Here is a 54,971-nt window from a genome sequence, read left to right as displayed (position 1 = left end):
GCCCAGCCGGAGCGATCCTTCGGCGTCTGCATGGCAACCAGGATGGTCGAGCCCGAAGAATAGCCGCCGGCAAAGCCGATCAGCAGGCGCAAGAGCACCAATTGCCAGACGGTCTGCACCATGCCGGCCAGCGACATACACAGCGCCATGCCGAAACTGGCTCGCACCAGCATCAGTTTGCGGCCGTAGCGGTCGCCTAGCCGCCCCCACAGGGGCGCGACCAGCGCGGCAGCAAGGAAGGTGGCGCCGTAGGCGATGCCCGACCACTGCACGATCGCCGCATGGCCCTTGGCGCCCAGCTGCTCGACGTAAAGCGGCAGGAAGGGCAACAGCAGCATCATCGCCACAAGCGTGCTGAACGAGCCGGCAAAACACACGGCGAGATTGCGACGCCAGTGAACGTTATGTGTGCCTTGCACGGCGAGGGTGGCGTCTTGCGGCATGTCAGAGACTGCTATCGTTGAGTTGCTGTGGATACCATTTTGGGATACCAAGCTGGTATCCGTCATGGACGCAAAGGCTGGTCGCTGTCAATGCGGTCCCTGCAAAGTGATCGCCAATAATGGCCGGTGAACAGAGGGCCAATGAACCGGCTCCAACAAACGGAACGCCAATGTCGCAGATGCAGAACGTCGAAAAGCAGCTTCGCGAGATGATCCTCGGGCTCGAGATCGGTCCCGGCGAGCGGCTGACGGAGCGCTGGGTCGAAAGCCGCTTCGGCGCATCGCGCACGCCGGTCAGGGCGGCATTGCTGCGGCTCGAGACTGAAGGCCTGATCTGCCGCGACGGCCGCGGCTGGACGGTCTCGCCCATCAATCTTGCCGAGCTGGAGCAGATCGCCGTCTATCGCGAGGCGGTCGAGGTCGCGGCAGTCAGGCTGACTTGTGCCTTGCAGGACAGGGGTGCCGTCGAAATTATCGAGGCTATGCTCGATTCCTGCGACGACCAAACCCCGCGCGAGGAATGGCATCGTGTCGGCATGGATTTTCATATCGAGCTGGCACGCCTGTCAGGCAACGAGTTCCTGTTCAGAGCGGTTCGCGATGCGATGACGCGCCTGTCGCGCGCCCGCTGGCTCGAGGTTCGCGACGAGGCAGCGCTTGGCCGTGCCTGGGCCGAACACCATGCCATTCTGTCGGCGGTGCGGGCCGGCGATGCCGATAGCGCCGCCCGCCTGCTTTCGGCCCATATCATCGGCAGCCGCGACCGGCTGGTGACCTCGCTGCGCAACGACCGGCGCGGCCTGCGCGCCCGGGGATTTGCCGTCGTCGCTTGAGTGAGGATCGGCTGCCATTGATCACGAAAAGAGCAGATGAGCGAAGAATGCTACTTTCGGTCTCGCTTCGGAAATGCCGATGGCGTAAGAGCGGCGATGGAAAACAACCGATTTGACACACCCGTGACCGTCAAGGGCGCGGCGGGAAGCAATCAGCTCTTGCGTACGGCCCGCGAGGCTTCCGACTACCTCCTCAACAATTGGCCCGGCAAGCGCAGCCCCAAGCACCGCGAAGCGTTGCAAGCCTGTCATGATGCGCTGGCCGGCGACAAGCCGGCCATGAACGCAAGACGGGCCTTCATTGCCGCCGCTCGTGAAGTGAACGTCTTCGTTAGCGACAAGGCGCCCGCCTGAGGCATAGCGGGATTTGACCGAGGCCCGGACCGCCTGACAGGCCGGGCGTCATCACTCGGTCGTTTCGGTTTTGGTTTGGGACTCGCTCTCGCCCTCGGGCTTCGATCGCTCCTTGGCTGCGACCTTGGCAGCCTGCTTTTCCGCCTTCTTGGCAGCCTTCTGCCGGTCGCGTTCCTTGCGTTCCTGACCGTAGTTCGGTGCTCGTGCCATATCGTTTCCTTTCATTGTGCTTGGCCTTTGCCTAGGAGCATTGGACCGCAAACACAACACCGCAAGGCACGATCGGGCTCCATATCTCGGCGCAGTCCGGAGAGCCCGGCTTTTCAGGCGCCGTCGCGGTCGAGGACGAGATCGGCCGGCCCGAACCGATCCTTTGCCGTGAATTGCTGGTGCCAGTAGGGATAGAGCACGGGCGGCCTGCTGACCACGTCGAGCCGTGTGCGCTCCTCATCGGCAAGCACAAGGCTTGCAGCGGCGATATTGTCTTTGAAATGCGCTTCGGTTCGTCCGCCGATCACCAGTGAACTGACAGCGGGCCGGCCGAGTAGCCAGGCAAGCGCCACCTGCGCTGCCGACACACCGTGGTTCTTGCCGATATCGATCAGCACGTCGACGATCCGCCACAGCCGGTCCTCGTCGCGGATCGGCGGTTCCGACCAGCCGCTGAGCTGGCGGGCGGTCGGCTGGTCACGGTGGTATTTGCCGGACAACAACCCGCCGGCAAGCGGGCTCCAGACCAGCACGCCGAGCCCCTGGTCGACCGAGATCGGCAACAATTCGTACTCGGCCTCGCGCGCTTCCAGCGTGTAATGGATCTGCTGGGTGACGAAGCGTGGCTGGTGATGACGGTCGCTGATCCCCAGCCCCTTCATAACTTGCCAGCCGGAATAATTGGAGCAGCCGACATAACGGACCTTACCCTGCGCGACCAGCGTGTCGAGCGCGGCGATGGTTTCCTCAAGCGGTGTCAGGCCATCCCACTCGTGCAGGAAATAGATGTCGATGACATCGGTCCTGAGGCGCTTCAGGCTCCTCTCGCATTCGCGGATCAGATGGTAGCGCGACAAGCCTTCATCGTTGGGGCCCTTGCCGATCCGCATGCGCGCCTTGGAGGCGATCAGCACGTCGCCCTTGCGCTTGCCGCCGAGCGCCTCGCCGATGATCTCTTCCGACACCCCGTTCGAATAGACGTTGGCGGTGTCGATGACATTGACGCCGGCATCGATGCAAAGGTCGATCATCCGACGCGCCTCGTCGAGGTCGGTCTTGCCAACCGCCGAAAACGCGCCGCCGCCGCCGAATGTCATGGTGCCCATGGTCAGGGTCGAAACCTTCAGCCCGGAACGGCCGAGAGTGCGGTATTCCATGTCGTATCCTCACGATTTATCGGGAAAGGGCGTTGCAAACGACAGCCCCTCAGTGAACCGGGCATTTGTAGGATAATTCGTTCCGCTTGTCGCCCGCCCCGCAGGGCAAGCTCGATCACATCTTGCGGATTGAACGCACAGCCAGCGCAGTAGTGGGTGCAATAAAACCGTCATTGCCGGCCTATACTAAAATCGGTCCAGCGCTTCGATTTCCGGCCGCCGGGCCGGGCGGCAGAGCGCCTGACAGCGGCCGGCAAGGCCTGTAAGCGGAGCAGCGCAAATGACCGAGATAAAACAGAATTCCCCGGCCAGGGACTGGCTGGAAGCGGAACTCGCCGACACGCTCGACGAAGATTATGAGCTGGAAATCTCGGAGCCGGCGCTGTCGATGGAGATCGCCAAGATCTACAAGAATGCGCATCCGCCATCGATCGACCGCCTGCAGTATTTTCGCAATCTCATCACGCTGCAATCCGAATTGATCAAGCTACAATCCTGGGTCGCCTATCACAAGAAGAAGCTCGTCGTGGTCTTCGAGGGCCGCGACTCGGCGGGCAAGGGTGGTGTTATCAAGCGCATCACCCAGAGGCTTAATCCGCGCATCTGCCGCGTTGCAGCACTTCCGGCGCCGACCGAGCGCGAGAAGTCGCAATGGTATTTCCGGCGCTACGTTCCGCATCTGCCGGCCGGCGGCGAGATCGTGCTGTTCGACCGCTCTTGGTACAACCGCTCCGGCGTCGAGCGGGTAATGGGCTTTGCCCAGCCGGATCAGGTCGAGGAGTTCTTCCGCGACGTTCCGGATTTCGAACGCATGCTGGTCCGCTCAGGCATTACGCTTGTCAAATACTGGTTTTCGATCACCGACGAGGAGCAGCAGATGCGCTTTTTGATGCGCATCCATGACCCGATGAAGCAATGGAAACTGTCGCCGATGGACCTCCAGTCGCGCGTGCGCTGGGAGCAGTACACCAAGGCCAAGGAAGAAACGTTCGCCCGCACGAATATCCCGGAAGCCCGTGGTTCATCGTCGAGGGCAACGACAAGAAGCGGGCACGGCTGAACTGCATCGACCATCTCCTCAAGCAGATGCCCTATGAGGAGGTGCCGCACGAAGAGATCACACTGCCGGAGCGCGTCTTCAATCCCGAATACGAGCGCCAGGTACTGCCGCGCGAACTGTATGTGCCGGAGAAGTACTGACTAAAGCGGCGAGGAGGGCGGCGCCTCCATGGCGGCGCCCTGCAACAAGCTAGGTGCGCTCGATGATGACATGCGTGGCCTTCGGCGTCGCGACCTGCTCGCTGCAGCGATAGCCGAGCTTGGGCATGTCGATGCCGGCAAAAAGGCTCTCGCCGGCGCCTAGCAGGACCGGTGAGATCGCCAGATGCATTTCGTCGATGAGCTTTTCCTTGAGATATTGCCGGATCGTGGAAACGCCGCCGCCCAGCCGTACATCCTTACCGTCAGCCACTGCCTTCGCCTTCTCCAGCGCTGAGTGGATGCCGCCGGTCACGAAATAGAAGGTCGTGCCGCCCTCCATGACAATGGGATCACGCGCATGGTGCGTGAGCACGAAGACCGGCACATGGTAGGGCGGGTTGTCACCCCACCAGCCTTTCCAGCTGTCATCCGGCCATTCGCCGCGGATCGGCCCAAACATGTTGCGGCCGAGGATCCATGCGCCGACATTTTCGAAGCTGCGTGCCGCGAACGCCTCGTCAGTGTCCGTGGTCCCGCCATCCTTGCCGAGGACCATCTTGCGGAAGGTGCGGGTGCCGAACATCCATTCGTGCAGGGCTTCCCCTCCAACACCCAGCGGGTTCTTCAGGTCTTGGTCGGGACCGGCGCCGAAGCCGTCGATCGACAAGGTGAAAGCGCTGACGCGAAGTTTGGACATGAGAGCCTCCTCGATAACCGATTGTGAGATGCAAGCAGTTATCGGGGTAGCTTAACTGATTGCATTTTGCAAGCGGTATCTTGAATCGCCGGCGGGGTAATCGCTTCCAAATAATGTTGGAATAACCAATCTCAATGTCGGCGCCGCCCGTCATCCGCCTGCCGGCAGCTTCTTCCTGTATAGTGACGGGGAGAAGGGGCTGGCCGCAACGTCGATGTTTTTGCAACGCTGGAGATTGGTGAAATCTTTTACGAACGCGTCTTTTCTCCCTGCCACTTTACGGGGAGAAAATGCCCGGCAGGGCAGCGTAAACTTGAAGCGATGTCCTGCGGCGTTCCACGTCGCGCTTTGGACGAACGAACACTGCTCGATGTAGACGCTACAAAGGCGCATCACCCCTTGAGCATCGCCGCCACTTCGGGCGCAAAGTAGGTGAGAATCCCGTCGCAGCCGGCGCGCTTGAAGGCGAGCAGCGATTCCAGCATCGCCTTTTCGCCATCGATCCAGCCATTGGCGGCGGCGGCCTTGATCATCGAATATTCGCCCGAGACCTGATAGGCGAAGGTCGGCATCTGCAACTCGTCCTTCAGCCGCCGGATGATGTCGAGATAGGGCAGGCCGGGCTTGACCATCAGCATGTCGGCGCCCTCGGCGAGATCCTGCTCGGCCTCGCGCACCGCTTCGTCGGAATTGGCGTGATCGATATAATAGGTCTTCTTGTCGCCCTTGAGCAGGCCGGCGGTGCCGACCGCCTCACGATAGGGGCCGTAAAAAGCGGATGCGAACTTGGTCGCATAGGACATGATCGCAACATCCTGAAACCCATTGGCGTCGAGCGCATCGCGGATGGCACCGATACGGCCGTCCATCATGTCCGAGGGGGCAATGATGTCGGCCCCCGCCGCCGCCTGGATGACGGCCGCCGCCGTCACTTGCTCCACCGTTTCATCATTGACGATAATGCCTTCGCGCAAGATGCCGTCATGGCCATGCGAGGTGAACGGGTCAAGCGCGGCGTCGGTGATGATGCCGATCTCCGGCACTGCGTGCTTGATGGCGCGGGTGGCACGGTTGATGACGTTTTCCGGATCGAGGATGTGCGAACCGGTCTGATCGCGCAGGCCGAGCTCGACATTGGGGAAAGTGGCGATCGCCGGAATGCCAAGCTTGGCCGCGCGCTCAGCCTCCTTGACGGCGAGGTCGAGCGACAGGCGGAACACGCCGGGCATGGCGGCGATCGGTTCGCGCACTCGTCTGCCGTCGACGACAAAGATCGGCCAAATCAGATCGTCGACCGAGAGCCGGTTCTCCTGGACAAGGCGGCGCGACCAGTCGGCCTTGCGCATGCGCCGCAGCCGCCGGCTGCCGGTGATCTCGTCGACGCTGCGCGCGCCGGCAGGCTTTGCAGGGGTGAATTTGTTCATCGCAAAAACTCCGGATCAGGCGACTTTTATCACGAGCCTCCGCTGCTGACCAATGCGACACGATTGTGCCAGCGGTCCTGTCGGGCGCTATTCTGGTTGGCCATTGCCCGACAGGATCTGCGCAGCACCCCGCATGGCGACGCGGAATGCCTCGTCGAAGCTGACGCCGCGCACTTGCCAATTGTAGCTCTTGCCATTCAAGGCAAGCCGCCAGTCGGCTATCCAGCCCAGTTCCTTGTCGCTCCAGACGATACTGCCGGCGAGCGCCTGGTCGGCTCCGGCCTTCCTGGCAAGCTGGTCCAGCGTCGTGATATCGGCATGGCGCAGGGCCTGGTCGTCAAGCTTCGAGGCCGACAGCAGCGACGCTTCGGGAAACACAATCCGCATGACCAGCGGACCGGTGGCATTGACGAAGGATTCGCGCATCGCCGCCCCGCGCTCATCGTCGGCGGTCAGCGCGAACTGCCTTGTGCCTTGCTCCGCCGCCAGGAAAATTGCCAGGTGTGGCCGCTCGCCAAGCCATGGTTTGCTGCCAAGCGCGGCAAGCACCGGATCGATAACGTCAGGCCTGTACAGACAAGTGAGATCATGCGGCCGGTCATGGGTGCCTTGTTCGTCATGGATTGGAATGCCTTCGAGACGGTCGCGATAGCGGAATTCGGCAACGAAGCTGCCGGCCTTGTCGCGCAGCGCCGCCATCTCAGTTCTCTTCGGCAGCCGCTGATCCCCGGACACACGAACCAGCACCGCATCGAGGCAGGCCTTGAAGCCGATCTGCCTGTTGACCTCGCCCTGGCCGGTGACGATGGTCTGCGATTGATAGAGCTCGTCGACGGTTTCGGCCGATACGGGAGGAGTGTTCGCAGCGATCAGGCCGACCACCACAACAGCAAGGCGCGGCAACCAAGGCATGGTTCAACCCTTCCGGTTCAAAGCGCCAGCATTAGCACTGGGTGACGCCGACGACCATGCAGCGGATTGGCCGCCGCCATTGACGCGGCCATGCGCCACGCTTTAGCACTTCACTCCCGGCGGGCGCGGGGAGGGATTCTCTGGCGATGGATTTTGGCGGAGGCGACGAGATTCGCTTCGAAAGATTGGGCAGGGCCGGCGTCGTCACGCTGACGCGGCCGCAGGCGCTCAATGCCGTAACCCACCGCATGGTCAAGGCGCTGGACAAGGCGCTGCGCAGTTGGGAGCGCGACGACGGCGTCGACGTTGTCGTCCTCAAGGCCGAGGGCAGGGCATTTTCGGCGGGCGGCGACATCCTCCACATCTACGAAGCCGGCCGCGCAGGAAGGCCTCCGGTCGATTTCTTCGCCGATGAATACCGGCTGAACGCCCGCATCGCCCGCTTCAAGAAACCCTATGTCGCGGTGATCGACGGCATCGTCATGGGCGGCGGCGTAGGTATCTCCTTCCATGGTTCGCAGCGAGTGCTGACCGAGAACGCCCAGTTTGCCATGCCCGAGGTCGGCATCGGCTTTTTCCCGGATGTCGGCGCCAGCCATCTGTTGCCGGATCTCGGCGGCAGCTTCGGCATGTATCTGGCGCTGACCGGCAACCGCATCCGCTATGGCGATGCTTTGTGGTCGGGCCTCGCCACCCATACGATCAAGGCGGAGGACCAGGCCGGCTTCCTCGACCGTCTGGCGGAAAGCGGCGACCCGGAATCGGTGCTGCGCGGCTGCTTCGTCCCGGCCAGGCGCGAGACCGACAGGCCGACGCTGGAAGCCATCGCCCGGCATTTCGCGCAGCCGTCGCTGGCCGATATCGTCGCCAGTCTGGAGCGGGCAGCCGCTGCCGACGAGTTCGCGGCAAAGACGCTGGCCACCATCCGCACACGTTCACCGACCAGCCTGCATGTTGCATGGCGCCAGATTAGCGCCGGGCAGACGTTGTCGATGGACGAGTGCATGAAAATGGAGTTCCGTATCCTCAACCGCATGCTTGCCGGGCACGACTTCTATGAAGGTATCCGCGCCGCCATCATCGATAAAGGCTCGACGCCGCAATGGCGGCCGGCAGGCATCGACGACGTCAGCGCCGCCAATGTCGACGCCTATTTCGCACCGCTCGGCGAACGGGAACTGAAGCTGTGAGCGAGGTCGCCTCGAGGCGCGTGGTGCTACAGCCCTCGACGATCGAGGTCATCTTCGCCTGGTTCCAGCGCGTCATCGCCGGCTACTGTCTGCTGTTCGGCATCTTGTACTGGATCCGGCTGATCGGCTTTTACCCCGGCCCGTTGTGGCGCTTCGACCTGATGCCGGTGCACTGGCAGGTGGCGGCGGTGGTGCTGGCGGTGTTTTTTCCGTTCGCTGCCGCCGGCCTGTGGATGCTGGCGTCCTGGGGTCCGGTGATCTGGTTCATCTGCGCGGTGACCGAGTGCGTCATGTATGCTGGCTTCCCCGAGCTGTTCGGCCACCGGCCGCTGATCGTCGCCTCGCACCTTGCGGTGGCGCTGCTCTACATAGTGTTCCGCGTGGTGATCTGGATCCAGAAGCGGCAACCCCGGCGATAGCAATTCCGGCCAGGATCGTTGGCTAAATCTTTAGGTTAATTATCCTTGCTCGGGTGACCGCCCGTTAAGCCTCTTTCGAAACCCCTTACCGGTAAGCTCTTGTTAGCCTTGGCGTTTAAGTCGAATTTTATGAGTATTCGATAGTGTCGCGATCAAGGTGAAGAACAAAAAATCACCGGGCGACAAACGAGAGGCAAAGACAATGATCAATTCGCGTCCGGCGGCGAAGACCGCCAACGTATCCGATGACCGCCGCGAGGCGATCCGTTCGCTGTACATGGAATCGCTGCAGCTGGTCGAGCGGCTGCATCGCCGTCTGCTTGATGTGATCAAGGACGAATTCGACCGTAACGGTCGCTCCGACATCAACGCCATCCAGGCGCTGCTCCTGTTCAACATCGGCAATTCGGAGCTGACCGCCGGCGAACTGCGCTCGCGCGGCTATTATCTCGGCTCGAATGTCTCCTACAATCTGAAGAAGCTGGTCGATCTCGGCTTCATCAACCACCAGCGCTCGCGCATCGACCGCCGTTCGGTGCGGGTTTCGCTCACGCCGAAGGGCAATGAGGTGGCGGAAGTCGTCGCCGGCCTCTACGAGCGCCATGTCGGTTCGATCGAGCAGGTTGGCGGTATCAACACGGAAGAGTTCAAGCAGATGAACCGCGCCCTGCAGCGCCTGGATCGGTTCTGGAACGATACCATCGCCTACCGGATGTAATCGCATCCGCCGCATCTAGATCTGAAGCTGGACTACGGAAGTGCTGCCGCGGAGTGGACCAAAGGCCGGTGCCGAAAAGCACCGGTCTTGCCGTTTCGTCAGGCCGGCCGATCCAAATTCGAGCAACAGCCACGTTGCCGCCATATTCCAATGGAACCGAAGATGCGGGTGATGCTGGGGCCAAAGCCGTGCATTTGTCCTGTGCTCAAGTCACTTCCCATGTGGTTTACACCGAAGTGATGCGGGCCATGGTTGGCTAATTGTTAAGAAGCCAACTCTAGAGTGCGGGCGAGACCGCCCGGTGAGTGGAATTGTAGCAAGAATGTCTGGAACGTCCATGAGAACCAGCCGCCGTTTCTTCCTTTCAGGAGCCTCCGCGCTCGCAGCCGCTATGGTCGCCGGCCGCGCCAGTGCGCAGGACGTGATCGGGGATATCCTGAAATCCTCGGCCCGCGGCAACTGGGACGACCAATTCGATGCGCGTGCCAGCGAAGGCGGCAAGGTTGCCTCGACGCTGCCGATCTTCAGCCTGCAGACGGTGTCCTTCACCGAGCAGGCGATCATGCAGTATCAGAATATCGTCGCGCAAGGCGGCTGGGAGCAGGTTCCAGACACCAAGAAGCTACAGCTTGGCGTCGAGGATCCCGATGTGGTGCCGCTGCGCAGGCGCTTGATGATATCGGGCGATCTGGCGCAGAGCGCCGGGCTCTCGGAAGCGTTCGATTCTTACGTCGACTCGGCGCTCAAGCGCTTCCAGTTGCGTCACGGCTTGCCGGCCGACGGAACCACGGGCAAATATACTTTCGCGGCAATGAACGTGTCGGCGCCGGTTCGGCTTGGTCAGCTGCAGACCAATCTGCAACGGCTGCGTGAGCGGGCCGGCACGCTTGGCAACCGCTATGTGCTGGTCGACATCCCGGCGGCGCAGATCGAGGCTGTCGAGAACGACCGCGTTGTGCTGCGCCACACCGCAATCGTCGGCAAGATCGATCGCCAGACGCCGATCGTCAATTCCAAGATCAACGAAATCATCGTCAATCCGTACTGGAACGCGCCGGTCTCGATCGTGCGCAAGGATATCATTCCGTTGATGCGGAAGGACCCCAACTATCTCAAGGATAGCCATATCCGCCTGTTTGCGCCGGACGGCAGCGAGGTCGACCCAATGACGGTCGACTGGTCGACCGATGATGCCGCCAAATACCGCTTCCGCCAGGATCCCGGTTCCGGCAACGCGATGGCCTCGGTCAAGATCAATTTTCCCAGCCCGGACGGCGTCTACATGCACGACACGCCGCAGCAGAGCCTGTTCGGCAAGCTGATGCGCTTCGATTCCTCTGGCTGCGTGCGGGTTCAGAACGTGCGCGACCTCGTCACCTGGATTCTGCGCGACACACCGGGCTGGGATCGCCAGCATTTCGAGGCGGCGATCAAGACCGGGGAGAACACGCCGGTGCAGGTCACCAATCCGGTGCCGGTTTATTTTCTCTACGTCTCGGCCTGGTCGACAGGGCCGGGCGTGGTCCAGTTCCGTGACGACATTTACGGCCTCGACGGAGCCAACGAGCTGCAGATCACATCCGCGCTCTAAGCAGCTGAGTTCATTTGCAAAAAGGCCGCCGGAAGGGCGGCCTTTTTCGTTGCCGGGGTCTTTCGCGGCAAGCTTTGCTGGACTGATTGCCGGCAAAGAACGCGCGGCGCTGTAGTCGGAAATCGCATCATGCATGTCGCAATGTTCATTCTGGTCGTGCTCATCTTCGTCGCCGTTTCGGGCGCGCTGGTCCGGCTGGTGCGGGTGCCGCTGCCGGTACTGCAGATCGCCATCGGTGCAGCGCTCGCCTGGCCGGTGCGCGGCATGCATGTCGAGATCGATCCCGAGCTGTTCCTGCTGGTGTTCATCCCACCGCTGCTGTTCAGCGACGCCTATGGTGCGCCCAAGCGCGAACTGATCGCGCTGCGCGGGCCGATCCTCGACCTCGCCATCGGGCTGGTCTTCTTCACCATTGTCGGCTTCGGCTACGCTTTGCACTGGCTTGTCCCGAGCATCCCGCTCGTCGTCGCTTTCGCACTTGCTGCGGTGCTGTCGCCCACCGATGCGGTGGCCGTCTCCTCGATCGTCGACAAGAGCCTGGTCCCGGCCCGGCTGATGCACATCCTGGAGGGCGAGGCGCTGCTCAACGATGCGTCGGGCCTCGTGATGTTCCGCTTTGCGGTGGCAGCTGCCTTGACCGGCAGCTTCTCCTTCGTCGCGGCATCCGTGACTTTCCTCTATGCCGTCGCTGCCGGCATCCTGGCCGGCGTGGCTGCCTTGTTCGTCGCCGCCAAGGTGCTGCAATTGCTGAACCGTATCGGCGGCGTGCCGGCCGAGGCGCAGGTGCTGGTCATGGTCCTGCTGCCGTTCATCGCCTATCTCGGCGCCGAGAATGTCGGCGCCTCGGGCATTCTGGCGGCAGTCACCGCCGGGTTGCTCACCGGCGGCTCCGGGATTTTCCGCTTTCTCGGCGTCTCGGCGCGCATACAGACCGCATCGCTGTGGACGACGCTTTCCTTCGTCTTCAACGGCGCGCTGTTCATCCTGCTCGGGTTGCAGCTTCCCGAAATCATCGGCAACGTGCCGCCTCAGCTCGGCAGCCGCTATCCAATCATCCAGCCGATCGCCACCGTGGTCGCGCTGACGCTATGCCTGATCGGGCTGCGATTCCTGTGGATCTGGGTCGGCGACATCGCGACGCGCGTCTCGGCGCGATTGCGCAAGCGCAAGGCCGAGCCGTTCGGGCTGCGCATTCGGATCGCCGGCTCTGTCGCCGGCGTGCGCGGCGCCATCACGCTGGCCGGCATCCTGTCGCTGCCGCTCGCCATGCCGGACGGTTCGCCCTTTCCGGCGCGCGACGTGGTGATCTTCCTCGCCGCCGGCGTCATCATCTGCTCGCTGGCTATCGCCAGCCTTGCCTTGCCCAGCGTGGCACGCGGGCTGGTCGAGCCGGGCGAGGATCCTGGCGCTGCCGAGGAACGTCTTGCGCGTGTCGGCGCGGCCAAGGCCGCCATCGCCCGCATCGAGAGCATGGCCGGCGCGACCGACGGCGACAATGGGGAAATACCCGGCGCCCGGCTTGCCGCCGCCGACAGCATCGTCGCCGGCTACCGTCGCCGCATCGCTGCCTCCGACGAGGCCGACGAGGCGCGCGCCGAGGCCCGCGAGGCCGGACGGCTGGAGCTCGAATTGAGGCTGGCGGGCATTGAGGCCGAACGCGCAGCGGTTCGCGCAATGTTTCGCAGCGGCCAGATTAACGACCATACGATGCAGGCGCTGTTCACCGAGATCACGCTCACCGAGGCCCTGCTGAAGGGCCGGCAGGCAAGGAAATAGAGGCTGCCAGTCTCTCTGGCGCAATCCGGCTAGCAAATTTCGCGCTGCAAACGTGGCGGGCCGAAAGCAACTGTGTTAATGGCGCGACAGACCCCGAACCTTGAGGATTTCAGCCCATGGCAACAGCAGCGGCAGTGTCGAACAAATTCGAATCCTTTTTCGAAACCACGCTTGCCGATGCCGACCCCGAGATTTTCGGCGCAATCCGCAACGAACTCGGCCGCCAGCGCCACGAGATCGAGCTGATTGCCTCGGAAAATATCGTCTCGCGTGCCGTGCTCGAGGCACAGGGGTCGATCATGACCAACAAATATGCCGAGGGCTATCCGGGCAAGCGCTACTACGGCGGCTGCCAATTCGTCGATGTCGCCGAGGAACTGGCCATCGAACGCGCGAAAAAGCTGTTCGGCTGCAACTTCGCCAACGTCCAGCCGAATTCCGGCAGCCAGATGAACCAGGCGGTGTTCCTAGCGTTGCTGCAGCCCGGCGACACCTTCATGGGCCTCGACCTCAATTCCGGCGGACACCTGACACATGGCTCGCCGGTCAATATGAGCGGCAAATGGTTCAAGGTCGTCTCCTATGGCGTGCGCCGGGACGATCATCTGCTCGACATGGATGCGATCGAGAAGACCGCCCATGAGACCAGGCCGAAATTGATCCTGGCCGGCGGCACAGCCTATTCACGTGTCTGGGACTGGAAGCGTTTTCGCGAGATCGCCGATTCGATCGGTGCCTATCTGATGGTCGACATGGCCCACATCGCCGGCCTGGTCGCCGGCGGCATGCATCCGTCGCCGCTGCCGCATGCCCATGTGGTCACCACCACGACGCACAAATCGCTGCGCGGGCCGCGCGGCGGCATGATCCTTTGCAATGATGAGGATATTGCCAAGAAGATGAATTCGGCCGTCTTCCCCGGCCTGCAGGGCGGACCGCTGATGCATGTCATCGCCGCCAAGGCGGTGGCTCTGGGCGAGGCGCTGAAGCCGAGCTTCAAGATCTATGCGGAGAGCGTCGTCGCCAATGCCAAGGCGCTGGCCTCCAGTCTGCAGGAAACCGGTCTCGACATCGTCTCCGGCGGCACCGACAACCATCTGATGTTGGTCGACCTGCGTCCCAAGAACGCCACCGGCAAGCGCGCCGAGGCTGCCCTTGGCCGCGCCAACATCACCTGCAACAAGAACGGCATCCCCTTCGATCCGGAAAAGCCTTTCGTGACATCGGGCGTTCGGCTCGGCACGCCGGCCGGCACCACGCGCGGCTTCGGTCAGGCCGAGTTCCGCGAGATCGGCAAGCTGATCGCCGAAGTGCTGGATGGACTGAAGGTCGCCAATTCCGACGAGGGCAATGCGGCCGTCGAGGCAACCGTGAAGGCCAAGGTGGCGACATTGACGGATCGTTTTCCGCTTTACCCGTATCTTGGTTGACGCAGGGCGTCGTTCCCCCAACTGTGACGGCGCCGATCAACTGGGCACGGCTGCATCTCGGAGACGCTTGATGATGATGCGAATTTTCCGTTTCGCCAGTGTTGGCGCTGCCTTGCTCACCTTAGCCACCTCGCCGCTACTCGGCGCGGCCTTTGCGCAGACCGAGCCGACCCCGGCAGCACCCAAGACAGAGACCTTCGGCAGTTGGTCCACCACGGTGGACGAGGTCAACACCGGCGAGGATGTGCGCAAGACCTGCGCCGCCTCGACGGTCTTTTTCGACGCTAACGGCACCAGTGGCACCCTCACGCTGGCCATCTCGAATGGCGACGTATTGCCACCCGATGGTTATCCGAGCCTCATCATCGCCGTGAGAAACAGTGACTTGCCCAAGGGCGATAACATCCCGGTGGTGTTCCGGGACGTCAACGACAAGATCAAGGCCGGTTTTCGTCTTATCGCCGACGGACAGTGGATGATAGACAACAAGTCCGAGACCACGCTCGCGGTACTGCGCGCCATGCGCCGCACCAGCGCCCTCGATGTCAGCTTCGCCGACAAGCCGGTCGCGACCATATCGATGGACGGCTTCACCAAGGCCTATCGCTATCTCGGCACGTCTTGCGGCTTCCTGACCGGCGACGTCGCGCCCTGATTGGCGGACCGCTGTCAACTGATTGCCGCTCTCGCAATTTTCCTCGCGCCTCGCTATCTCTGAAGCGCGATCGGTCATCGGCCATACTTTGCCACGGCGGCAAAAACCTCTAAGCCTTTCGCTCCACGAGAATCGCGAACCGAAGGCTCTCCATGCGCTGCCCTTATTGCCAGTCCGAAGATACGCAGGTGAAGGATTCGCGCCCTGCCGAAGACGGTGCAGCGATCCGCAGGCGGCGCGTCTGCCCGGATTGCGGCGGCCGCTTCACCACTTTCGAGCGGGTACAACTGCGCGACCTCGTCGTGGTGAAGAAGTCGGGACGCAAGGTGCCGTTCGACCGCGACAAGCTGCTGCGCTCGGTCGAGATTGCGGTACGCAAGCGCAACGTCGACCCGGAGCGCATCGACCGCGCGGTGACCGGCATCGTGCGCCAGCTCGAAAGCTCGGGCGAGACCGAGGTGGCCTCGGGGGAAGTCGGCCGGCTGGTCATGGAGGCGCTTAAGTCGCTCGATGATGTCGCCTATGTGCGCTTTGCCTCCGTCTACCGCAATTTCCGCGAGGCCAAGGATTTCCACGACGTGTTGGGCGAACTCAAAGGCGACGAGCTCAAAACCGACGAGCCCAGGGGCGAAGAGCTGAAGAGCGAAGAGGACGCCAGCTGAGCATGGCAGGGTCCGAACGCAGCACGGCTGAGCAAGAGGTCGTCGATCGCCGCTATATGGCGGCAGCCCTCAGGCTGTCGCGCAAGAATGCCGGGCGGACCTCGACCAACCCTTCCGTCGGCACGCTGATCGTGCGCGATGACGGCGACGGGCCGAGGATCGTCGGCAGCGGCGTCACCGCCGTCGGCGGCCGGCCGCATGCCGAGACCGAGGCTTTGGCAGAGGCCGGCGAACTGGCGCGCGGCGCCACCGCCTATGTAACGCTGGAGCCCTGCGCCCATCACGGCCGCACGCCGCCTTGCGCCAATGCGCTGGTCAGTGCCGGCGTGGCGCGTGTGGTCGGCGCTGCCAGCGATCCGGACCCGCGTGTTTCCGGCAAGGGCTATGCAATCTTGCGTGCCGCCGGCGTCGAAGTGGTGGAAAAAGTGTTGGCGGCCGAGGCCGCGGAGCAGATGGCCGGCTATTTAATTCGATCTCTGAAAAAACGCCCGGAAGTGATCCTGAAACTTGCGCTTTCGAGCGACAACAAGATCGGCGTGAAAGGCGAGGGACAGGTCTCCATCACCGGCGATATTGCGCGGCGCGAAGTCTATCTGATGCGCGCCGAAGCCGATGGCATATTGATCGGCATCGGCACCGCATTGGAGGACGATCCGGCGCTGACGGTTCGGCTTCCGGGACTGGAGAGCCGTTCGCCGGCGCGCATCGTACTCGACCGTCAGATCAGGCTACCCGAGACTTCGAAACTGGTCGCCGGCGTCGACCGTGTGCCGCTCTATGTCGCTGCCTGCGCCGAGGCCGATCCGCACCGGCGCGCCGCGCTCGAACGCGCCGGCGTTCGCTTCATCGGTACTGAGACCTATGAAGGCGATATTGCGCTGCCGGAACTGCTCGAGGACCTGGCGGCGCTCGGCATGGCAAGCGTCCTGGTCGAGGGCGGCGCGAGGGTGGCCAAGGCGTTCCTCGACGAACAACTGGTCGATCGTATCGTGCTGTTTCAGGGGCCGGGCGCGATCGGCGAGGGCGGCATTGTATCGCCGATCGATGCCAACAATATCCCGCCGGGATTTCGCAAATTGCGCAACATGCGTTTCGCCGAAGATACATATGCGGAATGGATAAGAGACATCTAGGACCGAACTGATGTTCACGGGGCCAAACTAATGTTCACTGGAATCGTCACCGATGTCGGCACTGTCGCTGCCGTGAAGCCGCTCAGGGAAGGCGTCGGTTTGCGTATCGACACCGCTTACGATCCGCAGACCATTGCCATCGGCGCCTCGATTTCCTGCGGCGGCGTCTGCCTGACGGTAACGGGATTGCCGGAAGATGGCGCCAACGCACGTTGGTTCGAGGTCGAGGCCTGGGAAGAGGCCCTCAGGCTGACGACCGCGATGGGCTGGAAATCAGGCACGCGCATCAACCTGGAGCGGGCTCTGAAGATCGGCGACGAGCTTGGCGGCCATATAGTGTCCGGCCACGTCGACGGCATGGCCGAGATCGTGGCGCGTAAGGAAGAGGGCGACGCCGTTCGCTTCACCCTGGAAGCACCGCGCGAGCTTGCCAAATTCATCGCCCCCAAGGGTTCCGTCGCGCTCGACGGCACTTCGCTCACCGTCAACAAGGTCGAGGGCACCCGCTTCGACGTGCTGTTGATCCACCATTCGCTGACCGTCACCACCTGGGGCGAACGCCAGGTCGGCGATCGCGTCAACCTTGAGATCGACACCATGGCCCGCTACGCGGCGCGACTGGTGGAGGCGGCGAAGGAGGGGCTTTGAGGCGCTCGTCCATAAAGCCCATTCCCTGATGCGACCGCCGCCGAGTTGGCCTTGAAAGTTCCTTCGGCAATCTTCCGCTTGCGATCAAACCGGCTTCGGCCTAAGTCACCGGCGATCCCCGGAGACATCTATGGCAGGCACATCCCAACACGGCAAAGCGTTCATCCGTCCGAAGAAGAAGGCCCACCTTCTTGTCATCGAGGCGCGCTTTCACGACGACCTTGCCGACGCGTTGCTCGAAGGCGCGACAAAGGCCCTCGAGGAAGCGGGCGCGACATACGACGTCGTCACTGTTCCGGGCTCGCTCGAAATCCCGGCGGTGATTTCCTTCGCGCTCGACGGTGCCTCCGAAGGCGGGACGAACTATGACGGCTTCGTCGCCCTCGGCACGGTGGTCCGCGGCGACACCTATCATTTCGATATCGTCGCCAATGAATCCAGCCGTGCCCTGATGGACCTGTCCGTGCAGGATGCGGTCTGCATCGGCAACGGCATCCTGACCACCGAAAACGACGAACAGGCCTGGACACGGGCCAGGCGTTCGGAAGGCGACAAGGGCGGCTTTGCGGCGCGTGCGGCGCTGACCATGATCGCTCTAAAGGAACAGCTGGGAGAGCGAACGTGAGCGAACCCGCTTCGCCCGGCCAGCCTGCGGTTCGCCATGCCAACAAGCGCGGTGCTGCCCGTCTGGCCGCCGTGCAGGCGCTCTACCAGATGGACGTCGCCGGCAGCGGTGTGTTTGAGATCACCGCCGAATACGAGGCGTTCAGGCTCGGCAAGGAAGTCGACGGCGCGCTCTATCGCGAAGCCGATGCGCAATGGTTTCGTGCCATTCTTGCCGGCGTTGTCGAGCACCAGAAGACCATCGATCCAGTCATTCGACAGGCGCTGACCGAGGACTGGCCTCTGTCGAGGCTCGATTCCACGTTGCGCGCCATATTGCGCGCCGGCGTCTACGAGTTGATGCAGCGCGAGGACGTGCCGGTGGCGGTCATCGTCTCCGAATATGTCGACATCGCCAAGGCATTTTACGAGGAAGACGAGCCGAAACTGGTCAATGCGGTGCTTGATCGCGTGTCGCGCCGGGTGCGTGGCGAGGGCCGTGGCAAGGACGCCTCATGACTGCTATCGTCGCCGTTGGGGCGGGCAAGGAAGCGCGTCGCACCGCCTTCATCCTCGCAGCCTCGCAGGCGATCATCGGCTCGGCCGCACCCATCGCCATTTCCATGGGCGGATTGGCCGGGCAGTATCTGCTCGAAGCCGACAAGTCGCTGGCAACCGCGCCGATCACCGGCTTCAATGTCGGCGTGGCGCTCGGTTCCCTGCCGGCTGCGGCGATCATCCGCCGGCTCGGCCAGCGCGACGGCTTCATGACCGGCACGGCGGTGACAGCGCTTGGCGGGCTGGTCGCCACGCTGGCGCTGTTTCATCCCAGCTTCTGGCTGTTCGCTTTCGGCTTGGCCGTGATCGGCATCGGGGGCGCCTTCGTCCAGCAGTTCCGCTTTGCCGCCGCCGACAATGCGCCGCCTGAATTCAAGGCGCGCGCCATCTCCTTCGTGCTGGCCGGCGGCATCGTCACCGCCATCCTTGGACCGCAGATCGTCATCTTCACCGGCGACCTGTTCTCGCCGGTGAAGTTTGCCGGCTCGTTTGCGTCCATCCTGGTGCTGGCGGCGGTCGGCGCCGCCATTCTCTCTTTGTTGCGCATCCCGGCCAAGGCAACCGACAAGGTGGAGATCGCCGACAGCGACGCCCGGCCGCTCTCGGAAATCGTCACCAGGCCGCGCTTCGTCGCAGCGCTGTTTTGCGCCGTCGGCAGCTACGCGCTGATGAGCTTCGTCATGACGGGCGCGCCGCTGGCCATGGTCGGCTGCGGCCTTTCGACCGACGACGCCACGCTCGGCATTTCCTGGCATGTGATGGCGATGTTCGCGCCGAGCTTCTTCACGGGGTCGCTGATCTATCGCTTCGGCGCTGAGCGGATCGTGGCCATCGGCCTGGTGCTGCTGATTGGCTGCGCCATAGTGGCGCTGTCAGGGTTGGCACTGTGGCAGTTCTGGACGGCGCTGATCCTGCTCGGCCTTGGCTGGAACTTCAGCTTCATCGGTGCCACCGCCATGGTGGCCGACAGCTACCAGTCATCCGAAAAAGGCAAGGTCCAGGGGTTCCACGATTTCGTCCTGTTCGGCTCCGTCGCCTTCGCCTCGCTGATGTCGGGGGCAGTCTACAATGCCTGGGGCTGGGAGATGTTGAACTGGATGATTTTCCCGGTCGTCGCGCTGTGCTTCGTGGCACTGGGCGTGTTGAAGATGACGGGCTTGCGCGCGGCCAACTGACGTCACGCTGTCGGGACGTCGCGGCAGCGGATTCACTCACATCCGAACAAAATTATTGCGCCGATCCCCCCTCTTATGAAACCGTGTACCCCGACGGGGCATCGAAGCCATGCTCATATGCGGCAGCCGTATTCCGGTTCACAGCAAGGGATTTGTGAGATGTTTTCAATCAAGATTCTGGCCGGCGCTGTACTAGCGCTCGGAATTGCGTTGGCCTCGGCGAGTGCCCAGGTGGTGGTGTCGTCGAAGATCGACACCGAGGGCGGTGTGCTCGGCAATATCATCCAGCTGGTGCTGAACGCCAATAATATCCAGACCACCGACCGTATCCAGCTCGGCGGCACGCCCGTGGTACGCAAGGCGATTACAGCCGGCGAGATCGACATCTATCCGGAATACACCGGCAACGCCGCCTTCTTCTTCGAGAAGGCCGACGATCCGGTGTGGAAAGACGCCGCCAAGGCCTACGAGACTGCCAAGAAGCTCGACTACGACGCCAACAAGATCGTCTGGCTGTCACCGTCACCGGCCAACAACACCTGGGCGATCGCCCTGCGCAAGGAGGTCGCCGATACCAATAAGCTCGTCACCCTTTCCGACTTCGGCAAATATGTCTCGGGCGGCGGCAAGGTGGTGCTGGCGGCCTCCGCCGAGTTCGTCAATTCGGCGGCCGCGCTGCCCGCTTTCCAGAAGACCTATGGCTTCACGCTGAAGCCGGACCAGTTGATCACGCTGTCGGGCGGCGACACGGCGGCGACCATTGCCGCTGCGGCCAACCAGACCAACGGCGCCAACGCCGCCATGGTCTACGGCACCGACGGCGGCATCGCGCCCTCCGGCCTCGTCGTGCTTGGGGACGACAAGGGTGTGCAGCCGGTCTACCAGCCGGCGCCGATCATCCGCGAGGCGGTGCTGAAGGAGCATCCCGAGATCGAGACACTGCTGAAGCCGGTGTTCGCCAAGCTCGATCTCGTCACGCTGCAGGAGTTGAACGGCCGCGTGCAGGTCGGCGGCGAACCGGTCAAGGGCGTCGCCGAGGACTTTTTGAAAAAGAACGGCTTCCTGAAGTAAGGCGATTCCGGCGCGCCGCTTTCGAGGTGCGCCGGATCGGCCGATGGGGGAGGGCGTGCGCATCCGGTTCGACAAGCTCGGCGTGGTCATCGCGGCGATATCAGCCTATGCGGCTTTTGCGGCACCATTCGCCACGTTCCGCGCCAATCGCATCGTACCCGGCGAGGCGCGCTCGATCCTCGAATCTTTGCCTGCGACGGTCGGTCCGCTGTTGATGGCGATTGTCGTCGCAGCGGCGCTCATTGCGCTGCTGAAAACGCCGCTTGTTCTGCGCCTCGCCGCCAGTGTGGTTGCGCTTGCGGCGCTGGCGCTGCTGATCGGCGTCGCCGGCAGTTTCCTGACACCTGCCGGCAACACCTTCGCCCGTATCTCGCCGGCTTCGGGCTTTTGGCTGCTTATCTTCGCCTTCACGCTTCTGCTCGCCGACGTGCTTACGCGGCTGAACCTGTCGCCGCAGGCACGGATCGGCGTGCTTGTTGTCGCCGCCGCGGCGATCGGGCTGCTGCTCGTCTCGGGAAGCTGGAACAGCCTGTCGATCCTCAAGGAATATTTCAATCGCTCCGATAGTTTTTGGGCGGAAGGCTCCAAGCATGTGACGCTGGCGCTGGGTTCGCTGGCGGCAGCGGTGATTATCGGCCTGCCGCTCGGCATCCTCTGCCATCGCGTCGAGAAATTGCGGGCCGGCGTGCTCAACGTGCTGAACATCATCCAGACCATTCCTTCGATCGCGCTGTTCGGCCTCTTAATCGCACCGCTCGGCTGGGTAGCTTCGCATGTGCCGGGTGCTGCCGCGCTCGGCATCCGCGGCATCGGCACAGCGCCGGCTTTCGTCGCCCTGTTCCTCTATTCACTGCTGCCGGTAGTGGCCAACACCGTGGTCGGCCTTGCCGGTGTGACGCGTGCCGCCAACGACGCAGCGCGCGGCATGGGCATGACCGACCGCCAGCGGCTGTTCGGCGTCGAGTTTCCGCTGGCTTTCCCGGTGATCCTCACCGGCATCCGCATCGTGCTGGTGCAGAATATCGGCCTCGCCACAATTGCCGCGTTGATCGGCGGCGGCGGCTTTGGCGTGTTCGTATTCCAGGGGGTCGGCCAGACGGCGATGGACCTGGTGCTGCTCGGTGCTGTTCCGACGGTGGTGCTGGCCTTCGCCGCTGCCATCATCCTCGATGCAGTGATCGAAATGAGCGCCAGCAAGCGCAGGGTTGAAACGGCATGATCGAGATCGAAGGCATCACCAAGCGCTACGGCGAGACGACAGTCGTCGACGACGTGTCGATAGTAATCGAGCCGCGCAGCATCGCCGTCATCGTCGGCACCTCCGGCTCCGGCAAGACGACGCTGCTTCGCATGATAAACCGGCTGGTCGAGCCGACATCGGGCATGATCAAGCTCGACGGCGTCGACAACCGCTCGGTCCCGGATTATGAGCTGCGTCGCAGCATCGGCTATGCCATCCAGGGCCACGGCCTGTTTCCGCATCGCACGGTGGCGCAGAACATCGCCACTGTGCCGGTATTGCTCGGCTGGGGCGCCAACCGCATCAAGGCCCGCGTCGACGAGCTGATGACGCTATACCAGCTCGACCCGCAAGCCTACGGGCCACGCTATCCGCATGAGCTTTCCGGCGGTCAGCAGCAGCGCGTCGGCGTCGCCCGGGCGCTTGCCGCGGAACCCAACGTGCTGTTGATGGATGAGCCGTTCGGCGCGCTCGATCCGATCATCCGCAACAAGGCGCAGGAGGATCTGCTGGCGATCCAGAAACGCTTCGGCACCACCATCATCCTCGTCACCCATGACATGGAAGAGGCCGTTCACATGGGCGACAAGATCGCGGTGATGGATGGCGGCAAAGTAGTGCAATATGCCGCGCCGGCCGAGATACTGGCGAAACCGGCCAGCGCGTTTGTCGAGACCCTGGTTGGCGCCAGTGAAAAACCGTTCCGGCTGTTGTCGCTTGGCCGGGTGCGCGACGCGGTGGAAAAAGGCACGGCCGAAGGCGAGGCGATCCCCGGTGACGCCAGCCAACGCGACGCGCTCGCCGAACTCCTGTGGTCGGGCCGCCCGGCACTTCCGGTGAAGGATACCGACGGCAAGCCGCTTGGCCGCGTCACTGTGGACGGGCTGGTTAAGCGCGCGGCGAGGCCGGCATGAAAGCCTGGCTTCCCTCGCTGCTCAGGCTTGCCCTGGTGGTGGTGCTTATTGCCTTCGTCACCAATCCCGGCTGGTTCGAACCGCTGCTGAAGCCGCTGACAGAGAACAACGCGCCGGTAATCTACAATCAGGGCAGCCTTTTGACGTTGACGCTGCTGCATCTGCGGACCGTGCTGATCGCGACCGTTGCCGCGACGGTCGTTGCGGTCGCGCTCGCCATTCTGGTCACCAGGCCAGCCGGCGCCGAATTCCTGCCGCTGTCGCGCAGCCTGGTCAATATCGGCCAGACCTTTCCGCCGGTTGCGGTGCTGGCGCTTGCCGTGCCGGCCGTCGGCTTTGGCGAAAAGCCGACGCTGATTGCGCTGTTTCTCTACGGACTGCTGCCGATCTTCGAGAATGCGCTGACCGGCCTGACGACGCTGCCGGCCAACGTAGTCGAGGCGGCGCGTGGCGCCGGCATGACCGGTTGGCAAAGACTGGTCAAGGTCGAGCTGCCGCTCACCGCGCCGATCATTCTCGGTGGTATCCGGCTGTCGGTGGTGATCAGCCTCGCCACCGCGACCATCGGCTCGACGGTAGCGGCGAGGACACTGGGCGAGGTGATCATCGCAGGCCTGCTGTCCAACAACCTCGCCTTCATCCTGCAGGGTGGCCTGATCGTCGCCGCCCTTGCCGTGCTGATCTATGACGGGCTGTCAGCGGTCGAGCGCTACACGGCTCGGCGCATGGGACGCGAGGCCGAGTAACCTCTCGGGGCGAAGTTCGTTTCTTTCAGTGGCCCGTTGAACGCGCTGGATGATCGAGCGTCAGTTCCAGCGTTGTGCTCGTCTCGCCGGTGATCCAGCGGCGGCGGATGATGGCGAAGTCGTGCTGTGTGTCGGCTCTAACCACAGAGACCAAGTCGCCCACCGCGCAATCACTGTCGAGATCGAGGGCTTCGACAGTCTCGGCAATGTCTTGCTTGCCGGCATAATGTCTCGCAATGGCTGTGAGCACGATGATCACTGGCCCACCCGTTGCGCGATCTTCGGGACTCGGTGATTGATGAGTGCGATGCCCCGATCTTTCAGCAGGAGTTCTTGCCATGACCGCGCGTTTCTCCAAGATCGTCATGTGTTTGTGTCTGGCGGCTTTCGCCTTCCTCGTCGCCTTCGGCAACATCACCGATTACGGCTCAAACTTCGCCTTTGTCCAGCATGTGCTGAGCATGGACACGACCTTTCCCGGCAATGCACTGATGTACCGCTCGATCACCAACCCGTCGCTGTGGACGGCTGGCTACTGGCTGATCATCATTGGCGAGGCGCTGACCTGCCTGCTTTACCTAATCGCCGCCTGGCAACTCTGGCAGGCGCGCAACGCCAGCGGACAGGCTTTCAACGATGCCAAGAAGTTCGCCATCATTGCCGCCACAATGGGCTTCCTCGTTTGGTATTTCGGCTTCATGGTCGTTGGCGGCGAGTGGTTCGCCATGTGGCAGTCTTCGACTTGGAATGGTCAGGAGGCGGCGTTCAAATTCTACATCACCATGCTGCTGGTGCTGGTCTTCGTCGTCCAGCCGGACGGCGACCCGCGTAAAGCCTGACCACTGTTCGCCGATTTCAACCGATCTAACCGGATGGCAGTGTCGACAGGCGCTGCCGTCCAGCCTTTTGGGCGAAACCCGGGATCTTTTGGGCGAAAGCCGGACAGGAACGGAACAATATCTTGACGTTCCGAGCCCTGTTTCGCATAAGCCGCTGCGAAGGGACGGATTCCGGTTGCGGAAAATTCGTCCCCTGTCTCAACGGCCCGGGGAGGGGTTCTTTTGGGCCACCAATCGAGGAAAATTCGGCAATGACCATAATTTCAGCTGTCATCGCCTGCGGTCTGCTTTCAGTCCTTTACGCCATCTGGGCGACACGTTCGGTCCTCGCGGCCGATCAGGGCAATGCACGCATGCAGGAAATTTCCGCGGCCATCCGCGAAGGCGCTCAGGCTTATCTGGCGCGCCAGTACACCACCATCGCCATCGTCGGCGTCGTGGTCCTGCTGCTTGCCTGGTGGCTGCTTTCGATCACCGCGGCCATCGGCTTCCTGATCGGCGCCGTTCTATCGGGTGCCGCTGGCTTCATCGGCATGCACGTCTCGGTGCGCGCCAATGTGCGCACCGCGCAGGCGGCTTCCAACAGCCTCGCTGCCGGTCTCGAGATCGCCTTCAAGTCGGGCGCCATCACTGGCATGCTGGTTGCTGGCCTGGCCCTGCTCGGCGTCTCGATCTACTACCTGATCCTGACCCAGTTCATGGGTCTGCAGCCAAACGATCGCGTCGTCATCGACTCGCTTGTTTCGCTCGGCTTCGGCGCCTCGCTGATCTCGATCTTCGCCCGTCTCGGCGGCGGCATCTTCACAAAAGGCGCCGACGTCGGCGGCGATCTTGTCGGCAAGGTTGAAGCCGGCATTCCCGAGGACGATCCACGCAATCCGGCCACCATTGCCGACAACGTCGGCGACAATGTCGGCGATTGCGCCGGCATGGCCGCCGACCTGTTCGAGACCTATGCGGTGACCGTGGTCGCCACCATGGTCCTCGCCGCCATCTTCTTCGGTGGCACCGACGTTCTCGGCGCGGCCATGCTCTATCCGCTGGCCATCTGCGGCGCCTGCATTCTCACCTCGATCGTCGGCACTTTCTTCGTCAAGCTCGGTTCCAGCGGCTCAATCATGGGTGCGCTCTATAAGGGCCTGATCGTCACCGGCCTGCTGTCAATTGTCGGCCTTGCCGTGGCCACCTCGGCATGCATCGGCTGGGGTGAGATCGGCACCGTCGCCGGCATGACCGTCACCGGCACGAACCTGTTCATCTGCGGCCTTGTCGGCCTTGCGGTGACCGGACTCATCGTGGTGATCACCGAATATTATACCGGCACCAACAAGCGTCCGGTGAACTCCATCGCCCAGGCCTCGGTCACCGGTCACGGCACCAATGTCATCCAGGGCCTCGCGGTCTCGCTGGAAGCGACGGCGTTGCCGGCGATCGTCATCGTCGGCGGCATCATCTCGACATACCAGCTCGCCGGCCTCTACGGCACGGCGATCGCGGTGACGACGATGCTTGGCCTCGCCGGCATGATCGTCGCGCTCGATGCCTTCGGCCCGGTCACCGACAATGCCGGCGGCATTGCCGAAATGGCCGGCCTACCCAAGGAAGTGCGCCAGTCAACCGACGCGCTCGACGCTGTCGGCAACACCACCAAGGCGGTAACCAAGGGCTACGCCATCGGTTCGGCTGGCCTCGGCGCGCTGGTGCTGTTCGCGGCCTACTCTAACGACCTGAAGTTCTTTGCCGCCAATGGCGACAAATACCCCTACTTCCAGGGTATGGGCGACGTCTCCTTCGATCTCTCCAATCCTTACGTCGTCGCCGGCCTGATCTTCGGTGGCCTGATCCCGTATCTGTTCGGCGGCATCGCCATGACCGCCGTCGGCCGCGCCGCGGGTGCTATCGTCCAGGAGGTGCGCAAGCAGTTCCGGGAGGATCCGGGCATCATGGCCGGCACCTCGAAGCCGAACTATGCGCGCGCCGTCGACCTTCTGACCAAGGCAGCGATCCGGGAGATGATCGTTCCGTCATTGCTGCCGGTGCTGGCGCCGCTGGTGGTCTATTTCGGCGTCCTCCTGATCTCCGGTTCGAAGGCATCCGCCTTTGCCGCGCTTGGCGCCTCGCTGCTCGGCGTCATCGTCAACGGCCTGTTCGTCGCCATCTCGATGACCTCCGGCGGCGGCGCCTGGGACAACGCCAAGAAGTCGTTCGAAGATGGTTTCGTCGACAAGGACGGCCTCAAGCACCTCAAGGGCTCCGAAGCGCACAAGGCTTCGGTGACCGGCGACACGGTCGGCGATCCCTACAAGGATACTGCCGGCCCAGCGGTCAACCCGGCGATCAAGATCACCAACATCGTCGCGCTGCTGTTGCTGGCCGTTCTCGCGCACGGCTAAGCTCGGTCGCTATGGCCTTAAGACAAAAACCCGCGGGATCGCTCCCGCGGGTTTTTCATTGCCTGAGATATGCCGCTTACAGGGAAGCGAAAGGAACGGAAGGAAGCCGACACCCTCGGGTGGATCAGGAGCCGCCGAGCGTGCTGCCGCCGCTGGCGCCGGGAACACCAGGCGCCAGCTTGCTGGCGCCACTGATGATCTGGCTGAGGAAGTTCTGGTCCTTGCCGCCGGTCGGCGTGGTGCGCGAGATGAAGTCGAACACCTTGCCGTCCTTCAAGCCGTAATTGGCGATCTGGGTGACGCGCCCGTCATCGCCAAAATAGACCGCCAGCACATGCTGGTCGACCAGCCGCGGCTTGTCGAAGGCGACATAGCGCTTGCGCGTCTGAGAAATGTAATAAAAGGCCTCGTTATCGAAGGTCGCCTTCGTCGAGGGAGTGCCGAGCGCCAGCAGCACCTGTTCGCGGCTTGAGCCGACCGGCACCAGGTCGATCGCCTGCTGGTCGATGACGTAGCCTTGCGTCAGCGTCTCGCTCGGATTGAGATCGCCGATCATCTTAGACGAATTGCAGGCGGAAAGCGCCGCAGCGATCACCAGCAGCGAAACCGCACCGCCGGGCCTGGGCAGGAAAGTCGACTTGAATTTCAGCGCGCGCAACTACAACTCCATAAGCTGGCCGCAACTTGCGCTGGGCCGCAAAACCGGTAAACCAGCTTGCTTGCCGATGCAACAAGGCCACTTCAACAAACGGTCCCGGGAGACCACCCTCAAATGTTCCAGCGCCTCTTTGGCCGCGAACGACATGCCAACCGCGCCATCACCGAGGCGCTTTACGCACAAATCGTGGCGGCGGCGCGGCAAACGGTGTTTTATTCCGCCTGGAACGTGCCGGACACGCCGCTCGGCCGCTTCGAGATGCTGTCGTTGCACATGTTCCTGTTCCAGCACCGGTTGCGCGGCGAGGGCGGTGCTGCGGCAGAGGTTGCGCAGGTGCTGATCGACGAGTTCTTCATGGATGTCGAACATTCGTTGCGTGAATTGGGCATTGGCGACGTCGGCGTGCCGAAGCGAATGCGGAAACTGGCGAAGATGTTCTATGGCCGTACCGCCGCCTATGATGATGCGCTGCAACGAAATGACCATGATGCACTCGCCGCCGCCCTTGCCCGCAATGTCAGGCCGGATGCCGGCGCCTGGCCGCAAGCGTCGCAACTGGCACTCTATGCCGCCGATGCATCAAGGCAACTCGCGGAACAGCCGACCGAATCGATCGTTTCCGGAACGGTGGCATTTCCCGTGGCCAACGCTTGAGCGACGGCAGGCCGATGAAGGTGGCGAAGTGGAGGCGAAGATGAAACACCCTGATACCCACAGCCCAGTGTCATTCCTGGCAAATGTCGCCCGGCTGCCGCAAAAGGGGCTGCCGGTGGTCATCGATGCCGACGCTGGGCAGCGCGCCCTGCTGGCCGTCGAGCACGAGCTGCTTTCGGTCGAGAACTATCGCGCCGAACTCCTGGTCGAGCCCTGGAAGCGCAACGGGGTGAAAGTCAGCGGCCATGTCGAGGCCGATATAACGCAGGCCTGTATCGTCACCCTCGACCCGGTCGAGGCGCATATCGATGAGGCGGTCGAAGCGCTGTTCCTGCCGGAGCAATCCAAGCTCGGGCGGCAAGGTTTCGACGGCGGCGGTGAGATCCTGCTCGACGCCGAAGGCCCGGACAGCCCGGAAACCTTTTCCGGCGATGCGATCGACGTCGGGGCGCTTGCCGAGCAGTTCTTTGGCTTGGCGATCGATCCATATCCGCGCAAGCCGGGTGTATCGCTGGAGGCCGCCGGCGATGCCGAGCCTGTGGAGAATGAATTCCAGCAAAAGCTCAGATCACTGTTGGGAAAATCCTGATAGCTGACCCAATTTGAGAAAAGTTGGTTGTGCGGCAGCCCAAAACCGTTATTTTCGCCGAACCTTCGCGAGCCCCGCACCTTGGCAAGCCCGCTGGCCAAGCAACCGTGAGATGAACACCGCGTGATCAGGATTTCCATCGATGCCATGGGCGGCGATCACGGGCCAAGCGTGGTCATCCCGGCGCTCATGACTGTCGCCACCCGCCGTCCGGATATACGCTTCGTCATTTATGGGCGCGAAGAAGTGGTACGGCCCGAACTCGCGAAATTCCCCAAGCTAGCGGAAGTGAGCGAGTTCATCCACTGCGAGATCGCAGTGCGGATGGACGACAAGCCGAGCCAGGCGCTGCGCCATGGCCGCTGGAAGTCATCGATGTGGAAGGCCGTCGAGGCGGTCAAGGCAGGCACTGCCGACGCCTGCATCTCGGCCGGCAATACCGGCGCGCTGATGGCAATGTCCAGATTCTGCCTTCGCACCATGGCGACCATCGATCGCCCGGCAATCGCGGCGCTCTGGCCGACATTGCGCGGCGAGAGCGTGGTGCTGGACGTCGGCGCCACCATTGGCGCGGATGCGCATCAACTGGTTGATTTTGCCATTCTGGGCACCGGCATGGCGCGCTCGGTTTTCGGCATCGAACGGCCGAGCGTCGGCCTGCTCAATGTCGGCGTCGAGGAGATCAAGGGCCAGGAAGAGGTCAAGGAGGCGGGTCGTATGTTGCGCGAGGCCAACATGGCCTCGATGAACTACCACGGCTTTGTCGAGGGTGACGACATCGGCAAGGGCAGTGTCGACGTCGTCGTTACCGAAGGATTTGCCGGCAACATCGCGCTGAAGACGGCGGAAGGCACCGTCAGGCAGATCGCCGGCTATCTGCGCGCGGCGATGAACCGGACGCTGATGGCCAGGATCGGCTATATCTTCGCCAAGACCGCCTTCGATCGCCTGCGCGAGAAGATGGATGTCGGCCGCTCCAATGGCGGCGTCTTCCTCGGATTGAACGGCATCGTGGTGAAAAGCCATGGCGGGGCTGATTCGGATGGCTTCGCGGCGGCGATCGAGCTTGGCTACGACATGGTGCGCAACAATCTGCTTGACCGCATCGAAGCCGATCTCGACCTGTTCCATGCCCGCAATCCGAATGCCCAGACAATCCGGAAATCCGACGTCGTCATCGACGCAAAGGAATAGGAAAGAGCATTGATCAGATCAGTCGTGCGCGGCACGGGCGCCGCGCTGCCCCGCCGCATTATGAAGAATGCCGATTTCGAAGGCATGGTCGAGACGTCGGACGAGTGGATCGTCCAGCGCACCGGCATTCGCCAGCGCCACATTGCGGCCGACGACGAGACGACGGCCTCGCTGGGCGAGGCGGCAGCGCGCGCAGCCCTCGACAGCGCCGGCCTGACGGCTGACGACATCGACCTGATCGTGCTGGCGACCTCGACGCCCAACAACACCTTTCCCGCGACCGCGGTCGAGATCCAGAACCGGCTCGGCATGCACCACGGTTTTGCCTTCGACCTGCAGGCGGTCTGCTCCGGCTTCGTCTATGCAGTGACGACCGCCGACCTCTATATCCGCGGCGGCTTGGCCAGACGGGTACTGGTGATCGGCTCGGAAACATTTTCGCGTATTCTCGACTGGAACGACCGCTCGACCTGCGTTTTGTTCGGCGACGGCGCCGGCGCGATGGTGCTGGAAGCAGGCACGGGGGCAGGCGGCATCGCCGACCGAGGCGTTCTGGCGGCCAGCCTGCGCTCCGACGGCATCCACAAGGACAAGCTTTTTGTCGACGGTGGGCCGTCGACCACCGGAACGGTCGGGCACCTCAGGATGGAAGGCCGCGAAGTGTTCAAGCATGCGGTCGGCATGATCACCGACGTCATCGAGGCGACGTTCGCACAGGCCGGCATCGGCGCCGCCGATCTCGACTGGTTCGTGCCGCATCAAGCCAATAAACGAATTATTGACGCTTCGGCCAAAAAGCTCGGGATAGAGGAGCGGAAGGTGGTGGTGACCGTCGATTTGCACGGTAATACCTCGGCGGCTTCCGTGCCGCTGGCACTGTCCGCAGCCGTCGCCGACGGTCGCATCAAAAAGGGTGACCTGGTACTGCTCGAGGCGATGGGCGGCGGCTTCACCTGGGGTGCCGTCCTGCTCCGCTGGTAAGTGCCGAACTATCGGGTTCGGGTCCCTTGACCTTGACGGATCAATTACTTAGGTTCTGCCGTTGCTTGTATCGATTTATGTTTTTGAGCTGATGGGACGGTTCGTATGGGGGGAAAGACACTTACGCGCGCCGACCTCGCCGAAGCCGTTTACCGCAAGGTTGGGCTGTCGCGTACTGAATCGGCCGAGCTTGTCGAGGCGGTGCTGAATGAGATCTGCGAGGCGATCGTTCGCGGCGAGACGGTGAAGCTGTCGTCCTTCGCGACCTTCCACGTGCGCTCCAAAAACGAGCGCATCGGGCGCAATCCCAAGACCGGTGAGGAAGTGCCGATCCTGCCGCGCCGGGTGATGACCTTCAAGTCGTCGAACGTGCTGAAGAATCGTATCCTGCGCTCCCATCAAAACAGCAAAGCCAAGGGCAGCAAGTAGCCGCCCAATCCCCCTTTGCCAAGAATCATGCTCCAGGCTTCGGTTGAAAAGCGAACCCTGCTTTTGCGCCGGGCTTGAATATTGTTTCATAAACCGCTGAAATAAGATGCGATTCGGTACGCCGGATCGGTATTTGGGTGTGATCCGTTCCGGCGGGACGGAAAGCTGCTCTCCTTGTTAAGCGTGATGTCGCCCGAACCCGGTTCCCGCCTTTCGCGATCATGCTCTAGCGTGAGGATTCGCCCATGGACAAGAGCCCTGATGCTTTCCGCACCATCAGCGAGGTCGCGGAGGATCTGGATTTGCCGCAGCACGTGCTGCGCTTCTGGGAGACGCGTTTCAACCAGATCAAGCCGATGAAGCGCGGCGGCGGCCGCCGCTACTACCGTCCGCAGGACGTAGAACTGATCAAGGGTATTCGTCATATGCTCTACGACCAGGGCTATACGATCAAGGGCGTGCAGAAGCTGTTGCGCGAGAACGGCAACCAGTTTCTGATCGCCGTCGGCAGTGGCGACATGGCGGCGGTCGAGGCGATCTCGCAGCGCCGACAGGCCGACACGGTACCGCTGACGCAAGCGGCGCAGCCGCGCGGCCCGGACGACGAAATGCTGGTTGGCCAGCCGAGGGTGAAACCCAGCCGTCGTTTTTTCGGTATAGGCAAGACCGACGAGGAAGGTCCGGTTCCGCCGGACACGTCAAAACTTTCCCGTGACAATCGCGCATTGCTGCAGGAGGCGCTGTTCGACCTCCTGGAATGCAAGCGCCTGCTCGATCAGGTTCGCTAGAGCCCGCCGGGCTGACCGGAACGGTCTTCAGGGTCATGCGTTAGGCTTCCTTCTACAGATGAAGGAAGCACGTCATGGCATCGCTTTCGAGCATCTCCGACACCGATCTGGACAAACAGGTCGCGGCCCTGACCAGGGAACCGGCCACCTTGAAGAAAGCCGTGTTAAAGCGGGGCGGCGCCTTTTACGAAGACGGGCGCGATACCGCGTCGGATTATTATTCGGATATCACTGAGCGCCTCGGCGACGCCTTGCCGGCAATCAGAAGGCAAGGCCGGGCGATCGAGAAGACCGCCCGAGATCACCCGGCGACGGCGGCCGCTGTCGGGCTGGTTCTGGTCGGGCTCGTCGCCAGTCTGTTCCTCGGCGGCCGGCAGCAACAAGCACCGCGAGCGCGTTCAAGATCGGCACGTTGAGATAAGCAAATGGCGGTGGTCAGCGGACCGCCGCCATTTTTCGCCGACACGGAAAGCCCGGCAAGCGCGCCGCCCTTGATCAAGCACCAGAACGCCTGATTGCGGGTTGTTCGCCCGAGGGTGTTTTCAGTACTTCTTCGCGACAACCTTCTTGTGATGGTGGCGGTAGTGGTGGACGCGGTGATGGTAGTGATGGCGGTGATGCTTCTTGACGGTGGTGTGCATCGTCGTTGCATTCGCGCTGCTTGCGCCGATGATCGGCATCGAGAGGGCAAGTGCGATTGCAAGTCCAAGGGCGGAGAGAAGAGGCTTCTTCATGACATCGTTTCCTTTTTGCGCAGGCGGAATTTGAGCGTCACCGATTCAGGTCGGTGAGTCGAGCGCTGCGGTTGGGACTATCGCTTTGGAGTTTTTCGGCCGTTTTTCCGGCCTGTAGAATTTTGTTTCCGAACTGTGTCTGCTGACGATCCGGCCAGATGTCGGCGCGCGGGCATCCGCCATTCATTCCGGCGTCGGTTCACGATGCCGTGACGCTATCTTTGATGCTTGGCAAATCACCGGCGAGCGGGCATTCTCCCGATCGTCTCAGGCAACAACATGATTTGATCTAACTCTTTCATCCCACGGAGTTGCCAATGCCCCAAATAGCAAAACGCGAACCTTACTCCGAACTGGCGGCGAGCGCGGTTGCGCCTGAACGCAGTGCCGTCCGAACCGCCCGGGAAGCCCGTGGATACAGCATCGAAGAGCTGTCCCTGGCGTGCGGGCTGGCAGCCTATGAGATTGCCGACGTTGAAAGCGGCAAGGATGCCGATCCCTCGAAACGTCGGCGTATTGCCTCCGCGCTTCAACTTCCGGAAAGCGCTCTGTTCGACGAAGCCGTGTTGCCTGCGAAAAGGCGATCCGTGTCGTAGCGACGTGTCATGCTTTTTATTCCACGAGCTCGCCATGGGTCGCCCTGGCGGGCTTCGTTTTTTCGGCCACGTAGTGGACTTGCCGGCCGCCACGGCGACGCCAGACGGAAATTGCCGGAGATGAGCCTCGAATCCGTTCGCGCCTTTTTCGCCGCACACGCGCCCGACATTGACGTCATCGTCACGGAGGCAAGCTCGGCGACGGTGGCTCTGGCCGCCGAAGCGCATGGCGTAGCGCCGGCGCAGATTGCCAAGACGATCTGCTTGCGCGCCGGCGACCAGACGATGCTGATCGTGGCCAGCGGGATCTCCAGGCTGGACAATCGCAAATTCAAGGACCAGTTTGGTGGCAAGGCGCGAATGCTGGACGCCGACCAGGTGCTCGCCGCGACCGATCATCCCGTCGGCGGGGTGTGCCCGTTCGGCCTACCGGCGCCGCTCCCGGTCTACTGCGACATCTCGCTGCGCGCCTTTGACGAGGTCGTCCCGGCGGCAGGCGCGACGAATGCCGCCGTACGGCTCAGCCCGCAACGCCTGGCCGAACTCGTCGACGCCGAGTGGGTGGATGTATGCCAGTAGCCATTTATCCGGGTCGTGGGATCCGCTGAGCGTTACCGCTACTCGGTCTTCTGTGGCTCTTCTTTCTTGATCGTCTGAGCGTCCGTGACAGTCGACATATCGGCGTTCTCGACGCTTGCTGTCTTCGTCTGCGTGTCGACCGATGCCTGGACCTTGGAATGCGCGGGGCAATCCGCAGAGGCAGCTGATATGGACATGGTCAGTGCCGCGGCTATTGCGAGGAATGTCTTCATGATCATTCTCCTCTTTCGTTCGATGGGTAAAGTTAGCCCGTCTGGCACCGACCGCAAAATCACATTTGTTCACACGCGCTCCTGCGCACACGGAAGCCGACGCTGGGCCAGTAATTCAAATGGCTGCGCGGATAGCCGCTTGCCGTATCAAGGCCCACTGGCTCCGGCCGGAGGATTTTTGGCGTTAAAGATCTCGCCGCTCAGAGCCAGTCTCAAATCTTCGGCGCTGAGCTGACCACTTTCAAATAAATCCATCACTCTGCGGCCGAGCACTTCTCTGCCTGGATCTCCATCAGCGAGGCCTAGCTCACGGCATCGGGCATCAAGTGCCTTGGTCAACATGGTCAGCTCGGCAGGACAGGCAACTCCTTGAAGCGACATTGCATCTCTCCCGAAAAGGGCGAAAGTGCGTGGCATCTTCGTAGCGTCCGCTCGCCCTTACAACTGCGGACGACGGCAATTCAACTAGAGCCAACCTTTTTCGAACTCAACATTCAAACGTACCAAAACGCCGCGCGCTCCAATGGGAGGATCCTGCTACAATACGGTATGGCCGTCCGAATAGCGGTTGTCCTCGCGCTTCTTTTCGCCTTCGCCTACGGTTTCGCAAAACTCGCGGAACATTATCGCAGCGTTGGCGACAGGCCCTCTCCGTGTGAAGAATTGCCCTATCCTGATTGTCCTGACCAAAAAGCTCCTCCCCGGGAAGAAACTGAGCCTTGAGCGCGCGCCTGTTCAGGCCAGGCCAGCCGTCGGGATTGAATTAGTTCTTTCCAACCGACGGTTGGTGGACGCATTGCAGCTGATGCGCCTAGGGTTCACTTCGATCCGCGCGTATCGGGCATGCCCAACCCCCGAGTCACCCCTGCCTGATGCAAGGCGCCTGATCGAGTCCCGCCGTTCTGGCATGTGCGGCGGGACCTTTTCTCACGATAAAGGTTGGGCGTAGCAGCAAAGCTTACCTAGCCATTACCGCGCGGTTTCTCGGTGGGCTTCTGGCTAGACGCCAGCCTCCGTGCCTCGCGCACGAGTGATGCGTGATCGGTTCCCTCGATGAGATCACGCCTGCGTATGTTGCGCTGGCTGCAGTGCGGCTATCGTCTGTACAGCCAGTTTTGGGGGAAAACCGGCTAAGCCTTTGGATTTTAATGGTCGGAGTGGCCGGATTCGAACCGACGACCCCTTGACCCCCAGTCAAGTGCGCTACCGGGCTGCGCTACACTCCGGACCGGTCGCGATGTATCGTGATAGACCGGGTCCGGTCAACCGAATTCGGTTGCTGTCCTGCCTGAAGCAACCGCGACGGGGATTGCCGGTCGCTGCGTCGCCCGCAGCTGCCACTGGTGGCGGTATTCGAGCGCGATGGCACCCCAGATCAAGCCGAGCAGCAGGTAGACATGGCGCCAGTGGTCGATGTCGATGAAGGTGCCGAGCCCGATATTGCCGATGAAGGCGACGTAGGCGCATAGAAGATAAGGCTGCCACGGCCGGTCGCGCAGCAGAATGCGGAAGCCGGCGGCGATCGTCCAGCACGTCAGCGTCAGGAACGACACGAAGCCGAGCCAGCCGTAATCCATCAGCATCTTCAGCCAGATGTCGTGCGTGTCCTCGCCGAAGATCTTGCCGAAGACGAGCGGGCCGATGCCGAAAGGATGCTCCAGTGCCATCTGAAAGCCGATCGTATAGCGGGCGAAGCGGCCGAGCCGGGCGGTGTCGTAGCTTTGTTCGAGCTGTGCGCGGTTCGAGAACATCTCGGCGACGCCTGGCAGTTGCAGGATGACGATCATTGCGATGACCAGCAGTCCGACGGCGGCGATGGTCATGACGACGACGCGCAGCCTGAACTTGCCGCTGGCGCTCTGCAGGAACAAGGCACCGGTCAGCAGGATCGCCGAAACGGCGAACATGCCCCAGGCGCCGCGCGAAAAGGAAAAGAAGATGCCGGCGGTGATTATCAGCAACGGCACCGCCAATCGCGGCATGCGTGCGACCGAGCCGGTAAGCAGCAGGTAGAGCAGGTAGATGCCGGGCAGCACCAGGAACGGACCGAACACGTTCGGGTCCTGGAAGGCGCCGGCGGCACGGTCGTATTTGGTGAAGATCTCCGCTCCTGGAAAGGCATGGAAATAGCCGGCTATGCCGACCAGCGAAGTCAGCACTGCCGACACCACATAGGCGACGAAGATCACCCGGTAGAGACTGGGCCGGACGGCCGTTACCGAAGCGAAAAAAACCGCGGTTAGGGCCAGGAACAGCGAGACGGCGAGATAGAGCGGCGTGCCGGCGAGGTCCGACATCTGCGTCATCGAGATCATACCGCCGATGTTCATGATAACCAGCAGCACCAGAAGTGGCACCGCCGCGCGCTGTATACGCATGCCGAACAAGGGCCACACCACGATCAGCCCGATCATGTAGAGATCGTACGGCGCGGGCTCGGCAATGACGAAACCGGACAGGAAAACGCCGAGGAAAACCGCCCCCGACGCAATCAGTGCAATCAGCTTGGCGTTGACCGCCGCCGCCGGCAATTCATAGGCCGTCGCGCTCAATATGCGTTTTCCGTGTTGAGCAGTCGGATCGGCGTCAGGAACAGGATTTTGAGGTCGAACAAGAGCGACCAGTTCTCGATATAATAGAGGTCGTATTCCGTCCGCATGCGAATCTTCTCGTTGGTGTCCATCTCGCCGCGCCAGCCATTGATCTGCGCCCAGCCGGTCACACCGGGTTTGACCTTGTGGCGAGCGAAATAGCCGTCGACCACTTCATTGTAGAGGAGGTTGTGCGACTGCGCGGCAATGGCGTGCGGGCGCGGCCCGACCAGCGACAGCGAACCGAACAGCGAATTGAAGAACTGCGGCAGTTCGTCGACCGAGGTCTTGCGGATGAAGCGGCCGACGCGGGTGACGCGCGGATCGTTCTTGGTCACGGTCTGTTTGGCCGTCGGGTCCGCCTTGTCGGTATACATCGAACGGAACTTGTAGACGTCGATGATCTCGTTGTTGAAGCCGTGCCGCTTCTGATGGAACAGCACCGGCCCCTTGCTGTCGAGTTTGATCGCGATTGCGGTCGCCAGCATCACCGGCGAGAACACGATGATGCCGATGATCGAAAAGACGATGTCGAAGGCGCGTTTCGCGACCGAATCCCAGTCGTTGATAGGCTTGTCGAAGATATCGAGCATCGGCACCGAGCCGATGTAGGAATAGGCGCGCGGCCTGAACTGCAGCGCATTCGAATGCGCCGACAGCCGGATGTCGACCGGCAGCACCCACAGCTTCTTCAATAATTGCAGCACGCGCGATTCGGCGGTCAGCGGCAGCGAAACGATCAGCATGTCGATGCGCGCGATGCGGGCAAATTCGATGAGCTCGGAAATCGTGCCGAGCTTGGGATAGCCGGCGACAACCGGCGGTGAACGCTTGTCACCACGGTCGTCGAAGATGCCGCAGATGCGGATGTCGTTGTAGGGCTGCCTTTCGACCGAGCGGATCAATACCTCCGCGGCCTTGCCGCCGCCCACGATGACGGCGCGGCGCTCCATCCGCCCGTCGCGCGCCCAGCGCCGGATCAGCTTCGAGATCACCAGGCGGAGACCCAGGATCAACACGAAACCGACGACGAACCACGTGCCGAAGAGCAGGCGCGAATAGTCTTCCGACATTTTCATGGTGAAGGCGGTGAGCGCCATCAAGGCGAATGTTCCGGCCCAGACCAGCAGGAGACGGCCGAAATTGGCGATCGGCCGCATCAGCGCGACGATCTGGTAGCGGTCGGTGACGTCGAACAGAACGACCGCGAGGAACGAGGTGGCGGCGATCGTCAGTGAGTATTGCCAGGCAAGATAGTTGAAAAAGCCGACATAATAGAAATAGACGGCAAGACCTGAGACCAACAGCAGCGCGAATTCCACCATGCGCAGGACGCCGCTCACCATGATCGGCGACATCGTATCGCGCCGGTATTGCGAGGCGACCTGGCGGGCAACATCGTTCATGCCGCCGGCCGTATTGTTCTCGGCAGGGGCGTCGAATTTGCGCACCGCGTCTAGCGAAAAACGGCGCGCTGGGTCGATTTCGTTCATGGGGCGTCCGCAGGTTTCCCTCAGGTGAATAGCAAAAGAGAGCTAAGAAACCCTTGAAACAACAGATGGCTTTGGAGACGCTTTCACCAGGAGCAGCCCGGTGGAAACCCGTTGCTCTATTTTTTGAGCGCGGCGAAATAGGCCTTTTCGATTTCGGCGGCCATTACATCGGCGCCGAAGCGTGCCTTGAGGTCGGCGAGGCCGGGCATCAGGCCTTTGTAGGTGTCGAGATCGGCCAATGCGGCGCTTATCTTGTCGCCAAGTTCGCGCGGGTCGGGCCGGATCAGGACAGGTGAGCCGGTGTCGAAGATTTCCGGTATGCCGCCGACCGCCGTCGCGATGATCGGCTTGCCGGCGGCGAGCGCTTCCAGAACTATATAGGGCATGGCTTCCGCGCGCGAGGGAACGACGACCAGTTCGGCCAGCCTGAAGGCGAGCCTGGCCGGCATCGGCGCCAGGAAGCTGACCTCGAGGCCGAGCTGATTCACCTGGGCGCGATAGCGCGCCAGGTCGTCGCCGTCGCCGACCATCAGCGCTTTCAATGGGCGGCCGAGCCGTGTCGCGGCTAGCCCCAGCGCATCGATGAAGATGTCCGGGCCCTTGAGATCGCGCATCATGCCGATATAGAGGAGGTCAACCGCATTGTGCTCGGTCCGCACCGGCTCGAACTCGGCGGCGCGCAGGCCGTTGTGGACGAGAGCGTTCGGAATGGGCGGCTCGCCGACCTTCCTGCGATAGGTCCGCCGCTCATAATCGGAAACAAACAGCAGGCAATCGGTGAAGCGAGCCATGAAGCGCTCGAGCGCGAAGAACAGCTTCCCCATGGCGGTGGTCTCGTCATAGTGAAGCGAGCCGCCATGCGGCGAATAAAGGCGGGCTACGCGAGACCTGGATACCCGCAACAATGAGCCGAACAGACGGGCATAGGCGCCACCTTTGGCGCCATGCCCGTGCAGCACGTCCGGCCGCAATTCTTTTATGATCCTATAGGTGCGCCGGGCCGAGGCGAGATCGCCTGGCCCGACATGCCGCTGCATCGGGGTGCGGTGAATGCCGAGCGCCAGGCTGCCTTTCATCTGTTCGAACAGCCGTTCCTCGAAATCGCCGCCCGTCGTCGAATCGCAGACGATGCCGACGGCATGGCCGGCCTCGACCTGAGCCTCGGTCAGGTCGCGCACATGCCGGAAGATGCCTCCGACCGGTGAGCGAAAGCAGTGGACGATCCTGAGTGTGTCCGCCACTTTGTCAGCACATCAAAACAGGCGTTCGCGAACATAGACTGTATCGCCGGGCAGTAGCGGGTCGGAGGTCACCACGCGTCCGGTTATCACCTTGCCGTTGATGTCGCGGGTAATGTCGACGCTTTCCTGGTTGGCGCGTGGCGTGAACCCGCCGGCGATGGCGACGGCTTTCTGCACGGTCAGGCCTGGAACGTAGGAATACTGCCCCGCCGCACCCACTTCACCCATGACGAAGATCGGCCGGTAGCGATCGATTTCGACCGAAACATCGGGATCCCGCAAATAACCCTGGCGCAGTTTCTCGGCGATCTCGCTTTCAAGCTGTTGGGCGGTGTGGCCGCGCGCCGGCACGTTGCCGACGAGCGGCAGCGAGAGATAGCCGGACTGGTCGACGCTGTAGGTATTGGTCAGTCCTTCCTGCTCGAACACGGTTACGCGGACGCGGTCGCCGGCGCCGAGGCGATAGGGCTGGTCGAGAACTTCATGGAATGCGGCCGGCGTCGGCCGGTAGCTGGAGCAGCCCGAAAGCATCGATACGGCAAGCAGCGCGCGGAAAAGGGGAGCAGTGCTTTTCATGAGCGGACACGTACCTTTGAATAGCCGGCGACTCTGCGGCAAACCTTAACGATCGAGCTCGGTTATCATCCTGTTAGGGTTAATGGCCGGTAAAGGCGCGCGGCCGATGCGGGCCGGATCGACGAATGCAGATGGTTTTCAGCCTCTTGTTTGCGGCTTATTAATAGAGCCTGACAGGTTCTTACCGCGATATTAACGGCTGAGTTACCATAGTTGTTTACGGTGCATGCTGACTCAGTACCGGAGCAGGGATGCATGTCCGTTCAATCCGCGGCCGCAGATGTCGACGTCGATCTCAGGCAGCTTTTCGCCAGCCTGGCGCGAAACTGGCTGCGCATCCTTGTCGTCGCACTGGTTGTAACCGGCCTGGCCTTTGCGCTCGCCTGGCTTGCAACGCCCGAATACAAGGCGGCAGCCAAGCTGGAGATCGGGCCTCGAGAATCGGAGTTCACGCGGCCAGCCGGGGCCAACAGCAACGAGCGGTCGATTCCCGACGAAGAGGCTGTGGCCACCGAGGTCCAGATCATCTCGTCCCCCGACATCCTCAAGCAGGTGGCGGCGAAGCTCAACCTGGCGAAATTGCCCGAATTCGACGAGGCGCTGAAGATGTCGGCGCTGAGCCGCGCCCTTGTCCTTGTTGGCTTGAAAAGCGATCCGTTCGAGATTCCGCTGGAAGAGCGCGTGCTGGACGCAATGCATGAGAAGCTCAACGTCTATGGCGTTGAAAAAACCCGCGCGATCGCAATCGAGTTCTCGTCAGAGGATCCAAAGCTTGCCGCCGCGATCCCGAACGCCATTGCAAACGCCTATATCGCCTCCAAGGGCAATGCCAAGCTCGAATCGAATTCCGCCGCCACCGACTTTCTGGCGCCGGAAATCGCGGATCTGCAGAACCGGGTGAAGGAGGCGGAAGCCAAGGTTGCCGCATTCCGTGCGCAGTCCGATCTTTTGATGGGCGGCAACAATTCGGTGCTTGCCACCCAGCAGCTGTCCGAATTGTCGAGCGAACTGTCACGCGTGCGCGCCAATCGCGCTTCGGCGGAAGCGACCGCCGACAGCGTGCGCAGGGCGTTGCGCAATGGCGGCTCGCTGGATGCCGTTCCGGAGGTGTTGTCTTCCGAACTGATCCAGCGCCTACGCGAGCGGCAAGTCGAACTCAAGAACAACATCGCCGACCTTTCCACCACCTTGCTCGACAACCATCCGCGCATCCGCGCGCTGAAGTCGCAGCTCGCGGATCTCGACCGCCAGATCCGCAACGAAGCGGAAAAGATCATGAAAGGTCTGATGGCGCAGGCCGAGACGGCGAAGGCGCGAGAGGCTCAACTCGTGGCAGACGTCAACACGCTGAAGGCGGCGTCCGCCCGCGCCGGCGAAGAGCAGGTGGAACTCGATGCGCTGCAGCGTGATGCCGCGACCAAGCGTCAGCAGCTCGATCTCTATTCATCCAGCTATCTCCAGGCGGCCGCACGCAAGGATCGCAACTATCTGCCCGTCGACGCTCGCGTATTTTCGGACGCCCAGGTGCCGGCCGAACCTTATTTCCCCAAGATTGGTCCGATTGTCAGTGCGGCCTTTGTCGGCTCGTTGCTCATCATGGCGATCGTCACGCTGCTGCAGGAACTGTTTTCCGGCCGCGCCATGCGTCCGGCCGCCGGTGCCCATTTCGAGCGCATCGAGCAGGTTGCGATGCCGGCTGTCCAGGCCGAACGCGTGATGGCCGAGCCCGACCCGTCGGTTGGCCGGTCCGAACCGGCAGTCGTCGAGATCGATGAGGCCGACGACGACAATATCATTGAAAGCAAAGTGGAGCCGGAACCCGTCGCGGTGGCGGAAGCGGCTGCCGAGAAAATCGAACCGGAGTACTCTGAAATGGCCGCTGGAGACATTGAACCGGCACGTTCTATCCTCGGCGAGGTCGACATCGACAAGGCCGCGGAAAAACTGATCGCCACCGGTGCCGCCCGCGCCATATTCGTGTCGCCAGAAGGCGACGAGGCGGCTGCCTCGGCAGTGCTGGTGGCGCGCGCAGTCTCCGACGCCGGGCTTCGCGTGCTGCTGCTTGATCTCACCGCTTCGGGTGCCGCCTCGCGGCCGATGCTGGACAGCGGGCTGTTTCCGGGCATCACCGATCTGCTCGCCTCGCAAGCGCAGTTCAGCGATGTGATCCACCCCGATCTCTATTCGGACTGCCACGTTATTCCCGTCGGCACAGCCGATCCGGTCCGCGCCATGCGCGCCGCCGACCGGCTGCCGATCATCATGCAGTCGCTGACCACCGCCTATGATTTGGTCGTGGTCGAATGCGGACCGGCCGACGCGCAAGGCATCAGCCGCCTGGTGGGCGAGGGGACCGAGGTCTTGCTCTCCATGCTTGAGCCGGACGACGAGGTGACGCAGGCCGCGGTCGCGCTCATCGAGAGTGGCTATCCCGACCTGACGCTGGTCACGCCCATCGGCCATGTGGCGCCGGGCCCAATGCCGGGACGGCGCTCGGCCGCCTGAGGCAGTTTTCTCTCAAATCGAAATCAGCTGTCGTCTTCGCCTGCGGCCGGTGCTGTCCGCCCCACGGCTTTACGGCGCAGCAGCTTGGTCAGCTTCCAGACCATTGGGCTGTGCTTGATGAATGCCTTCAGGCTTGCGCCGTGCCTGAGCGCAAGCGCCAGCGCACGACCTTTCGGCGTCAGCGGAACCAGCACCTCGAAATGCTGCGTTTCGACATCGCACCACAATCGCTTGTAGGGTTCGTCGCCGACCGAGAAATCATAGATTTCGAAACCCGCCTCGCAGGCTTCCTGGATGTTCTCGAAGAACAGGAAGTCGCCCGGGCTGGTGTGTGCGAGGTCGTCCTCGGCAATCGCCCCGAATTCGCAGATCAGCCGCTTGCCCGAGCGGCTCGACCCGGTGACTGCACGAAGTTTGCCGGCGACTTCCAGCCCATGCAGGACGAAGGACGGATCTTCCTCTTGAAGCGCGTCGGCAAACAGCGAGCGGAAAAAAGCGCGCACCTCCGCCTCACCGAAAACATTGGCGATGCCCATCTTGCGGAAGCGGAATTCCTTCATCTCGAAAAAGGCATCGAGCAGCATGTGCACCTCGTCCGCAGTTCTCGCCTCGATGCGACGATAGCTGCCAACGGCCTCGAACTTGCGCGCCTGCGAGCGATGCTTCTTGCGCCTGCGCTTGCCGCTCACGCGGGTGAGCAGTGCGTCAAATCCTCCCACAAGACCGGCGGCCAGCGACAGATTGGGGCTCGAAAAATGCGGCAAGGCGGAGAGCGGGTTGGCAACGCCGTCGAGATCGGGCAGCAACCGCTCCAGCGCAACAAGATCGATGTCGCGCCGCGCCTTGGCAATCGCAGCCAGCATCGAGCGGATCGCCGCGCTATCGGCATTCGCCAGCCATTGCGGGTCGGCGGCGGCAAAATTGCCGTTTGCATGGCGGCCGCCCATGAACCGGGCGACGCGGAACGCTCCACTGCGAGTGACCTCCAGCGCCAGTGAGAAAACCGGCCTGTCCTCGGCGCGCAGCGTCGCAACGACAACGTCGGCGCCGGTATGTGCGGCCCAGTTCAGGATCCAGCCTGCGCTTTGCGCAGGGGCAAAAAGCGCCGAATGGCAGAATTCTGCGTACGCCGCCAACGCCGCACTATCGGCGACCGAGGTTGACAGGCCGGCTTTGCCGGCCGGCAAGGCACACGGCGACGCCTCGCTGCTTGCCAGCCGATTGCCGTCAAATGACGCGGTGGCGTCAACCATACCTCAATCCTTAGGGCGTATTCGTCGCGATTGGGGGTCCCGCGCAGGCGCATTCCATGCTTGATGAGCTTAGGCGCAAAAGGTGAATGAATGATCGACGGGGGCGAGGCAATCCGCAAACTGGCGCTCAATATCGCCCGCTATTCCGGTCTCGCGCCGCTGGCCAAGCCGTTTATCGGCGGCCTTGGCGCCATCCTGATGCTGCATCGGGTTACCGCGACGCCGGAAAAGCCGAACGGCGTCAACCGCCACTTGAACATCGCGCCCGGGTTCCTCGACACCGTGATCGCCGACATGAAGGCGAACGGCTACAGTTTCGTCACGCTTGACGAGGCGATCGAGCGCATCAAGGCTGGCGACAAGGACGGCCAGTTTGCGACAATCACCGCCGACGACGCCTATCGAGACAACATGACCGAGGCGCTGCCGGTGCTGGAGAAACACGGCGCGCCGATCACCATCTACGTCGCGCCGGGGCTGATCGACGGCGCTGCCGATTTGTGGTGGGACGTGGTCGAGGACATCGTCAATGCGCGCGATCGCCTGACGCTGACGACGCCGGATGGCCCGGTGACAATCGACTGCTCGAGTCCGGGAAAAAAGGTCCAGGCCAATGCGCGCCTGCACGCTCATCTGACGCTGAAGGTGCGCGAGCAGGACCAGCGTGCGGTGTTGCGGGATCTGGCGCGCTCGAACGGCATCGAGTTGGGTGGTCCGCGCCCGAGCACGCTGATGAACTGGGACGAGATCCGCACCATGGCCGGGCACCCGCTGGTGACGATCGGCGCACATAGCGTCAATCACTGCAATCTGAAGCGGCTTTCCGAGAGCGATGCGCGACATGAGATCGGCGATGTCAAGCGCATATTGCAGGCCAAACTCGGCGAGGAGCCGCGCCATTTCGCCTATCCCTACGGTTATGCCAGTGCCGTCGGCCGCCGCGAAGTAGGCCTAGTCCGCGATGCCGGCTACGCCTCGGCGGTGACGACCCGCCACGGCATACTCCGCGCCGAGCATGCCGGCTTCCTGCACGCCCTGCCGCGCATTTCGGTCAATGGCCGCTACCAGAGCGTCGCCCACATCCGAACAATGTTGTCGGGCGTGACGACGCCGCTGGCCAATGCCGGCAAGACGGTGGTGACGATCTAACTGTTGCCTCGCCCCTTCGGCCGCGGCTCCAGGATCAGCCATTTGATGATGCCCATCGCCGGCAGCACCCACAAAAGCCCGCTGAGCAGGAAGAAGATGAAGTGCGCCAGCGGCCCGGACTGCGACAATTGGGCGACCGCCACAATCGAGGCGACCAGCGCATAGACTATGACCAGCACTACCAGCAGGAAGCTTCCGATCAGCTTTTTCAGGCGAATGGGCATGGCGCGATCTCGTTGATCGCTATCGCTTAGGCCGAACAGCCAATACGCGCAACCCGCCAGAAACGGCGCGACGGCGTGCCGCGCTGTCCGGTCTTGCAAGCCGGGTTGCGATGGTTCACCAATCCGCGACTTCAACCGCCGGGACAAATCCATGGCTGCTGCCATATCCGATGCCGCGCCTTTCGCCGCCCGCGATCGCGACCTTCGCAACCGCGCGCTGGTACGCGGTTGGCTCTATGTCGTGCTCCTGGTGCTGTTTGCGCTGGTACTGGTCGGCGGCGCTACAAGGCTCACCAATTCCGGCCTGTCGATCACCGAATGGCAGCCGATACACGGCGTCATCCCGCCGCTCAATGATGCCGAGTGGCAGGAGGAGTTCCTGCGCTACCAGCAGACCCCGCAATATGCCGAACTCAACAACGGCATGAGCATCGAGGCGTTCAAGTCGATCTTCTGGTGGGAATGGGTGCACCGCATCCTGGCGCGTAGTGTCGGCGTGGTCTTCGCCCTGCCGCTGCTGCTCTTCTGGGCGACGCGCCGCATCGAGCGGGGCCTCGGCACGAAGTTGTCGGGCATCCTCCTTCTCGGCGCCCTGCAGGGCGCGATAGGCTGGTGGATGGTGGCGTCCGGGTTGGTTGACCGGGTTTCGGTCAGCCAATACCGGCTGGCGACGCATCTGACGCTGGCGGCGCTGATCTTCACGGCGACCATGGTGGTCGCGCGTGGGCTGGCGCCGCACTCGGAACCTGCTGCCGACCGCTCGACGCAACGTCTGGCCGGCTTCCTGGTGCTGCTGGCGCTGGTCCAGATCTATCTCGGCGGGCTGGTCGCAGGGCTAGACGCCGGCTTGAGCTACAACACCTGGCCGCTGATGGACGGCAAGCTGGTTCCCGGCGACCTGCTGCTGCTGGAGCCGGCATGGCGCAATTTCTTCGAAAACCCGAAGACGGTGCAATTCGTCCACCGGGTCGGCGCCTACACGATCTTCGCGGTCGCGCTCTGGCACATGATTGCGACACGCCAGCGCCTGCCGGGCACGACGCATGCCCGACGCGCGACGCTGCTGTTCCTGATTGTCGTGGTGCAGGCGTCGATCGGCATCGGCACGCTATTGATGCAGGTGCCTCTGCACATGGCCCTGACGCATCAGGCATTCGCGCTGTTTCTGCTGGGCTTCGCCGCCGCGCATTGGCGCGGTACCAAGGGCGCTTACCCGCTGCCCCACGAGATCGCTCTCAGAGGCTGAGCCGCACCCGCCGGATTGCCGCGGCAATCGCCAGTTCGCGGTTTTCGTCGACCGCATTGCGATCTTCATGGTGCCATGCAGCCGACAGGCAGCCATAGGCGATGGCGTGGTCCAGTATCGCGGGCGGCGACTGGCCGAGCGTTGCTGCAAAGACATGCGCCATATGCGCGATCCGCCGCGGATCGAGGCAAAGATCGTCTCGGTCGAGTGGGTTGTAGAACACATTGGCGGCATCGAAGCCGGGGTCGCCGAGAACGCCCTTTGGATCGATCGCCAGCCAGCCGCGCGGACCGTGCATGATGTTGTCGTGATGCAGGTCGCCATGCAGCGGCCGTACGTCGTGCGGATTGGACAACAGCCGTTCCGCGATTTCGGCAGCTTCGACATACAGGCTCTTTTCGCCGGCGGCGCGATCGGCCTTCGCCTTTTTGAACAGGCTGGAAAACCGGGTCCGCAACGGCTGAAGGTCCGGTGGAGCAGGGTGCTTCGACGGCGAGAACAGCTTGGCCATTACCTCCGCCGCGATCGCGGTGGCGGCATTGTCGCCCTGATCCGCAATCATCTGTGACAGCGAGGTTTCGCCGGCATACTCGAGCAGCATGCGGTGGCCATCGCGGCCCAGCAGCCGCACCGCGCCTTCGCCGCGTCGCCAGGCGAGGAAATGCTCGCCACGCAACTCGTCCTCGACATCGTCGAAAGGCTTTAGATCCTTGACGATTGCCGGCGAGCCGTCCTCGCGCGCGACCTTCCAGATGCGGCTGCTGAACGTTTCGGCGATGAGTTCGGGCGCGCCGACCTTCCAGCGCTTTGGAAATGCCGGCACATCCATTTAGAGGCCGAGCATCAGATCCATGTTCTGCACGGCGGCGCCCGAGGCGCCCTTGCCGAGATTGTCATAGACCGCAAGCAGCAGCGCCTGCGCTCGATCGTCATTGGCGAAGACGTAGAGCTTCATCCGGTTGGTGCCATTATAGATCTCCGGATCGATGTCAGGCATGCGTTCCTGATGCAGATACGGCGCCACCTCGACCACGCCGCCATCGATGGAAGCGAAATGATCGGCGATCGCCGCGTGAAGCTCGGCGCCGGTCGGCACATGGTCGAGGCCGCCGAGTTGCAGCGGCACCACCGTGATCATGCCTTGCGCGAAATTGCCGACCGCCGGCTGCATGATTGGATCGTGCGAAAGCTTAGCATAGGTCCTAAGCTCAGGCACGTGCTTGTGCTGCAGCGTCAGCCCGTAGGGCAGGAATTCCGGCGCATCCTCGCCCTTGCCGACATAATCCTCGATCATCGGCCGGCCGCCGCCGGAATAGCCGGAAATGCCGTTGACGGTGACCGGAAAATCGGCCGGCAGCAGCCCCGCCGCAACCAGCGGCCGCAGCGTCGCGATTGGTCCTTGCGGCCAGCAGCCCGGATTGGCGACGCGCTTCGCCGAAGCGATCTTCTTCGCCTGGTCCTTGTCCATTTCGGCGAAACCATATTCCCACCCATCGGCGACACGATGCGCCGTCGAGGCGTCGATCACTTTGGTGGTGTCATTGGCGATCAGCGAAACGCTTTCCTTGGCGGCCGCGTCCGGTAGGCAGAGAATCGCGACATCGGCGGCATTGAGGAACTCGGCGCGCGCTGCCGTTTCCTTGCGGCGCTCGGTCGGGATGGAGATGATTTCCAGGTCGCCACGCTCGGCAAGCAGCGCCCTTATCTGCAGACCGGTGGTGCCGTGCTCGCCGTCGATGAAGATTTTCGGTTTCATTGCTTGCCAAAATTCCTGTTATCTCAAAGCTATATGCCGCTTGCCTGGTTCAATCCGGCAACGCCATGATTGCCCTGGTTCATTTCTTCGAGTCGGGCCTTTCGTTCCGCCAACAGCCCGAGATAGTGCATGGCCACCATCGACCCGGCAATTGCCGTTATATCGGCGTGATCATAGGCTGGCGCAACCTCGACGACGTCGGCGCCGACGATATCGAGCTGATTGATCTGGCGCAGCACCGACAGGATCTTTGCCGAAGACGGGCCTCCCGCGACCGGCGTTCCGGTGCCGGGCGCAAAAGCCGGGTCCAGGCAATCGATGTCGAAAGTGACGTAGGTCTTCTTGCCGCCCGTACGGTCGACGATGGCATAGGCGATGTCCGACGCACGCATTTCCTCCACTTCATGGCCATACAGGATCTTGATGCCGAACGTGTCGGGCGCGTGGGTGCGGATGCCGATCTGGATCGACCGGTCGGGGTCGATGATGCCCTCCTTGACTGCACGGCCGACGAAGGAGCCGTGATCGATGCGCTTGCCGTCGTCGGGCCAGGTGTCCTGGTGTGCGTCGAACTGCACCAGAGCCAGCGGGCCATGGATGGCGGCATGCGCCTTGAGCAACGGCCAGGTGACGAAGTGATCGCCACCGAGTGACAGCAGAAAGGCGCCGGATTTCAGGATCTTCGCCGCTTCGCGTTCGATCGTGGCAGGCGTCTTCTGGTGATTGCCGCTGTCGAGCAGGCAGTCGCCATAATCGACCACGGCAAGCTGTTCGAACAGGTCGCGCGAAAACGGATATTGCGGATCGTTGTCGAGGATGGCCGAGGCGCGGCGGATTGCCTGCGGTCCGAAACGGGCGCCCGGCCGATTGGTGACCGCAGCGTCAAAGGGAATGCCCCACACCACCGCATCGGCGTCCTTCACGTCCTTCGAATATTTGCGCCGCATGAACGACAGGGCGCCGGCATAGGTCGGCTCGAACGACGCACCCGTCCTGGAGCGGGTGGTGAAGGCATGATCGATGGTCCTTGGCGGCATGAAGCGATCTCCTGTGCGTCGACGCGCAACCTTATTGGACATAATTCTCAGAATTGCGACCCCTGCGGAGGATCATGGCCATTCGATCCGGTCACAAATCCTTGCTCGCCAGGCGAACCCGGCATGGCTCGCCAGGAGATTGCCTGGCAAGCAACCGAAAGTAGCCGCCGAAGACTGCTTCGGCCGGCGCTGACCTGATTTTCCGGCATTTTGCAAGCCGGCTTCGTTCACCTGCCTGTCACGGGCATCGCTTAACCGGGGTGCGATCCCGGTACGGAGCGATTCTCGTGCGAATGACCTGTCTCATGCGAACGATTTGGCTGAGCCTTCTACTTTCCGCGGCGCTGGCGCTCTCCCTTGGCCAGGCATCGGCAGGCGAAACGCGCGCCAGGCAGATTCTCGACCGCTTCGAGCACGCCAACCAATGGCGCGACCATGTGATAGTGGCCGCGCACCGCGCCGGCGGCATGCAATCCGGCAAGACGCTCTATCCCGAAAATTCGATCGCCGCCGCCGAGGCGTCGATCGCAATGGGCGCCGAAATCGTCGAGGTCGATATAAGGCGCTCGAAGGACGGACAGTTCGTCGTCATGCATGACAGTTGGCTCGACCGCACGACGAATTGCAAGGGTGAGGTGGTCAACCGCACGATGGCCGAACTCAAGACGTGCCGTTTGGTGATCGAAGGCACCGGCGCCGTTACGGGCGAGACGGTCTCGACGTTGCGCGAGATGTTGATGACGACCAGGGACAGGATCCTCATCAATCTCGACAACAAGCTCGACACCGAAAGCCTCGTCGGCATGGTCGCGGTTGCGCGCGACCTCGGCATGGCCGAACAGGTGATCGTCAAGGAGAACCTGTGGAATGCGGAGCGGATTGCCAGTGTCAAGGCCGCCATGGACGCGATCGGCAGCGGCTTCCAGTTCATGCCGATTATCGCCGATGACGCGGTTCGCGACGCCATGTTTGCCGAGAAAGTGGGCCGGGCCTTCCCGATGCGCGCGGTCGAGATGATCAACTGGCGCATGGGATCAGAGACACTGACCGAGACCGGCGGCCCGCTGTTCAGCCCGCGCATGCGCGCGCTGGCGGTGAGGGGCGACTGGCACATCTGGGCCGACACCTATGCCATCGTCAACAAGCCGGGAGGCTTCCTCGCCGGCGGTCGCGGCGACGAGTTGGCGGTTGCGGCCAGCCTGCCGCGCGAGACTTATGGCTTCTGGGTCGAGCGCGGCGCCACCATCATCCAGACCGACGAACCGAAGGCCGCCATCAGTTGGCTGGCGGCGAACGGTTTTCGCGTGCCCTATGCCGGTGAGAAGCGCCCGGCCGAGCCGGCCAACACGGCCAGCATCAACTAGACCGGCGCGGCGAGAACTGGATCTCCCTCTTGTGGGGACGATGCCCGGCAGGGCAGAAGGGCGCTGTCCCGCCGACCCCAGGCCGGCAGCGCCAACTTTCGAAGGAACCCAGAAACAGAAAACCCGCCTCTGTGGGCGGGTCGTTGGAGCCAATTAGCACCATACGGAGATTAGTAGCATAGCTGCCGGCACAAAGCAAGAACAAAATGTGGCGTAGTGGCAGAAAAATGCGACGATCCTTCAGCGTCTCGGTTGTCCCGCCTGTGAGGTCGCGCGCCTTCGCTGTCCTGCCGGCAATCTCCCCCGCAAGGGAACCCACTTGGGGGAGATTGGCTCATCACTGCCTTCGGTAATCTACCCGCAGGCCGCCATTGCCACACCATCCAGCTCCTTGATGACATCGTCCGACAATTCGAGGTCGGCAGCGGCGAGGTTCTCCCGCAGATGCGCGACGGAAGACGTGCCGGGGATCAGAAGAATGTTGGGTCCGCGGCGAAGCAGCCAAGTGAGCGCGACCTGCATGGGCGTGGCGCCGAGGCGTGCGGCGACCTTGGACAAGGTCGACGACTGCAACGGGTTGAAGCCGCCAAGTGGGAAGAACGGCACATAGGCGGTGCCGTCGCGGGCCAGATCGTCGATCGAGGCATCGTCGCCCCGATGCGCCAGATTGTACTGGTTCTGCACGCAGACGATCCTGCACATCCTGCGGCCTTCGGCGATCTGTGCAGCGGTGACGTTGCTCAGCCCGATGTGGCGCATGAGGCCCCGTCGCTGGAGCTCGGCAAGCGTCGCAAGCGGCGCCTCGATCGACCCTTCGGCAGGGCCATGCGCGTCGAACATGACCCGAAGGTTGACCACCTCCAGCACGTCGAGTCCGAGATTGTGCAGATTGTCGTGCACCGCCTGTGTCAGCTCTTCTGCCGAGAAGGCCGGCAGCCATGAGCCATCCGTGCCGCGTCGGGCACCGATCTTGGTGACAATAACGAGGTCGTCGGGATAGGGTGCGAGCGCTTCGCGAATCAACAGGTTGGTCACGTGCGGGCCATAGAAGTCGCTGGTGTCGATGTGGTTGACGCCTTGTGCAACGGCTTCGCGCAGTACGGCCAATGCCGCGTCGTGGTCCTTTAGTGGGCCGAAGACGCCTGGCCCTGCGAGCTGCATGGCGCCGTAGCCGAGCCGTCTCACCTTGCGGTCGCCGAGGATGAATGTGCCGGACTGGTCGACGCTGGACATGGTCTTTCTCCTTCAGGAACGGTGCACAGATAGACGCTGTCCGATCTCATGATAATTGGGTACAATTCGCACGGGCTGTGCGGAATGACGAACAATGCAGATTGATCTCGGGGACCTGAACGCCTTCGTGGCCGTAGCGCGCGCCAGAGGTTTTCGGGATGCGGCACGCGCCAGCGGCGGCAGTGCGTCCGGCTTGAGCGAGGCGGTGCGGCGCCTGGAGACGCAGCTCGGTGTCAGGCTGCTCAACCGGACGACCCGCAGCGTTGTCCTGACGGAAGCCGGCGAAGGCCTGCTGGCGCGGCTCGGTCCTGCCTTGACCGAGGTGGAGTCGGCCCTCGACGTAGTGAACGGCTTTCGCGACAGGCCGGCAGGTACGTTGCGCCTCAATGTGCCGGTCAGCGCGGCGCGGCTGGTACTGCCCAGCATCGTTCCGCCTTTTCTCGCCGCCTATCCGGGCATCCGGTTGGAGGTGATCTCGGAGGAGAGCTTCGTCGATGTGCTGGCGGCGGGGTGCGACGCCGGCATTCGCTATGAGGAGCGGCTGGAGCAGGACATGATCGCTGTGCCGATCGGACCGCGCGTGCAGCGCTTCGCCACCGCCGCCAGCCCGGCCTACCTGGATCGTCATGGCCGGCCGCAACACCCGCGCGACCTGCTCGGCCACGCCTGCCTGCGCGGCCGCTTTGCCAGCCGTGCGATGCCGCCGTGGGAATTCGAGCGCGACGGCGAGGTGGTGCGGGTCGACCCGACGGGGCCGCTTGTCGTGACCCTGGGCGGGGCGACTGACCTCAAAGTCGATGCAGCCATCGCCGGCACCGGCATCATCAGCCTGTTCGAGGATTGGCTACGCCCTCACTTCGAGAGCGGGGCGCTCGAACCGCTGCTTGAACCCTGGTGGCAGAGCTTCTCCGGGCCGTTCCTTTACTATCCCGGCCGGCGCCTCGTGCCGGCGCCGTTGCGGGCGTTCATTGACTTCATCAAGGACAGCCGGACCTGAGCTTTGCGCCAGGCATGAACCGCGCCGCAGGCGCGGGTGGGGTGATGCCCCTGTATGAAAAGAAAAGGCCGCCCGGAGGCGGCCTTTCGAAAACGTGTAATTGCGCAGCGCTTAGCGCTTGGAGAACTGGAAGCTCCGGCGGGCCTTCGCCTTGCCGTACTTCTTGCGCTCGACGACGCGGCTGTCGCGGGTCAGGAAGCCGCCCTTCTTGAGCACGGCGCGCAGCGCCGGCTCGTAATAGGTCAGCGCCTTGGAGATGCCGTGGCGCACGGCACCGGCCTGGCCGGAGAGGCCGCCGCCGATGACGGTGGCGACGATGTCATACTGGCCGGCGCGGTTGGCGGCGATGATCGGCTGGTTGAGGATCATCTGCAGGACCGGGCGCGCGAAATATTCGGCGAACACCTTGTCGTTGACGACGATCTTGCCGGAGCCGGGCTTCACCCAGACACGGGCGATGGCGTTCTTGCGCTTGCCGGTGGCATAGGCGCGGCCCGACTTATCGAGTTTCTGGACGTGGACGGGTGCGGCCGGCTGGGTGTTGGTATTGCCGGTGGCAGCTCCGAGTTCTGCGAGCGAGGAAAGCTCAGCCATCTTACGAAACCTTCTTGTTCTTGGCGTTCAGCTTGGCCACGTCGAGGACGACGGGCTGCTGGGCGACATGCGGATGTTCCGTGCCTGCATAGACGCGGAGGTTCTTCATCTGGCGACGGCCGAGCGGGCCACGCGGGATCATGCGTTCGACGGCCTTCTCGACGACACGTTCGGGGAAACGACCCTCGAGCAGCTGGCGCGCGGTGCGCTCCTTGACGCCGCCGGGGTGGCCGGTGTGCCAGTAATAGACCTTGTCGGTGAACTTCTTGCCGGTGAACACCACCTTGTCGGCATTTATGACGATGACGTTGTCGCCGTCGTCGACGTGCGGGGTGAAGGTGGGCTTGTGTTTGCCGCGAAGATGATTGGCGATGACAGTGGCGAGACGGCCGACGACGAGACCCTCGGCGTCGATCAGCACCCACTTCTTCACCACATCCGCAGGCTTCTGCGAAAAGGTTGCCATGGATTGTTGCTTTCGGTTCGGACCTTCAAAAGAAGGCGTTTCTTGTTGCTTGGATTGGCGAAAGGCGCTCGCCCGCGGCCAATAACAAAACGGCGGCCTTTGCGGGCCGCTGTTCCGTGAGGGCTTATAGGAGAGGACGGCGACTGCGTCAAGGCGCGTGAAATGTCGGCGAGCTATCAAAATCCAGCAAAAACAACGCCTTGGATGAAAGGTATTATTTTACCACACCATCAACCCGCTTTGGCGGGATCGAATAGGTGCCCGTTGCGTGCGCTACCGTGTGTCCCTCCGGGCTGGCGACGATGTCGATATCGAACACCATCAGGCTCTTGCCGAGCTTGAGGATGCGGCAATGGCCGTCGATCGGCCCGGCCTCGGCCTTGCGGACGAAATTGATGTTGAGACTGGTGGTGACCGAAAGTGCATCCGGTCCGGCATGCGAGAGCACGCAGACATAGCCGCCTATGTCGGCCAGCGTGAACAGCGCTGAACCCGACACGGTGCCGCCGGGACGCAAATGGCGCTCGTCGGCGTTGAGCCGCACGACACAGCCGCCTGGAAACACCTCCAACGCCTCGTAGAAGGTGAACTGGTCGTTGAGCTGCGGGAAAATGGTCGCCATCAGCGCGTTGATTTCAGCAGCCGTCAGCACCGGCTTGAGATTGCTGTGGGCGGGCATTTCAGTCTCCCGGTTTGCGCCCTGCATGTATGAACGCGACGTGGCGTTTCTGGCAACAGCTCATTCATTATGGCAGAAGCGGACGAGGGAGTTGGACGAAGCGAGACGGCATACTAGATTAGTCCATCTTCGATCCGGAAT

Annotated in this window: 59 protein-coding genes, 1 tRNA gene and 1 pseudogene (1 of these 61 running past the window's edge); 36 read left to right on the top strand and 25 right to left on the bottom strand. The window is 62.6% G+C overall.

Annotated elements, in window-relative coordinates; all coding sequences use genetic code 11:
- Positions 1-443 carry the 5' end (the start) of an MFS transporter gene (locus NKJ20_RS18660; protein ID WP_352745934.1) on the bottom strand. It extends 817 nt beyond the left edge of the window, so only the first 443 of its 1,260 coding nucleotides appear in the window; the start codon lies at positions 441-443; the stop codon falls past the left edge of the window.
- A gap of 170 nt (positions 444-613) precedes the next feature.
- On the opposite strand from NKJ20_RS18660, the gene NKJ20_RS18655 reads away from it, so the two are divergent.
- Both NKJ20_RS18655 and NKJ20_RS18650 read left to right on the top strand, forming a co-directional pair.
- Complete coding sequence (locus tag NKJ20_RS18655) at positions 614-1,276, top strand: GntR family transcriptional regulator (protein ID WP_352702620.1); 663 nt, start codon at positions 614-616, stop codon at positions 1,274-1,276.
- 96 nt (positions 1,277-1,372) lie between these two features.
- Positions 1,373-1,630, top strand: a complete 258-nt coding sequence (locus tag NKJ20_RS18650; protein WP_023674477.1) for a DUF982 domain-containing protein — start codon at positions 1,373-1,375, stop codon at positions 1,628-1,630.
- Between the two features lie 51 nt (positions 1,631-1,681).
- Here the strand turns inward: NKJ20_RS18650 and NKJ20_RS18645 are convergent, their stop codons facing one another.
- On the bottom strand, positions 1,682-1,840 hold the full coding sequence (locus tag NKJ20_RS18645; protein ID WP_352449291.1) for a hypothetical protein: 159 nt from the start codon (positions 1,838-1,840) through the stop codon (positions 1,682-1,684).
- A gap of 113 nt (positions 1,841-1,953) precedes the next feature.
- Positions 1,954-2,997: an aldo/keto reductase gene (locus tag NKJ20_RS18640; RefSeq protein WP_352449292.1), complete on the bottom strand. Its 1,044-nt coding sequence runs from the start codon at positions 2,995-2,997 to the stop codon at positions 1,954-1,956.
- Between the two features lie 280 nt (positions 2,998-3,277).
- On the opposite strand from NKJ20_RS18640, the pseudogene ppk2 reads away from it, so the two are divergent.
- Positions 3,278-4,197, top strand: a pseudogene (gene ppk2 / locus NKJ20_RS18635) (polyphosphate kinase 2).
- Between the two features lie 49 nt (positions 4,198-4,246).
- Here the strand turns inward: ppk2 and NKJ20_RS18630 are convergent.
- The 3 genes from NKJ20_RS18630 to NKJ20_RS18620 all read right to left on the bottom strand — a co-directional run bounded on the left by NKJ20_RS18630 (position 4,247) and on the right by NKJ20_RS18620 (position 7,230).
- Positions 4,247-4,894, bottom strand: coding sequence for a dihydrofolate reductase family protein (locus NKJ20_RS18630; RefSeq protein WP_352449293.1), 648 nt, complete (start codon positions 4,892-4,894; stop codon positions 4,247-4,249).
- A 392-nt stretch (positions 4,895-5,286) separates the two neighbouring features.
- Positions 5,287-6,318, bottom strand: coding sequence for a porphobilinogen synthase (hemB, locus tag NKJ20_RS18625; protein WP_352449294.1), 1,032 nt, complete (start codon positions 6,316-6,318; stop codon positions 5,287-5,289).
- Positions 6,319-6,405: 87 nt separating this feature from the next.
- Entirely contained in the window at positions 6,406-7,230 is an 825-nt protein-coding gene (locus NKJ20_RS18620; RefSeq protein WP_352681650.1) for a DUF8605 domain-containing protein, read from the bottom strand.
- 146 nt (positions 7,231-7,376) lie between these two features.
- On the opposite strand from NKJ20_RS18620, the gene NKJ20_RS18615 reads away from it, so the two are divergent.
- From NKJ20_RS18615 to NKJ20_RS18535, 17 genes are all read left to right on the top strand, one after another.
- Positions 7,377-8,420, top strand: a complete 1,044-nt coding sequence (locus NKJ20_RS18615; RefSeq protein WP_352745931.1) for an enoyl-CoA hydratase/isomerase family protein — start codon at positions 7,377-7,379, stop codon at positions 8,418-8,420.
- Positions 8,417-8,839, top strand: coding sequence for a DUF6163 family protein (locus NKJ20_RS18610; RefSeq protein ID WP_023674485.1), 423 nt, complete (start codon positions 8,417-8,419; stop codon positions 8,837-8,839). The genes NKJ20_RS18615 and NKJ20_RS18610 overlap by 4 nt, the downstream gene beginning before the upstream one ends.
- 202 nt (positions 8,840-9,041) lie before the next feature.
- Positions 9,042-9,557 carry a transcriptional regulator LdtR gene (ldtR, locus tag NKJ20_RS18605; protein WP_023674486.1) on the top strand — a complete coding sequence of 172 codons (516 nt, stop codon included), beginning with the start codon at positions 9,042-9,044 and terminating at the stop codon, positions 9,555-9,557.
- 337 nt (positions 9,558-9,894) lie between these two features.
- Positions 9,895-11,148: a L,D-transpeptidase family protein gene (locus tag NKJ20_RS18600; protein WP_023674488.1), complete on the top strand. Its 1,254-nt coding sequence runs from the start codon at positions 9,895-9,897 to the stop codon at positions 11,146-11,148.
- Positions 11,149-11,277: 129 nt separating this feature from the next.
- On the top strand, positions 11,278-12,924 hold the full coding sequence (locus tag NKJ20_RS18595) for a Na+/H+ antiporter (RefSeq protein WP_352745927.1): 1,647 nt from the start codon (positions 11,278-11,280) through the stop codon (positions 12,922-12,924).
- A gap of 116 nt (positions 12,925-13,040) precedes the next feature.
- A complete protein-coding gene (glyA, locus tag NKJ20_RS18590) occupies positions 13,041-14,354 on the top strand; it encodes a serine hydroxymethyltransferase (RefSeq protein ID WP_352681642.1) in 1,314 nt (437 codons plus the stop codon).
- Between the two features lie 76 nt (positions 14,355-14,430).
- Positions 14,431-15,009: an invasion associated locus B family protein gene (locus NKJ20_RS18585; RefSeq protein ID WP_502894791.1), complete on the top strand. Its 579-nt coding sequence runs from the start codon at positions 14,431-14,433 to the stop codon at positions 15,007-15,009.
- 152 nt (positions 15,010-15,161) lie between these two features.
- Positions 15,162-15,671, top strand: a complete 510-nt coding sequence (nrdR, locus tag NKJ20_RS18580) for a transcriptional regulator NrdR (RefSeq protein WP_023674492.1) — start codon at positions 15,162-15,164, stop codon at positions 15,669-15,671.
- Between the two features lie 2 nt (positions 15,672-15,673).
- Positions 15,674-16,804 carry a bifunctional diaminohydroxyphosphoribosylaminopyrimidine deaminase/5-amino-6-(5-phosphoribosylamino)uracil reductase RibD gene (gene ribD / locus NKJ20_RS18575; RefSeq protein ID WP_352745925.1) on the top strand — a complete coding sequence of 377 codons (1,131 nt, stop codon included), beginning with the start codon at positions 15,674-15,676 and terminating at the stop codon, positions 16,802-16,804.
- Between the two features lie 30 nt (positions 16,805-16,834).
- On the top strand, positions 16,835-17,452 hold the full coding sequence (locus NKJ20_RS18570; RefSeq protein WP_352449304.1) for a riboflavin synthase: 618 nt from the start codon (positions 16,835-16,837) through the stop codon (positions 17,450-17,452).
- A 130-nt stretch (positions 17,453-17,582) separates the two neighbouring features.
- Positions 17,583-18,077, top strand: a complete 495-nt coding sequence (gene ribH / locus NKJ20_RS18565; RefSeq protein WP_352449305.1) for a 6,7-dimethyl-8-ribityllumazine synthase — start codon at positions 17,583-17,585, stop codon at positions 18,075-18,077.
- Positions 18,074-18,574 carry a transcription antitermination factor NusB gene (gene nusB, locus NKJ20_RS18560; RefSeq protein ID WP_352449306.1) on the top strand — a complete coding sequence of 167 codons (501 nt, stop codon included), beginning with the start codon at positions 18,074-18,076 and terminating at the stop codon, positions 18,572-18,574. Before ribH ends, nusB begins: the two co-directional genes overlap by 4 nt.
- A complete protein-coding gene (locus NKJ20_RS18555) occupies positions 18,571-19,788 on the top strand; it encodes an MFS transporter (protein ID WP_352745922.1) in 1,218 nt (405 codons plus the stop codon). The genes nusB and NKJ20_RS18555 overlap by 4 nt, the downstream gene beginning before the upstream one ends.
- 159 nt (positions 19,789-19,947) lie before the next feature.
- Complete coding sequence (gene osmF / locus NKJ20_RS18550) at positions 19,948-20,859, top strand: glycine betaine ABC transporter substrate-binding protein OsmF (protein ID WP_352449308.1); 912 nt, start codon at positions 19,948-19,950, stop codon at positions 20,857-20,859.
- A 43-nt stretch (positions 20,860-20,902) separates the two neighbouring features.
- On the top strand, positions 20,903-22,078 hold the full coding sequence (locus tag NKJ20_RS18545) for an ABC transporter permease (RefSeq protein WP_352745919.1): 1,176 nt from the start codon (positions 20,903-20,905) through the stop codon (positions 22,076-22,078).
- Positions 22,075-23,013: an ABC transporter ATP-binding protein gene (locus NKJ20_RS18540; RefSeq protein ID WP_352745917.1), complete on the top strand. Its 939-nt coding sequence runs from the start codon at positions 22,075-22,077 to the stop codon at positions 23,011-23,013. The genes NKJ20_RS18545 and NKJ20_RS18540 overlap by 4 nt, the downstream gene beginning before the upstream one ends.
- Entirely contained in the window at positions 23,010-23,759 is a 750-nt protein-coding gene (locus NKJ20_RS18535) for an ABC transporter permease (RefSeq protein ID WP_352449311.1), read from the top strand. Before NKJ20_RS18540 ends, NKJ20_RS18535 begins: the two co-directional genes overlap by 4 nt.
- 25 nt (positions 23,760-23,784) lie before the next feature.
- Here the strand turns inward: NKJ20_RS18535 and NKJ20_RS18530 are convergent, their stop codons facing one another.
- A complete protein-coding gene (locus NKJ20_RS18530; protein WP_352449312.1) occupies positions 23,785-24,018 on the bottom strand; it encodes a hypothetical protein in 234 nt (77 codons plus the stop codon).
- Positions 24,019-24,097: 79 nt separating this feature from the next.
- Here NKJ20_RS18530 and NKJ20_RS18525 point away from each other — a divergent pair, with 79 nt between their 5' ends.
- Positions 24,098-24,598, top strand: coding sequence for a DUF2165 family protein (locus NKJ20_RS18525; RefSeq protein ID WP_352472005.1), 501 nt, complete (start codon positions 24,098-24,100; stop codon positions 24,596-24,598).
- Between the two features lie 251 nt (positions 24,599-24,849).
- Positions 24,850-26,991, top strand: a complete 2,142-nt coding sequence (locus NKJ20_RS18520) for a sodium-translocating pyrophosphatase (protein WP_352745913.1) — start codon at positions 24,850-24,852, stop codon at positions 26,989-26,991.
- Positions 26,992-27,115: 124 nt separating this feature from the next.
- On the opposite strand, the gene NKJ20_RS18515 is transcribed toward NKJ20_RS18520, so the two are convergent.
- Positions 27,116-27,649, bottom strand: a complete 534-nt coding sequence (locus NKJ20_RS18515; protein ID WP_352449315.1) for an outer membrane protein assembly factor BamE — start codon at positions 27,647-27,649, stop codon at positions 27,116-27,118.
- Between the two features lie 114 nt (positions 27,650-27,763).
- On the opposite strand from NKJ20_RS18515, the gene NKJ20_RS18510 reads away from it, so the two are divergent.
- The 7 genes from NKJ20_RS18510 to NKJ20_RS18480 all read left to right on the top strand — a co-directional run bounded on the left by NKJ20_RS18510 (position 27,764) and on the right by NKJ20_RS18480 (position 32,700).
- The gene (locus tag NKJ20_RS18510) at positions 27,764-28,303 is read left to right on the top strand and encodes a ubiquinol-cytochrome C chaperone family protein (protein WP_023674506.1); all 540 of its coding nucleotides are present in this window, start codon (positions 27,764-27,766) and stop codon (positions 28,301-28,303) included.
- Between the two features lie 40 nt (positions 28,304-28,343).
- Positions 28,344-28,892 carry a YceD family protein gene (locus NKJ20_RS18505; RefSeq protein ID WP_352681620.1) on the top strand — a complete coding sequence of 183 codons (549 nt, stop codon included), beginning with the start codon at positions 28,344-28,346 and terminating at the stop codon, positions 28,890-28,892.
- Positions 28,893-29,015: 123 nt separating this feature from the next.
- Positions 29,016-30,086, top strand: coding sequence for a phosphate acyltransferase PlsX (gene plsX, locus NKJ20_RS18500; protein WP_352449317.1), 1,071 nt, complete (start codon positions 29,016-29,018; stop codon positions 30,084-30,086).
- A 9-nt stretch (positions 30,087-30,095) separates the two neighbouring features.
- Complete coding sequence (locus tag NKJ20_RS18495; protein WP_023674509.1) at positions 30,096-31,067, top strand: beta-ketoacyl-ACP synthase III; 972 nt, start codon at positions 30,096-30,098, stop codon at positions 31,065-31,067.
- A gap of 105 nt (positions 31,068-31,172) precedes the next feature.
- Positions 31,173-31,496 (top strand): integration host factor subunit alpha, encoded by a 324-nt coding sequence (locus NKJ20_RS18490; protein WP_023717292.1) that lies wholly within the window; start codon positions 31,173-31,175, stop codon positions 31,494-31,496.
- Between the two features lie 245 nt (positions 31,497-31,741).
- Entirely contained in the window at positions 31,742-32,284 is a 543-nt protein-coding gene (locus NKJ20_RS18485; RefSeq protein ID WP_023674511.1) for a MerR family transcriptional regulator, read from the top strand.
- 74 nt (positions 32,285-32,358) lie between these two features.
- Positions 32,359-32,700: a hypothetical protein gene (locus NKJ20_RS18480; protein ID WP_352745910.1), complete on the top strand. Its 342-nt coding sequence runs from the start codon at positions 32,359-32,361 to the stop codon at positions 32,698-32,700.
- A 126-nt stretch (positions 32,701-32,826) separates the two neighbouring features.
- Here the strand turns inward: NKJ20_RS18480 and NKJ20_RS18475 are convergent, their stop codons facing one another.
- Complete coding sequence (locus NKJ20_RS18475; RefSeq protein ID WP_023674514.1) at positions 32,827-33,018, bottom strand: hypothetical protein; 192 nt, start codon at positions 33,016-33,018, stop codon at positions 32,827-32,829.
- Positions 33,019-33,335: 317 nt separating this feature from the next.
- On the opposite strand from NKJ20_RS18475, the gene NKJ20_RS18470 reads away from it, so the two are divergent.
- Complete coding sequence (locus tag NKJ20_RS18470) at positions 33,336-33,614, top strand: helix-turn-helix domain-containing protein (protein ID WP_352745907.1); 279 nt, start codon at positions 33,336-33,338, stop codon at positions 33,612-33,614.
- Positions 33,615-33,734: 120 nt separating this feature from the next.
- A complete protein-coding gene (locus tag NKJ20_RS18465; protein ID WP_352542413.1) occupies positions 33,735-34,193 on the top strand; it encodes a YbaK/EbsC family protein in 459 nt (152 codons plus the stop codon).
- A gap of 38 nt (positions 34,194-34,231) precedes the next feature.
- Here NKJ20_RS18465 and NKJ20_RS18460 read toward each other — a convergent pair whose 3' ends face one another.
- From NKJ20_RS18460 to NKJ20_RS18430, 7 genes are all read right to left on the bottom strand, one after another.
- Complete coding sequence (locus NKJ20_RS18460; RefSeq protein WP_352745904.1) at positions 34,232-34,426, bottom strand: hypothetical protein; 195 nt, start codon at positions 34,424-34,426, stop codon at positions 34,232-34,234.
- A gap of 147 nt (positions 34,427-34,573) precedes the next feature.
- Positions 34,574-34,807: a hypothetical protein gene (locus tag NKJ20_RS18455; RefSeq protein WP_352471996.1), complete on the bottom strand. Its 234-nt coding sequence runs from the start codon at positions 34,805-34,807 to the stop codon at positions 34,574-34,576.
- Between the two features lie 768 nt (positions 34,808-35,575).
- Positions 35,576-35,652: transfer RNA gene (locus NKJ20_RS18450), tRNA-Pro, on the bottom strand.
- Positions 35,653-35,688: 36 nt separating this feature from the next.
- Positions 35,689-36,978 carry an O-antigen ligase family protein gene (locus tag NKJ20_RS18445; protein WP_352745902.1) on the bottom strand — a complete coding sequence of 430 codons (1,290 nt, stop codon included), beginning with the start codon at positions 36,976-36,978 and terminating at the stop codon, positions 35,689-35,691.
- Positions 36,975-38,510 carry an undecaprenyl-phosphate glucose phosphotransferase gene (locus NKJ20_RS18440; RefSeq protein ID WP_352702579.1) on the bottom strand — a complete coding sequence of 512 codons (1,536 nt, stop codon included), beginning with the start codon at positions 38,508-38,510 and terminating at the stop codon, positions 36,975-36,977. Before NKJ20_RS18440 ends, NKJ20_RS18445 begins: the two co-directional genes overlap by 4 nt.
- Positions 38,511-38,626: 116 nt before the next feature.
- Positions 38,627-39,751 carry a glycosyltransferase family 4 protein gene (locus NKJ20_RS18435; protein WP_352745899.1) on the bottom strand — a complete coding sequence of 375 codons (1,125 nt, stop codon included), beginning with the start codon at positions 39,749-39,751 and terminating at the stop codon, positions 38,627-38,629.
- A gap of 12 nt (positions 39,752-39,763) precedes the next feature.
- Entirely contained in the window at positions 39,764-40,327 is a 564-nt protein-coding gene (locus tag NKJ20_RS18430; protein WP_023674625.1) for a polysaccharide biosynthesis/export family protein, read from the bottom strand.
- Between the two features lie 255 nt (positions 40,328-40,582).
- Between NKJ20_RS18430 and NKJ20_RS18425 the strand changes: the two genes are divergently transcribed.
- Entirely contained in the window at positions 40,583-42,832 is a 2,250-nt protein-coding gene (locus tag NKJ20_RS18425; protein ID WP_352745896.1) for a GumC family protein, read from the top strand.
- A 23-nt stretch (positions 42,833-42,855) separates the two neighbouring features.
- Here the strand turns inward: NKJ20_RS18425 and NKJ20_RS18420 are convergent, their stop codons facing one another.
- Positions 42,856-44,085, bottom strand: coding sequence for a GNAT family N-acetyltransferase (locus tag NKJ20_RS18420; RefSeq protein WP_352745894.1), 1,230 nt, complete (start codon positions 44,083-44,085; stop codon positions 42,856-42,858).
- A 90-nt stretch (positions 44,086-44,175) separates the two neighbouring features.
- Between NKJ20_RS18420 and NKJ20_RS18415 the strand changes: the two genes are divergently transcribed.
- Positions 44,176-45,234, top strand: a complete 1,059-nt coding sequence (locus NKJ20_RS18415) for a polysaccharide deacetylase family protein (RefSeq protein ID WP_352449326.1) — start codon at positions 44,176-44,178, stop codon at positions 45,232-45,234.
- On the opposite strand, the gene NKJ20_RS18410 is transcribed toward NKJ20_RS18415, so the two are convergent.
- On the bottom strand, positions 45,231-45,458 hold the full coding sequence (locus NKJ20_RS18410) for a DUF2842 domain-containing protein (protein ID WP_023674629.1): 228 nt from the start codon (positions 45,456-45,458) through the stop codon (positions 45,231-45,233). The two genes, NKJ20_RS18415 and NKJ20_RS18410, sit on opposite strands and share 4 nt — an antisense overlap.
- 151 nt (positions 45,459-45,609) lie before the next feature.
- Between NKJ20_RS18410 and NKJ20_RS18405 the strand changes: the two genes are divergently transcribed.
- Entirely contained in the window at positions 45,610-46,704 is a 1,095-nt protein-coding gene (locus NKJ20_RS18405; RefSeq protein WP_352745893.1) for a COX15/CtaA family protein, read from the top strand.
- Here the strand turns inward: NKJ20_RS18405 and NKJ20_RS18400 are convergent.
- The 3 genes from NKJ20_RS18400 to speB are packed head-to-tail and all read right to left on the bottom strand — an operon-like array spanning position 46,694 to position 49,497.
- Positions 46,694-47,533: an aminoglycoside phosphotransferase family protein gene (locus NKJ20_RS18400; RefSeq protein ID WP_352449329.1), complete on the bottom strand. Its 840-nt coding sequence runs from the start codon at positions 47,531-47,533 to the stop codon at positions 46,694-46,696. The two genes, NKJ20_RS18405 and NKJ20_RS18400, sit on opposite strands and share 11 nt — an antisense overlap.
- Positions 47,534-48,460 carry an N-acetyl-gamma-glutamyl-phosphate reductase gene (gene argC, locus NKJ20_RS18395; protein ID WP_352449330.1) on the bottom strand — a complete coding sequence of 309 codons (927 nt, stop codon included), beginning with the start codon at positions 48,458-48,460 and terminating at the stop codon, positions 47,534-47,536.
- A gap of 29 nt (positions 48,461-48,489) precedes the next feature.
- Positions 48,490-49,497: an agmatinase gene (gene speB / locus NKJ20_RS18390; protein ID WP_352449331.1), complete on the bottom strand. Its 1,008-nt coding sequence runs from the start codon at positions 49,495-49,497 to the stop codon at positions 48,490-48,492.
- A gap of 305 nt (positions 49,498-49,802) precedes the next feature.
- On the opposite strand from speB, the gene NKJ20_RS18385 reads away from it, so the two are divergent.
- Positions 49,803-50,861, top strand: coding sequence for a glycerophosphodiester phosphodiesterase family protein (locus tag NKJ20_RS18385; protein WP_352745892.1), 1,059 nt, complete (start codon positions 49,803-49,805; stop codon positions 50,859-50,861).
- Positions 50,862-51,215: 354 nt separating this feature from the next.
- Here the strand turns inward: NKJ20_RS18385 and NKJ20_RS18380 are convergent, their stop codons facing one another.
- Entirely contained in the window at positions 51,216-52,094 is an 879-nt protein-coding gene (locus NKJ20_RS18380) for an aldo/keto reductase family oxidoreductase (protein ID WP_352745891.1), read from the bottom strand.
- A 94-nt stretch (positions 52,095-52,188) separates the two neighbouring features.
- Between NKJ20_RS18380 and NKJ20_RS18375 the strand changes: the two genes are divergently transcribed.
- Positions 52,189-53,091, top strand: coding sequence for a LysR family transcriptional regulator (locus tag NKJ20_RS18375; protein ID WP_352681584.1), 903 nt, complete (start codon positions 52,189-52,191; stop codon positions 53,089-53,091).
- A gap of 111 nt (positions 53,092-53,202) precedes the next feature.
- On the opposite strand, the gene rpsI is transcribed toward NKJ20_RS18375, so the two are convergent.
- The 3 genes from rpsI to NKJ20_RS18360 all read right to left on the bottom strand — a co-directional run bounded on the left by rpsI (position 53,203) and on the right by NKJ20_RS18360 (position 54,830).
- Positions 53,203-53,685: a 30S ribosomal protein S9 gene (gene rpsI, locus NKJ20_RS18370; protein ID WP_023674644.1), complete on the bottom strand. Its 483-nt coding sequence runs from the start codon at positions 53,683-53,685 to the stop codon at positions 53,203-53,205.
- Between the two features lies 1 nt (position 53,686).
- Positions 53,687-54,151, bottom strand: coding sequence for a 50S ribosomal protein L13 (gene rplM / locus NKJ20_RS18365; protein WP_023674645.1), 465 nt, complete (start codon positions 54,149-54,151; stop codon positions 53,687-53,689).
- Between the two features lie 214 nt (positions 54,152-54,365).
- Positions 54,366-54,830: a PaaI family thioesterase gene (locus NKJ20_RS18360; protein WP_352745889.1), complete on the bottom strand. Its 465-nt coding sequence runs from the start codon at positions 54,828-54,830 to the stop codon at positions 54,366-54,368.
- Positions 54,831-54,971: the final 141 nt, after the last annotated feature.

It is taken from the genome of Mesorhizobium sp. M0185 (assembly GCF_040322175.1).
GTDB lineage: Bacteria > Pseudomonadota > Alphaproteobacteria > Rhizobiales > Rhizobiaceae > Mesorhizobium.
This window is presented reverse-complemented; position numbering and strand designations above follow the sequence as displayed.

Excerpts from the sequence above, each read along its gene's own strand:
- NKJ20_RS18655 (WP_352702620.1), top strand. The coding sequence starts at position 614 with ATGTCGCAGATGCAGAACGTCGAAAAGCAGCTTCGCGAGATGATCCTC.
- NKJ20_RS18650 (WP_023674477.1), top strand. The coding sequence starts at position 1,373 with ATGGAAAACAACCGATTTGACACACCCGTGACCGTCAAGGGCGCGGCG.
- NKJ20_RS18645 (WP_352449291.1), bottom strand. The coding sequence starts at position 1,840 with ATGGCACGAGCACCGAACTACGGTCAGGAACGCAAGGAACGCGACCGG.
- NKJ20_RS18640 (WP_352449292.1), bottom strand. The coding sequence starts at position 2,997 with ATGGAATACCGCACTCTCGGCCGTTCCGGGCTGAAGGTTTCGACCCTG.
- NKJ20_RS18630 (WP_352449293.1), bottom strand. The coding sequence starts at position 4,894 with ATGTCCAAACTTCGCGTCAGCGCTTTCACCTTGTCGATCGACGGCTTC.
- hemB (WP_352449294.1), bottom strand. The coding sequence starts at position 6,318 with ATGAACAAATTCACCCCTGCAAAGCCTGCCGGCGCGCGCAGCGTCGAC.
- NKJ20_RS18620 (WP_352681650.1), bottom strand. The coding sequence starts at position 7,230 with ATGCCTTGGTTGCCGCGCCTTGCTGTTGTGGTGGTCGGCCTGATCGCT.
- NKJ20_RS18615 (WP_352745931.1), top strand. The coding sequence starts at position 7,377 with ATGGATTTTGGCGGAGGCGACGAGATTCGCTTCGAAAGATTGGGCAGG.
- ldtR (WP_023674486.1), top strand. The coding sequence starts at position 9,042 with ATGATCAATTCGCGTCCGGCGGCGAAGACCGCCAACGTATCCGATGAC.
- NKJ20_RS18600 (WP_023674488.1), top strand. The coding sequence starts at position 9,895 with ATGAGAACCAGCCGCCGTTTCTTCCTTTCAGGAGCCTCCGCGCTCGCA.
- NKJ20_RS18595 (WP_352745927.1), top strand. The coding sequence starts at position 11,278 with ATGCATGTCGCAATGTTCATTCTGGTCGTGCTCATCTTCGTCGCCGTT.
- glyA (WP_352681642.1), top strand. The coding sequence starts at position 13,041 with ATGGCAACAGCAGCGGCAGTGTCGAACAAATTCGAATCCTTTTTCGAA.
- NKJ20_RS18585 (WP_502894791.1), top strand. The coding sequence starts at position 14,431 with ATGCGAATTTTCCGTTTCGCCAGTGTTGGCGCTGCCTTGCTCACCTTA.
- nrdR (WP_023674492.1), top strand. The coding sequence starts at position 15,162 with ATGCGCTGCCCTTATTGCCAGTCCGAAGATACGCAGGTGAAGGATTCG.
- ribD (WP_352745925.1), top strand. The coding sequence starts at position 15,674 with ATGGCAGGGTCCGAACGCAGCACGGCTGAGCAAGAGGTCGTCGATCGC.
- NKJ20_RS18570 (WP_352449304.1), top strand. The coding sequence starts at position 16,835 with ATGTTCACTGGAATCGTCACCGATGTCGGCACTGTCGCTGCCGTGAAG.
- ribH (WP_352449305.1), top strand. The coding sequence starts at position 17,583 with ATGGCAGGCACATCCCAACACGGCAAAGCGTTCATCCGTCCGAAGAAG.
- NKJ20_RS18555 (WP_352745922.1), top strand. The coding sequence starts at position 18,571 with ATGACTGCTATCGTCGCCGTTGGGGCGGGCAAGGAAGCGCGTCGCACC.
- osmF (WP_352449308.1), top strand. The coding sequence starts at position 19,948 with ATGTTTTCAATCAAGATTCTGGCCGGCGCTGTACTAGCGCTCGGAATT.
- NKJ20_RS18545 (WP_352745919.1), top strand. The coding sequence starts at position 20,903 with ATGGGGGAGGGCGTGCGCATCCGGTTCGACAAGCTCGGCGTGGTCATC.
- NKJ20_RS18540 (WP_352745917.1), top strand. The coding sequence starts at position 22,075 with ATGATCGAGATCGAAGGCATCACCAAGCGCTACGGCGAGACGACAGTC.
- NKJ20_RS18535 (WP_352449311.1), top strand. The coding sequence starts at position 23,010 with ATGAAAGCCTGGCTTCCCTCGCTGCTCAGGCTTGCCCTGGTGGTGGTG.
- NKJ20_RS18525 (WP_352472005.1), top strand. The coding sequence starts at position 24,098 with ATGACCGCGCGTTTCTCCAAGATCGTCATGTGTTTGTGTCTGGCGGCT.
- NKJ20_RS18520 (WP_352745913.1), top strand. The coding sequence starts at position 24,850 with ATGACCATAATTTCAGCTGTCATCGCCTGCGGTCTGCTTTCAGTCCTT.
- NKJ20_RS18510 (WP_023674506.1), top strand. The coding sequence starts at position 27,764 with ATGTTCCAGCGCCTCTTTGGCCGCGAACGACATGCCAACCGCGCCATC.
- NKJ20_RS18505 (WP_352681620.1), top strand. The coding sequence starts at position 28,344 with ATGAAACACCCTGATACCCACAGCCCAGTGTCATTCCTGGCAAATGTC.
- NKJ20_RS18490 (WP_023717292.1), top strand. The coding sequence starts at position 31,173 with ATGGGGGGAAAGACACTTACGCGCGCCGACCTCGCCGAAGCCGTTTAC.
- NKJ20_RS18485 (WP_023674511.1), top strand. The coding sequence starts at position 31,742 with ATGGACAAGAGCCCTGATGCTTTCCGCACCATCAGCGAGGTCGCGGAG.
- NKJ20_RS18480 (WP_352745910.1), top strand. The coding sequence starts at position 32,359 with ATGGCATCGCTTTCGAGCATCTCCGACACCGATCTGGACAAACAGGTC.
- NKJ20_RS18475 (WP_023674514.1), bottom strand. The coding sequence starts at position 33,018 with ATGAAGAAGCCTCTTCTCTCCGCCCTTGGACTTGCAATCGCACTTGCC.
- NKJ20_RS18470 (WP_352745907.1), top strand. The coding sequence starts at position 33,336 with ATGCCCCAAATAGCAAAACGCGAACCTTACTCCGAACTGGCGGCGAGC.
- NKJ20_RS18465 (WP_352542413.1), top strand. The coding sequence starts at position 33,735 with ATGAGCCTCGAATCCGTTCGCGCCTTTTTCGCCGCACACGCGCCCGAC.
- NKJ20_RS18460 (WP_352745904.1), bottom strand. The coding sequence starts at position 34,426 with ATGAAGACATTCCTCGCAATAGCCGCGGCACTGACCATGTCCATATCA.
- NKJ20_RS18455 (WP_352471996.1), bottom strand. The coding sequence starts at position 34,807 with ATGTCGCTTCAAGGAGTTGCCTGTCCTGCCGAGCTGACCATGTTGACC.
- NKJ20_RS18440 (WP_352702579.1), bottom strand. The coding sequence starts at position 38,510 with ATGAACGAAATCGACCCAGCGCGCCGTTTTTCGCTAGACGCGGTGCGC.
- NKJ20_RS18430 (WP_023674625.1), bottom strand. The coding sequence starts at position 40,327 with ATGAAAAGCACTGCTCCCCTTTTCCGCGCGCTGCTTGCCGTATCGATG.
- NKJ20_RS18425 (WP_352745896.1), top strand. The coding sequence starts at position 40,583 with ATGTCCGTTCAATCCGCGGCCGCAGATGTCGACGTCGATCTCAGGCAG.
- NKJ20_RS18420 (WP_352745894.1), bottom strand. The coding sequence starts at position 44,085 with ATGGTTGACGCCACCGCGTCATTTGACGGCAATCGGCTGGCAAGCAGC.
- NKJ20_RS18415 (WP_352449326.1), top strand. The coding sequence starts at position 44,176 with ATGATCGACGGGGGCGAGGCAATCCGCAAACTGGCGCTCAATATCGCC.
- NKJ20_RS18410 (WP_023674629.1), bottom strand. The coding sequence starts at position 45,458 with ATGCCCATTCGCCTGAAAAAGCTGATCGGAAGCTTCCTGCTGGTAGTG.
- NKJ20_RS18405 (WP_352745893.1), top strand. The coding sequence starts at position 45,610 with ATGGCTGCTGCCATATCCGATGCCGCGCCTTTCGCCGCCCGCGATCGC.
- NKJ20_RS18400 (WP_352449329.1), bottom strand. The coding sequence starts at position 47,533 with ATGGATGTGCCGGCATTTCCAAAGCGCTGGAAGGTCGGCGCGCCCGAA.
- argC (WP_352449330.1), bottom strand. The coding sequence starts at position 48,460 with ATGAAACCGAAAATCTTCATCGACGGCGAGCACGGCACCACCGGTCTG.
- speB (WP_352449331.1), bottom strand. The coding sequence starts at position 49,497 with ATGCCGCCAAGGACCATCGATCATGCCTTCACCACCCGCTCCAGGACG.
- NKJ20_RS18385 (WP_352745892.1), top strand. The coding sequence starts at position 49,803 with ATGCGAACGATTTGGCTGAGCCTTCTACTTTCCGCGGCGCTGGCGCTC.
- NKJ20_RS18380 (WP_352745891.1), bottom strand. The coding sequence starts at position 52,094 with ATGTCCAGCGTCGACCAGTCCGGCACATTCATCCTCGGCGACCGCAAG.
- NKJ20_RS18375 (WP_352681584.1), top strand. The coding sequence starts at position 52,189 with ATGCAGATTGATCTCGGGGACCTGAACGCCTTCGTGGCCGTAGCGCGC.
- rpsI (WP_023674644.1), bottom strand. The coding sequence starts at position 53,685 with ATGGCTGAGCTTTCCTCGCTCGCAGAACTCGGAGCTGCCACCGGCAAT.
- rplM (WP_023674645.1), bottom strand. The coding sequence starts at position 54,151 with ATGGCAACCTTTTCGCAGAAGCCTGCGGATGTGGTGAAGAAGTGGGTG.
- NKJ20_RS18360 (WP_352745889.1), bottom strand. The coding sequence starts at position 54,830 with ATGCCCGCCCACAGCAATCTCAAGCCGGTGCTGACGGCTGCTGAAATC.